The sequence below is a fragment of the Streptomyces sp. YIM S03343 genome (genome assembly GCF_054729195.1).
The window spans coordinates 2,520,134-2,577,804 of sequence record NZ_JBPUKX010000001.1 but is presented as its reverse complement, the minus strand read 5'-3'; the positions used below and the strand labels follow the sequence as shown (position 1 = coordinate 2,577,804).

General features: G+C 68.4%; 34 protein-coding genes, 1 tRNA gene, 3 rRNA genes and 3 pseudogenes (2 of these 41 running past the window's edge). 31 read left to right on the top strand and 10 right to left on the bottom strand.

Going from position 1 to position 57,671, the window contains the following annotated elements; genetic code table 11:
• Both ACSYGN_RS10900 and ACSYGN_RS10895 read left to right on the top strand, forming a co-directional pair.
• Positions 1-699, top strand: a pseudogene (locus ACSYGN_RS10900) (trypsin-like peptidase domain-containing protein); its annotated part reaches 992 nt to the left of the window's first position; the annotation flags it as partial.
• A gap of 193 nt (positions 700-892) precedes the next feature.
• A complete protein-coding gene (locus tag ACSYGN_RS10895) occupies positions 893-1,846 on the top strand; it encodes a bifunctional riboflavin kinase/FAD synthetase (protein WP_460394323.1) in 954 nt (317 codons plus the stop codon).
• A 118-nt stretch (positions 1,847-1,964) separates the two neighbouring features.
• Here the strand turns inward: ACSYGN_RS10895 and ACSYGN_RS10890 are convergent, their stop codons facing one another.
• From ACSYGN_RS10890 to eccE, 3 genes are all read right to left on the bottom strand, one after another.
• Positions 1,965-5,048 (bottom strand): SCO5717 family growth-regulating ATPase, encoded by a 3,084-nt coding sequence (locus ACSYGN_RS10890; RefSeq protein ID WP_460394321.1) that lies wholly within the window; start codon positions 5,046-5,048, stop codon positions 1,965-1,967.
• 365 nt (positions 5,049-5,413) lie between these two features.
• Positions 5,414-6,139, bottom strand: coding sequence for a hypothetical protein (locus tag ACSYGN_RS10885; RefSeq protein WP_460394319.1), 726 nt, complete (start codon positions 6,137-6,139; stop codon positions 5,414-5,416).
• Positions 6,136-7,473, bottom strand: coding sequence for a type VII secretion protein EccE (gene eccE / locus ACSYGN_RS10880; protein ID WP_460394317.1), 1,338 nt, complete (start codon positions 7,471-7,473; stop codon positions 6,136-6,138). Before eccE ends, ACSYGN_RS10885 begins: the two co-directional genes overlap by 4 nt.
• Before the next feature lie 198 nt (positions 7,474-7,671).
• On the opposite strand from eccE, the gene eccB reads away from it, so the two are divergent.
• Both eccB and mycP read left to right on the top strand, forming a co-directional pair.
• A complete protein-coding gene (gene eccB / locus ACSYGN_RS10875) occupies positions 7,672-9,207 on the top strand; it encodes a type VII secretion protein EccB (protein WP_460394315.1) in 1,536 nt (511 codons plus the stop codon).
• Positions 9,208-9,218: 11 nt separating this feature from the next.
• A complete protein-coding gene (gene mycP, locus ACSYGN_RS10870; protein WP_460394313.1) occupies positions 9,219-10,466 on the top strand; it encodes a type VII secretion-associated serine protease mycosin in 1,248 nt (415 codons plus the stop codon).
• 45 nt (positions 10,467-10,511) lie between these two features.
• On the opposite strand, the gene ACSYGN_RS10865 is transcribed toward mycP, so the two are convergent.
• The 3 genes and pseudogenes from ACSYGN_RS10865 to ACSYGN_RS10855 all read right to left on the bottom strand — a co-directional run bounded on the left by ACSYGN_RS10865 (position 10,512) and on the right by ACSYGN_RS10855 (position 13,519).
• Positions 10,512-11,051 carry a hypothetical protein gene (locus tag ACSYGN_RS10865; RefSeq protein WP_460394311.1) on the bottom strand — a complete coding sequence of 180 codons (540 nt, stop codon included), beginning with the start codon at positions 11,049-11,051 and terminating at the stop codon, positions 10,512-10,514.
• Between the two features lie 697 nt (positions 11,052-11,748).
• A pseudogene (locus ACSYGN_RS10860) lies at positions 11,749-12,943 on the bottom strand (hypothetical protein); the annotation flags it as partial.
• 60 nt (positions 12,944-13,003) lie between these two features.
• On the bottom strand, positions 13,004-13,519 hold the full coding sequence (locus tag ACSYGN_RS10855; protein WP_460394309.1) for a hypothetical protein: 516 nt from the start codon (positions 13,517-13,519) through the stop codon (positions 13,004-13,006).
• Positions 13,520-13,570: 51 nt separating this feature from the next.
• On the opposite strand from ACSYGN_RS10855, the gene ACSYGN_RS10850 reads away from it, so the two are divergent.
• The 9 genes from ACSYGN_RS10850 to ACSYGN_RS10810 all read left to right on the top strand — a co-directional run bounded on the left by ACSYGN_RS10850 (position 13,571) and on the right by ACSYGN_RS10810 (position 23,789).
• Entirely contained in the window at positions 13,571-13,771 is a 201-nt protein-coding gene (locus ACSYGN_RS10850) for a hypothetical protein (RefSeq protein ID WP_460394307.1), read from the top strand.
• Positions 13,772-14,003: 232 nt separating this feature from the next.
• Positions 14,004-14,450: a hypothetical protein gene (locus ACSYGN_RS10845; RefSeq protein WP_460394305.1), complete on the top strand. Its 447-nt coding sequence runs from the start codon at positions 14,004-14,006 to the stop codon at positions 14,448-14,450.
• On the top strand, positions 14,450-16,246 hold the full coding sequence (locus tag ACSYGN_RS10840) for a WXG100 family type VII secretion target (protein WP_460394303.1): 1,797 nt from the start codon (positions 14,450-14,452) through the stop codon (positions 16,244-16,246). Before ACSYGN_RS10845 ends, ACSYGN_RS10840 begins: the two co-directional genes overlap by 1 nt.
• Before the next feature lie 95 nt (positions 16,247-16,341).
• The gene (locus ACSYGN_RS10835; protein WP_460394301.1) at positions 16,342-17,547 is read left to right on the top strand and encodes a S8 family serine peptidase; all 1,206 of its coding nucleotides are present in this window, start codon (positions 16,342-16,344) and stop codon (positions 17,545-17,547) included.
• A 47-nt stretch (positions 17,548-17,594) separates the two neighbouring features.
• The gene (locus tag ACSYGN_RS10830) at positions 17,595-17,933 is read left to right on the top strand and encodes a WXG100 family type VII secretion target (RefSeq protein WP_460394299.1); all 339 of its coding nucleotides are present in this window, start codon (positions 17,595-17,597) and stop codon (positions 17,931-17,933) included.
• A gap of 60 nt (positions 17,934-17,993) precedes the next feature.
• The gene (locus tag ACSYGN_RS10825) at positions 17,994-18,296 is read left to right on the top strand and encodes a WXG100 family type VII secretion target (RefSeq protein ID WP_460394297.1); all 303 of its coding nucleotides are present in this window, start codon (positions 17,994-17,996) and stop codon (positions 18,294-18,296) included.
• Positions 18,297-18,417: 121 nt separating this feature from the next.
• The gene (locus tag ACSYGN_RS10820; protein ID WP_460394295.1) at positions 18,418-19,452 is read left to right on the top strand and encodes a protein kinase family protein; all 1,035 of its coding nucleotides are present in this window, start codon (positions 18,418-18,420) and stop codon (positions 19,450-19,452) included.
• Between the two features lie 10 nt (positions 19,453-19,462).
• Complete coding sequence (locus tag ACSYGN_RS10815) at positions 19,463-21,649, top strand: protein kinase domain-containing protein (RefSeq protein WP_460394293.1); 2,187 nt, start codon at positions 19,463-19,465, stop codon at positions 21,647-21,649.
• A 22-nt stretch (positions 21,650-21,671) separates the two neighbouring features.
• A complete protein-coding gene (locus tag ACSYGN_RS10810; RefSeq protein WP_460394291.1) occupies positions 21,672-23,789 on the top strand; it encodes a protein kinase domain-containing protein in 2,118 nt (705 codons plus the stop codon).
• A gap of 120 nt (positions 23,790-23,909) precedes the next feature.
• On the opposite strand, the gene eccCa is transcribed toward ACSYGN_RS10810, so the two are convergent.
• Complete coding sequence (eccCa, locus tag ACSYGN_RS10805; RefSeq protein WP_460394289.1) at positions 23,910-27,878, bottom strand: type VII secretion protein EccCa; 3,969 nt, start codon at positions 27,876-27,878, stop codon at positions 23,910-23,912.
• A 371-nt stretch (positions 27,879-28,249) separates the two neighbouring features.
• On the opposite strand from eccCa, the gene eccD reads away from it, so the two are divergent.
• On the top strand, positions 28,250-29,755 hold the full coding sequence (gene eccD, locus ACSYGN_RS10800) for a type VII secretion integral membrane protein EccD (protein ID WP_460394287.1): 1,506 nt from the start codon (positions 28,250-28,252) through the stop codon (positions 29,753-29,755).
• A 40-nt stretch (positions 29,756-29,795) separates the two neighbouring features.
• Positions 29,796-31,295, top strand: a complete 1,500-nt coding sequence (locus tag ACSYGN_RS10795) for an outer membrane protein assembly factor BamB family protein (protein ID WP_460394285.1) — start codon at positions 29,796-29,798, stop codon at positions 31,293-31,295.
• A 111-nt stretch (positions 31,296-31,406) separates the two neighbouring features.
• On the opposite strand, the gene ACSYGN_RS10790 is transcribed toward ACSYGN_RS10795, so the two are convergent.
• Positions 31,407-31,691, bottom strand: a complete 285-nt coding sequence (locus ACSYGN_RS10790; RefSeq protein ID WP_460403373.1) for a DUF397 domain-containing protein — start codon at positions 31,689-31,691, stop codon at positions 31,407-31,409.
• 162 nt (positions 31,692-31,853) lie between these two features.
• On the opposite strand from ACSYGN_RS10790, the pseudogene ACSYGN_RS10785 reads away from it, so the two are divergent.
• The 6 genes and pseudogenes from ACSYGN_RS10785 (at position 31,854) to ACSYGN_RS10760 (ending at position 38,759) form a co-directional block, all read left to right on the top strand.
• A pseudogene (locus ACSYGN_RS10785) lies at positions 31,854-32,839 on the top strand (IS5 family transposase).
• A gap of 238 nt (positions 32,840-33,077) precedes the next feature.
• Positions 33,078-33,365 (top strand): 30S ribosomal protein S15, encoded by a 288-nt coding sequence (rpsO, locus tag ACSYGN_RS10780; RefSeq protein WP_033529274.1) that lies wholly within the window; start codon positions 33,078-33,080, stop codon positions 33,363-33,365.
• Between the two features lie 463 nt (positions 33,366-33,828).
• Positions 33,829-36,066 (top strand): polyribonucleotide nucleotidyltransferase, encoded by a 2,238-nt coding sequence (locus tag ACSYGN_RS10775; protein ID WP_460394282.1) that lies wholly within the window; start codon positions 33,829-33,831, stop codon positions 36,064-36,066.
• A complete protein-coding gene (locus ACSYGN_RS10770; RefSeq protein ID WP_460394280.1) occupies positions 36,063-37,442 on the top strand; it encodes a M16 family metallopeptidase in 1,380 nt (459 codons plus the stop codon). The genes ACSYGN_RS10775 and ACSYGN_RS10770 overlap by 4 nt, the downstream gene beginning before the upstream one ends.
• A 98-nt stretch (positions 37,443-37,540) precedes the next feature.
• A complete protein-coding gene (dapB, locus tag ACSYGN_RS10765; RefSeq protein WP_460394278.1) occupies positions 37,541-38,293 on the top strand; it encodes a 4-hydroxy-tetrahydrodipicolinate reductase in 753 nt (250 codons plus the stop codon).
• Between the two features lie 13 nt (positions 38,294-38,306).
• Positions 38,307-38,759, top strand: a complete 453-nt coding sequence (locus tag ACSYGN_RS10760; protein ID WP_460394276.1) for a hypothetical protein — start codon at positions 38,307-38,309, stop codon at positions 38,757-38,759.
• A 125-nt stretch (positions 38,760-38,884) separates the two neighbouring features.
• Here ACSYGN_RS10760 and ACSYGN_RS10755 read toward each other — a convergent pair whose 3' ends face one another.
• A complete protein-coding gene (locus tag ACSYGN_RS10755; RefSeq protein WP_460394274.1) occupies positions 38,885-39,439 on the bottom strand; it encodes a hypothetical protein in 555 nt (184 codons plus the stop codon).
• Between the two features lie 117 nt (positions 39,440-39,556).
• Here ACSYGN_RS10755 and ACSYGN_RS10750 point away from each other — a divergent pair, with 117 nt between their 5' ends.
• From ACSYGN_RS10750 to ACSYGN_RS10710, 9 genes are all read left to right on the top strand, one after another.
• Positions 39,557-39,739 carry a hypothetical protein gene (locus ACSYGN_RS10750; protein WP_460394272.1) on the top strand — a complete coding sequence of 61 codons (183 nt, stop codon included), beginning with the start codon at positions 39,557-39,559 and terminating at the stop codon, positions 39,737-39,739.
• Between the two features lie 44 nt (positions 39,740-39,783).
• Positions 39,784-40,524 (top strand): FAD-dependent thymidylate synthase, encoded by a 741-nt coding sequence (gene thyX / locus ACSYGN_RS10745; RefSeq protein ID WP_460394270.1) that lies wholly within the window; start codon positions 39,784-39,786, stop codon positions 40,522-40,524.
• Between the two features lie 211 nt (positions 40,525-40,735).
• The gene (dapA, locus tag ACSYGN_RS10740; RefSeq protein WP_460394268.1) at positions 40,736-41,635 is read left to right on the top strand and encodes a 4-hydroxy-tetrahydrodipicolinate synthase; all 900 of its coding nucleotides are present in this window, start codon (positions 40,736-40,738) and stop codon (positions 41,633-41,635) included.
• 177 nt (positions 41,636-41,812) lie between these two features.
• Entirely contained in the window at positions 41,813-43,498 is a 1,686-nt protein-coding gene (locus ACSYGN_RS10735; protein WP_460394266.1) for a ribonuclease J, read from the top strand.
• Between the two features lie 498 nt (positions 43,499-43,996).
• A 16S ribosomal RNA gene (locus ACSYGN_RS10730) occupies positions 43,997-45,522 on the top strand.
• Positions 45,523-45,827: 305 nt separating this feature from the next.
• Positions 45,828-48,949: ribosomal RNA gene (locus tag ACSYGN_RS10725) — 23S ribosomal RNA — on the top strand.
• An 88-nt stretch (positions 48,950-49,037) separates the two neighbouring features.
• Positions 49,038-49,154: ribosomal RNA gene (gene rrf, locus ACSYGN_RS10720) — 5S ribosomal RNA — on the top strand.
• Together the 16S, 23S and 5S rRNA genes form the textbook arrangement of a ribosomal RNA operon.
• A gap of 114 nt (positions 49,155-49,268) precedes the next feature.
• Positions 49,269-49,931: a DegT/DnrJ/EryC1/StrS family aminotransferase gene (locus ACSYGN_RS10715; protein WP_460403371.1), complete on the top strand. Its 663-nt coding sequence runs from the start codon at positions 49,269-49,271 to the stop codon at positions 49,929-49,931.
• Between the two features lie 98 nt (positions 49,932-50,029).
• Positions 50,030-50,105 (top strand) — tRNA-Thr (locus tag ACSYGN_RS10710).
• 118 nt (positions 50,106-50,223) lie between these two features.
• Here the strand turns inward: ACSYGN_RS10710 and ACSYGN_RS10705 are convergent.
• Positions 50,224-52,980: a SpoIIE family protein phosphatase gene (locus ACSYGN_RS10705; RefSeq protein ID WP_460403369.1), complete on the bottom strand. Its 2,757-nt coding sequence runs from the start codon at positions 52,978-52,980 to the stop codon at positions 50,224-50,226.
• A 535-nt stretch (positions 52,981-53,515) separates the two neighbouring features.
• Between ACSYGN_RS10705 and ACSYGN_RS10700 the strand changes: the two genes are divergently transcribed.
• Positions 53,516-57,671 carry the 5' portion of a HAMP domain-containing protein gene (locus tag ACSYGN_RS10700; protein WP_460403367.1) on the top strand. It continues 1,181 nt past the right edge of the window, so the window shows 4,156 of its 5,337 coding nt (coding positions 1-4,156); the start codon lies at positions 53,516-53,518; its stop codon lies beyond the right edge, outside the window.

Here is a 57,671-nt window from a genome sequence, read left to right as displayed (position 1 = left end):
GGGCCGCTGCTCGCGCACGCGCTGGCAGAGGTGTCCGACGCGGTGCCGTATGCCGGGGTGCTGCGCGATCTCGCCGACCGGATTGCCGTCCTACGGCGTGAACGGCGGCCCGTGCCCGGGGAGTTCGGCCCGCCGTTCTGGACGGGGCTGCGGCTGCCGTACGGCGAGCGCGTCGAGCTGCTGGGCCGTCTGGTCGTATCCGACGAGGCGCCTGCTGCCGGCCCCCGGTATCTCCACGCGACCGCCCAACTCCTCGCCGCCGACCCCGTCGCCGTACAGCCGCACCTGGTGCGCTGGTTCGACGACGAGCGGCCGCTGCCCGCCCTGCCGCGCGCGACCGTGGCCGCCGCCGCGCAGGCCCTGCTGCACACCCATCGGCACCGGGCCCTGGACGACCTCGTCGAGACACTGGCCGAGAGCGCGCACCGGCCCCACGCGGCCGAACTGCTGGCCGCCCTGGCAGAGGAGGAGCCGTCCGCCGTCTGCCGGGCCGTCGACCGCTGGGCCCGCGGCAAGGACCCGGCACACCGGGCCGCCGCGGCGACATACGGACGGCTGGCCGCGCCGCACGTACGCACCGGCACCGACCGCGACCTGCTGCGCCACGCCGCCCTGGCCCTGCTCACTGACGCCACTGATCCGGCCGACCCTGCCGACCCGGCCGACCCCGCCCTGTACCGTGCCGCACTCGCCCTCCTCGACCAGCTGCGCACCGCTGCATGAACCTGCCCACCGGCCGGTGCACCAGCCCGCGCATCGGCCCGCCCGGCACGTGCTCCGGATCACAGCGACCATGCCGATGCGAGCACTGCCGACCCGGCATGGCACCCTTAGAGCTGCGTAACAGGCAACGTTTCGTGTGAGACGGACACGGGTTCGAGGAGCGGTCACAGTGCAACGCTGGCGTGGCTTGGAGGACATCCCCCAGGACTGGGGGCGCAGCGTCGTCACCATCGGCTCGTACGACGGAGTCCACCGTGGCCACCAGCTGATCATCAGCCACGCCGTGGACCGGGCCCGCGAGCTGGGCGTGCCCTCCGTCGTCGTCACCTTCGACCCGCACCCCAGCGAGGTCGTGCGCCCCGGCAGCCACCCGCCGCTGCTCGCCCCGCACCATCGCCGCGCGGAGCTGATGGCGGACCTCGGCGTGGACGCGTCGCTCGTCCTGCCGTTCACCACCGAGTTCTCGAAGCTCTCCCCGGGCGACTTCGTGGCCAAGGTGCTGGTCGACAAGCTGCACGCCAAGGCCGTCGTCGAAGGCCCGAACTTCCGCTTCGGCCACAAGGCCGCGGGGAATGTGGCGTTCCTGACCGAGCAGGGGCGGACCTACGACTTCGAGGTCGAGGTCGTGGACCTGTATCTGACCGGCGCGGCGGGCGGCGGCGAGCCGTTCTCCTCGACCCTCATCCGACGCCTGGTCGCCGAGGGCGATGTCGAGGGCGCCCGGGAGATCCTGGGCCGTCCGCACCGGGTGGAGGGCGTGGTCGTCCGCGGCGCCCAGCGCGGCCGTGAACTCGGCTTCCCGACGGCCAACGTCGAGACCCTCCCGCACACAGCGATCCCGGCGGACGGTGTGTATGCCGGATATCTGCAGGTGGACGGCGAGGCCATGCCGGCCGCGATCTCCGTCGGCACGAACCCGCAGTTCGACGGCACGGAGCGGACGGTGGAGGCATACGCCATCGACCGCGTCGGCCTGGAGCTCTACGGCCTGCATGTCGCCGTCGACTTCCTCGCGTTCGTGCGCGGACAGGCGAAGTTCGAGTCGCTGGAGGGGCTGCTGGAGCAGATGGGCCGCGATGTGAAGCGGTGCCGGGAGCTGGTGGCGGCGGAAGAGGAGCGGTAGTAGCCGACTCTGGATCGTCTCTGGACGGTGAGACTGTGCCGAAGGGCGGCCGGTGCGATGAGCACCGGCCGCCCTTCGGGTTGTGGTGGCTGGGGTCGGTTGTGGGTCCGGGATGGGGCTACGGCTGCTGCGGCGGCGCCTGCGGGGGCTGCTGCGGCGGGGTCGGCTGCGGAGGCTGAGGCTGCGGGGGCTGCTGCTGGGGCGGGTAGGGGTGGGCCTGTTGCGGCGGATACGGCTGCGTGCCCGGCTGAGCCTGGGGTTGGGCCTGGGGCTGGGGCTGGTACTGCTGGGGGTAGGGCGGCTGGCCCTGCTGCGGGAAGTACGGCTGTCCGGGAGCCTGCGGGGGGTACGGCTGTCCGGGCGGCCCCGGCTGCGGGGGAACGGGCTGGCCGGGAACGCCCTGGCCCGGCATCGGCTGGCCGGGGTACTGCTGGCCCGGGTACGGCTGGCCTGCGTAGGGCTGGCCCGGCATGGGCGGGGCGATCACCGGGGGCGGGTTGCCGTTGTTGGTCCACAGCCCCTGGGACTGCTGATGGCGTACGAAGTCCTCGGCGACCATCGCCGCGAGGGTGAAGTACGCCTCCCTCACCTTGGGCCGCATCATGTCGAGGTCGACCTCCGCACCGGTGGAGAGGTGCTCGTCGAAGGGCACGACCACCACCCCGCGGCACCGCGTCTCGAAGTGCGACACGATGTCCTCGACCTTGACCGTCTTGCCGGTCTCGCGCACCCCGGAGATGACGGTGAGGGACCGCGCGACCAGATCCTGGTACCCGTGGGCCGACAGCCAGTCGAGGGTCGTACTGGCGCTGCTCGCACCGTCCACAGAGGGCGTCGAGATGATGATCAGCTGGTCGGCGAGGTCGAGCACACCGCGCATGGCGCTGTAGAGCAGACCGGTGCCGGAGTCGGTGAGGATGATCGGGTACTGCCTGCCGAGCACATCGATCGCCCGCCGGTAGTCCTCGTCGTTGAACGTCGTGGACACGGCGGGGTCGACGTCGTTGGCGATGATCTCCAGACCGGACGACGCCTGCGAGGTGAACCGGCGGATGTCCATGTAGGAGTGCAGCCACGGAATTGCCTGCACCAGGTCACGGATGGTCGCACCGGTCTCACGACGGACGCGGCGCCCGAGCGTACCGGCGTCCGGGTTGGCGTCGATCGCGAGGATCTTGTCCTGGCGCTCGGTGGCGAGGGTCGAGCCCAGCGCGGTGGTCGTGGTCGTCTTGCCGACGCCGCCCTTGAGACTGATGACGGCGATGCGGTAGCAGGACAGCACCGGGGTGCGGATCAGCTCCAGCTTGCGCTGCCGCTCGGCCTCCTCCTTCTTCCCACCGAGCTTGAACCGGCCGCCCGCGGCCGCGGGACGCCCGCTCTTGGCCTTCTGCCTCCGGTTGTTGAGCAGCCGGTCCGAGGACAGCTCGACGGCGGCCGTGTAACCCAGCGGCGCGCCCCCGGGGCTGACGGGCTGTCGCGGATCGTGCCGGACGGGCTGCGGCCAGGCGGTACCGGTACGCGGGTCGACGGGAGGCGGCGGCGTGGCCGCCGAGTCGGCTTGCGGGTGCGGGGGTTGCGGCGGTTGGGGCTGCTGCGGAGGCTGGTGCGGGGGCTGTGCGGCCTGTGCGGGGTTCTGCGGGGCGGGTGCCTGGTCCGGGTTCTGGTCCTGGTCCGGTGCTACCGCTGGTTCCTGCGGCTGCGGTTGGGGCTGCTGCGGTGCCGGGGGAGCAGGGGCGGGTGCGGGGGCGGCGGTCTGCGGGGGGAAGCCGTAGCCCCCCTGGGCGTCGGGCATCGGCGGGGTGGGCGCGGGCGGCGGCGGGAAGCCGTATCCGCCCTGCTGGGGGAAGGCGTAGGCGCTGGGGGTGTGCGGAGGCTGCGGAGCCGGTGGCTGGGGCCCGGCCGGGCCAGGAACACCGGGGTGCGGGTAGGCGTAGCCGGACTGCTGCGGGGGCTGCGGGGCGGGCGGCTGGTTCCAGGCGGCGGGGGCGGGCTGCGGCGCCTGCGGCTGGAACGGGGGCTGCTGCTGGGGCTGCTGGGGCTGCTGGGGGAACGGCGGGAAGGGCGGCAGCTGCGTGTGTGCGGGCGGCTGCCCCTGCGCGGCGGCGGCCGGGTCGGCCTGCGGCGCCTGCGGCTGGGCGGGCCACTGCGCCGCCGGTGCGGGCGCGGCGGGCTGGTAGGAGGGCGGCAGCGGAGGCACACCGCTCTGCGGCGCGGGCGGCGGCGTCCAGGCGAGCGGGGCGTCCTGGGGGACGGGCGGCACGGCGGGCACGGGAGGTACGGGTGCGGGTGGCACGACGTCAGCGACGGCTACGGCGTCGCCCTCGGGCGCGGCCTGCGCGGGGGCGTCCTGGGCGGCTACGGCGTCACCGTCGTCGGTGCCCGAGGTGTCCTCGGCGTCCGAGGGGACGTCCGTGTCCGCGTTCGTGCTCTCACCGGACGGCACGTCGTCGTCGCCCGGCGCGTCCACTGCCGGGTCGGCCACCTCGTCCGCGTCACCGTCACCGGGCCCTCGGTCGGCGGCGTCTCCCGCCTCTGCCGCCGCCTCCTCGTCGTCACCCGGGGTCTCCGCGGCCGGAGCGGCAGCAGCAGCCTGATCACCGGCCTCGGCCGCCGCGCCCGCAACTGCCTCGGACGCACCGGACGCACCGGACTCGGACCCCGCAGGCTCCTCCGCCCCCACGGAATCCCCGCCCTCGGCTGCCGTACCCCCCTCGGACCCGGCCCCGGACCCGGCCCCGGACTCGGCAGCCTCCGCACGCTCCGCGATCTGCCGCTTAAGTGCGACTGACGAGATCCGCAGGGTCGCCCCGCTGACGAGGTCGCCCTCCCTCTCGTCCTCCTCGGCCGGAGGCACAGCCGGAGCCGCAGGAGCGACGGGAGGGGCCGGAGGGACCGGAGGTGCGGCAGGAGTCGGCTGCGCAGTCCAGGCGGGCGGCAGACTGGGCACCGGACCAGGAGACCCGACCGGCGGCGAGGGCGGCGGACCGGGTTGCGCCGAGCCGTCCCCGGACGCGGCCGAAGCCCCCGCCACGCCCGAAGCCCCCGAAGTACCCGACGCACCCGCAGCGTTCTGCGTGTACCAGGCCGGTGGCGCGTAGTCGATGGTGAACTCGCCCGTCACCTCGATGCCGGACTCCGCGTCGGGCTGGTCGTCGCCGGGCGTGGCCCAGCCCCCGCGGATCCCGTCCCGATCGCTGTTCACAGTTCCTCCTGGTGCGGTCGCGTACGGCCGCGGCATCCCGATACCGCGCCGGGGCGACCAGTTCTCGTCGTCCTGGGTCGTTCGAGGCCGTCCGTCCGACGGTTCCCCCGGAGCGCCGACGTCCGGTCCACGGGTTCTCGTGTGGCGCCCTCTCCCAGCCTAATCACCACAAGCCCCGCCGAGGCAGGTCCGTCCGCCCCTCCGCACCGGCCCAGCAGAACGCACGGGGCCCGGAGTTGACGCACTGTCCGGCCGCCCGGCAGCACCACCCGCCCGACGGAGCCGGACAAGGCAGGACAAGGGGCCCCAGCCCGGGCCCCGTAAACCACACACACCACGCCGAACAGCAGTCCGTGCCCGGACCGTCAGTCCATCCGGCGTGGCGTACCCAACAATCCGGTCTCGGCGTCGGTGGGCTGTGTCATCACATACTGCCGGTCGCGGTCCGCACACCACAGGGTGACGCCGTCGGGGAGCGCGGGCAGCGACTCCACCTCGGCCCGGGACAGCGCCATGGTGCGCCCCAACTCCGCAGCCTCGTCCGGCGAGACGCGCTGTATACCGGAGAGCCGGGCCTGGCGCAGCAGCCGGGGTGCGACCGGGCTCAGATACGGCAGCAGCGTCAGCACCGACTGCCAGGGCCCGGACACCACACGCCCGCGCGGCGGACGCATACCGCAGTCGCGCACCACCAGCACGGGACTGCCCGCCGAAGCGCCCTGCGGCGGAACCCGGCCCACCTCGTGCACGGCCAGGCCGTTCTGCCCGCCGCCCATCGCGTGCACCATCTGCATCCAGGCCTGCGGCCGCCCCGTCTCCACCGCCACCCGCGCCCCGGTCGCCGCAGCACGCAGCGCGAGGACCTGCGCGGTCCACAGACCCCCGATGAGGACGACGTCGTACGGCGTGGGCCGGTTGAGCCCCAGTACGGCGGGCTGTCCCTCGGTGTCCACCCCGGCCACGACCCCGTCGTCTCCGATGGGCAGCGCCAGCGTGTCCAGTTGTTCCGCGGGCAACGTATGACGCCCGTGGCGCGGACCGATGAGGCCGAAGCCGCCGCGCAGCCGCTCACGCGCCGTGGGGACGATCATCGGGCACCTCCCAGAGGCAGTGTGGCGAGCATGCCGGGCAACTGTTCACGGTCGAGTCGGTTGAGCCCGGCGCCCGCCTCACGGGCGGCGGCCTCCAACGCATGGCGTGCTGCGACCAGTTCGTCGTCGCCGCGCCCGGTCACCCGCAGGTGCCCGCACAGCGACAGCTCCTGCCGCTCGCCGCGCGCGATGGTGAGACTGAAGGTGGTAGCGAGTGCGGGCACAGCGGTGACGAGGGCGACCAACTGCGGCAGCGACGGCTCGTCACCACCGCCCAGTCGGGGCCAGCGGCGCACCCAGTAGGTGGTGTGCCTGCGGTTGTCGCAGCGCCAGTTGCGGCCCGACTCCTCCGTCCGCCGCTCCCGTGCCTCGGTCCGTCCGGCCTCCGCCGTCACCAGCGGGTTGGCGCACGCGGAGGTAGCCAGGGCAGCCACCAGCTCCTCCTCGTCGAGCACGGTCGCCCGGAACCCGGCGCCCGTCAGCCGGCTCGCAAGATGGTCAGCCGCACGCGCGACACACTTCTGCGCACCGGTCAGACCGCCGCCCCGCGCCGCTACGGCCTCGGGACACAGCTCCGGGTCCAGCTTCAGCGCGATCCAGGTGATGCGTACTGCCGGAGCGCCCGTCTGCTCCTGAAGCGGCGCGTAGTTGGAGACGGCCACCGACTGCTGGGGCAGATGCAGCGCGGGCGCGGGCTGGGTGTGCAGCACCATCTGCGCCGACTCCAGCCGGATCCCGTCCACTTCGAGCGCGTCCCGTACCAGGGCGAGCGGCAGCGGCTGACGGCTGCGCTCGGCCCGCAGCGCGGTTGCGTCGGCCTCCACCTGGAGCACCGTGGTGACGAACGTGCCGTCTCCGACGATGCCGACCGGACGCCGGTCCCGGGCGCCGTAGGAGCAGGTCCGCAGATTCGGCTCGCACTCCACGGCCGGGACGAGGCCGGGTTCCGTGCCCGGCGGTACCCGAGTAACGGCCGCCCGGCGCTGCCGCACCCGCAACGCCTGTGCGGTGGCCAGCCATTCGGGCAGTGAGCGGCCCCGCCGCCGTACGAAGGCAAGCAGTACCAGCACCGCGGCGACGACCGCGGCCGCCACCAGTGCGATCGGACCCACGACCCAGCCGACGAGCAGCACGGCCGCCGCCAGCTCCACCAGGACGATCCGTTGCAGACGGAACGAACCCGCTTGCCCCGGACGGGATTTCAGGCTGAGCGGGGCCGGCCGGGGCGCCGTACCGGCCGCACCGGGTGGCTGACCCGGTCCCGCCGGACGCGGGGCGGGGTCTCCTTGCGCCCCGGACCGGTCACGGGAGCGCAACCGTGCTCCGGAAACCATCACTCCATCCCCCCGATTTGCTCACAACTCGCTGGAACCAGGCCATTTCACAAGCCTCTTGAGGGCCCAGGTACCCTACCCGTTCCACAGGACGGCCCTCGTACCAGGCATAGTAGGGGCAGCGTCCGACAACAGAGGGCCGGAGAAAGCGACGTCCCCGGCGCCGTCCACGCGAAGTACGGGGAGAGACGGGCACAGATGGCATCACGGCGGGATCAGCTCAACGCCTACACCTTCGCGAAGCGCCGTATGCTCGCATCCTTCGTGCAGTCGGCACCGGACGCCTCGGACGAGAGCGCTCCCCGGCCGCTGCGCGCCGTACTGCCCGGCATGATCGTCGCCGTCGTGGTCATGGCCGTGTTCGGCGCGTGGGGCATGTTCAAACCCACGGCGCCGCAGGGCTGGGACGACCCCGGCAAGAAAGTGATCATCGCCAGCAAGTCCACCACCCGGTACGTCGTCCTCAAGACGGACAAGAAGATCCAGCTCCACCCCGTCCTCAACATGGCCTCTGCCAAACTCGTCCTCGACGACAGTCAAGGCGCCGTCGATGTCGTCACCGTCGACGAATCCATCCTCGACAACGGCAAGATCCCGCACGGCGTCACCATCGGCATCCCCTACGCCCCCGACCGGCTGCCCTCCGACAAGGAGGCCGGCGCGGACAAGCGCTGGGTGGTGTGTGAACGTCCGAGCGGCAGCGGCAGTTCCATCCAGAAAGCCGCATTCGTCCTCGCCGAGCGCGACATGAAGAAGACCGAGGGCACCCGCCAACCGCTGCACGGCGGCGAGCTTCTCTACGTCACCACCCCGGACGACACCCGTTACATCGTCGACTCCAAGGGCTCCGCGTACGAGGTCGACAAGAACGACGAACTGCTGCTGCGCACCCTCGTCGGCTCGGGCCGGGAACCTCAGCGGGTCTCCCAGGACTGGCTGGAGACCCTCCATCCGGGTGACCCCATCACCTTCCCGAAGGTCGACGGGCAGATCGGCTCCCCTGCCGGGGTCTCCGGCACCCTGACCGACGCCGCGAACAAGGTCGGTATGGTCCTGAGGGCGCCCAACGGCGCGCGCCAGCAGTACTACCTCGTCGAGGCGGGCAAGGTCGCACCCGTCTCCGACTTCACCGCCCAGCTGCTCCTCAACAGCAAGGACCTCGTCGGCCTCGGCCAGGCAAGCACGGCACTCGACGTCAGCGCGGGCGCCTTCGCTCCCAGCGCGACGGCGTTCGCATCGGACAAGAAGTGGCCGAGCCTGAAACCGGTGGCCGTGAACGAGGCCGGTATCGCGGACGGCAGCCGCAATACGGTCTGCAACATCCTGGAGGACGTGGACGGCGGCAGCGGAACCACCACCCTGAGCACCTGGGCGGGCACCGACTTCCCCGCCACCCTGGCCACCGGCTCCTCCAGCGCCTACGTCACCCCCGGCTCCGGCCAGCTCTACCGCCAGTTCAAGGGCACCGAGACCGACGCGGGCCCCGTCTTCCTGGTCACCGACACCGGCCTGCGCTACGCCCTCCAGTCCAACGACGACAGCGCCACCGACGACGCAGGCATCGGCACCACGGCCAAGGAGCGGGAACAGCTCCAGCAGGAGGCCAAACTCGCCCAGACCCGCCTCGGCTACGCCGGGGTGAAACCGGCCCCGATCCCGGCACCCTGGTCCAAGTTCCTCCCGACGGGCCCACGTCTGTCGACGGCGGCGGCCCGCCAGCCGCAGGGCTCGTGAGGGGCGCGACGATGCCGTACTCCCGTACCGCGATCCGCACCACGATGGCAGCGACGCTGCTGACGGCCTCCACGATCGCCCTCGCACCCTCCGCGGCGGCGGACTCGACGAGCGACGACACCTGCACGTTCTCGACGTCGAACCACAAGTACACGGGCACCCCTTGGGCCCTCCAGCGTGTGCTGCTGGACGAACTGTGGGACCAGTCGAAGGGCAAGGACGTGAAGGTGGCCGTGATCGACACGGGCGTCGACACCGTGAACCCGCAGCTCACCCAGGCGGTGGACGCGAAGCTGGGGGCCAACTTCCTGCCTGCCAAAAACAGCAAGGGCGAGAAGATCGATCGGGGCAGGTCCGACGGGACCACGGACACGGTGGGTCACGGCACACGCGTGGCGGGGATCATCGCCGCGCGCCCCATGAAGGGCACCGGTTTCGCGGGCCTGGCACCCGAGGCCACGATCATCCCGATCAAGCAGAACGACGCGGAGGGCGACGGCACCGCACTGAAGCTGGCCGAGGCCATCCGCTACGCCGTCCGGATGAAGGCCCAGGTCATCAACATCTCCCAGGACACCTCGAACGCTGTGGAACCGCCGGAGGACCTGCACAAGGCGGTCGACGAGGCATTGGCCCAGAAGATCGTCGTCGTGGCCTCTGCGGGGAACGGCGGCCTGGGCGGCAACGTCAAGCCGACCTACCCCGCGTCCTACGACGGTGTCCTGGCCGTGGCCGCCTCCGACCGCAACAACGAACGGGCGTCGTTCTCCCAGTCCGGTGACTTCGTCGGCGTGGCGGCTCCCGGCGTCGACATGATCTCAACCGTCCCCAAGGGCGGCCACTGCTCGGACAACGGCACCAGCTTCTCCGCACCCTACGTGGCCGGTGTGGCCGCGCTGATCAAGGCCAAGCACCCCGACTGGACGGCCCGCGAGGTCGTCGCCCAGATCGAGCAGACCGCGGAACGCTCGATCGCCGACCACGACCGCCTGGTCGGCTGGGGCGTGGTCGACCCGGTCCGCGCCCTGACGGAGGACGATCACGCGATCGAGACACCCAGCCCCCACGAGGGCCTGAGCAAGGCGGAGGCCCCCCAGGCCGCCGAACTCCACCTGGGCGAAACCCCCGAGGAACGCAACGCCCGCCTGGCCACCTACGTGGCCATCGGCGCGGCGGTCATGGTGGCCGCGCTCAGCGGGGGAGCAGTGGCGCTGCGGGACGCGCGGAGGCGGCGGCTGCGGTTCGAGGGCAAGGGATGACGAATCGGTCATCGCGTGCACACGCATCTCTCGGATCCGCGTGCCCTACGACTCCCGGCAAGCGTCCGTCTCGGCCACGGCGGCGGCGTACTGTTCGATGAACTTCCGCATGTCCGAAGCCTCGGAGGCGCGCGTGGTACGCGCGGTAACCCACACGGAGTGGTCCGCCGACGCGTGATCCGGGCACTCGACCAGGCCGACGGCTCCCGTCACGGAGTAGATGAAGCGACCGCCGTTCGCGCTCGCGTCGCCGGGGGCGACCCCGTAGGCGGACTCGGCCATGTCCCGTGCCGAGACCCTGGTGCCTCGCTGCTCCACGCTGCTCGAGAAGGCCATGTCGCCGTCGACCACGAGGCGGCAGCGCTCGACGCCGACGGCGGACGTCGGCTGGGCGCTGATCTTCTTGCCGGGCGGCAGCAGCGGCTCCAGCAGGGAGCTGGAGATCTTCGTACCGCACAGGTCCTTCGGTACGGCGTACTCGCGCGAGGACGACGATGAGGAGCAGGAAGTCAGCAAGCCGAGCAGAACGGCCGCTCCGAGAACGACAACGGCGTCGCCGCGTGTGCCGCGTGAGAATCCCTGCATTTCGCCTTCCAGTAACGTCGGTTGTGCCGTACGGGCCGTCATGGATCGGTCTGTGGACGTGGGATCAGTCGGGGATCTCCGTGTCCAGGTCCTTGGCCATGGCGTGAATGTCCGTGGTGGCGTCGTTGAAGCCGGTGGCCGTTCCTTCGCTCACCCAAGTGTCGATCTTGCTGTCGTAGCTGGCGCGGTGAGCCTTGGCGGCTTCATGGGCAGCCGTGTAGTTGATGTTGGTGGTGCTGTCCTTGATGGTCTCCCACCGGGTCGCGATGTCGTGACCGGCCTCCGAGCGGTACGCACCGGACTCGTCCTTGAAGAAACCTTCCAGTACGACCGAGGTGACCGTGCCCGCGGCACCGCCCACGCCGGCGCCGACCACGGGACTCGCGATGAAACTCGTGCCGATACCCACTCCCGTGCCGACGATTCCCGAGATCACGTTCTTCTTCTGACTGACCGCGTAGTCGAAGTCGCTGTCCTTCTCGGCGGCCGGACCGAGCACCGCCTCCTGCCGCCCCTGGGCCAGTAGTCCGCTGAATTCGCCTGACTTGCGTGACAGGCTCGTGATGGTCTCCTGAGCGTCGTGCGGATAGCGCTGGTCCGCGGGAAGATCCGGGTTCAGGTGATAGTCCATCAGGCTGGCCGTGTACGCCTTCTCGCCGACGCTCAGCGCGCTGTAACCCTCCGGGTTCTGGCCGGCGGTGACGAGAAATCGTGTGACGGCGTTGTGGTCGAGCTTGGCGTCCTCACCGGCGAGCGGATACAGCAGGTTCCATCCGGAGGTGCCGTCCTTGACTGTCGGCCCATCGGCCATGGCCCGGTGGATGTCGGGCAGATACTCGGAGCCGATCTGACCGATGCTGTCCGCCATGCAGTCATGGTCCTTGAGGCGGTTCGGGTCCTCGGAGACGGAGTTGACGAGCTCCCTCATCAGCCCGGCCTGCGCTGCCGTGTGAGCGGGCGTGTCCGCAGTGGGCAGCTCACCGGCCGCATGCCCGGTGGTGGCTGCTTCCAGGGCAAGGGCCAGGTTGTTGCGCCCGTCGACGCTTTCGCCGGAGCTGAAGTCGCTGTTGCTCTCATGGGGCCAGTGGCGGTCTTCGAACAGATACTTGAAGCGCCGTTCCCGCGTGAGCTGCGGTGTGACCGGGGGGTCGCTGATGTCGGCCCAGAACGACAGCGTCTCCTCAGGGCCGAGATCCGTTGCGAAGCGTTCGGAGAACAGCGGGTCGTCGTGGTACTTCTTCAGTCCTGCGTTGAGCCGGTCGAACTCCTCGACCGTCAGATCTTCCGGCTTCTTCTTCGCCAGCCGGGCCAGCTCGTCGGCCTCCTTGACAGCGTCTGCCGCGGCGTCGCGGTCCTTGTAGCTGACATCGGAGAAGCCCAGAGCGCTCTGGTCGGCGATCGCCATGAGGACCGTCTTGGCCGAGCTGTCGCTCTCGGTCGCCTTGCTGAGGATCCCCTTGATCTCGTTGCGGGCGTCGTCGACGTCCGTCTGACTGATGGCGCTCTGGCTGCCGCTCGGGTCGGAGGACCAGTCGGGGCGGGTGTTGCCCGTGACCGTGAAGGAACCGGAACCGGTGTCCACAACGGTGAGATGCTTCTCGTTGGCGCGGTCGACTGCTTCCTTGAGCTGCTGAGTCCCGCGTGTCACTCAGGATGTTGTGGATCGACTTGGCCTGCGCCTGGGCGTCGGTGAACTCGCTGGCCATCCTGCCAATGAACTCCTTGGACACCTGTGCGTTCACACCGGCCCAGTTGGCCGCGTTGGCGGCCTAGTGCAGATCGTCCTCGGCGTCCCTCTTCAAGTCCTCAAGGTGTTTCACGAGCGTCGACCAGTCGGTGACGGCGTCGTCGAGCAGACTGAAGTTGGCGTGGAGCAGAGAGTTGAGATTCATCGGTCATCGTCCCAGGAGGTGGCAAGTAGCGAGTTTCGGGGGCCGTTTCACGTGTGCCTCTTAATCCTTCTTCTTGTCGCCCTTGTTCTCGTAGACGGGGTTCTTTTCGCCGGGGGCTCCGACCCGTTCGTCGAAACCCGCGTCGAGCGCGTCGATGCTGCTCATCTGGCGCTGGATGAAGGCTTCATCGTTGGCGTGCAGGGCCTTGGTCACCTGCATGTGGTTCGAGATCTGCGCGCACGCGTCCATCAGCGACTTGAGCTGCTCCTCCCACCGGTTCGACACATGCTGGAGCCCAGCCCCGAGGGAGAAGCCCCGCTTCGACAGGTCGCCGGCCGCGGCGTCGCTGGTGGGAACGGCGACACGGGCCTTGTCCCACAACTGGTCGTACAGGTGATGGGCCGCCGTACCGATCTTGACGAGATCCGCGTGACCGACCTTGAGGTCACCTGTCTTGCTCGGCACGACGTACGGTCCGTAGGTCCCGCCGCCGTCGTCGACATGGTTCAACTGCATCTGTGTGGACTGCCGCTCGGCTGCCCGTGCCTTCAGCTGTTCCCACTCGTCCCATGCCATGAGCGAACCCCGTCCCCGTCAGGTAAAGGGCGAGTCAGGTCCGTTGTGTGCATGTTGAGCCGTCCCGGCTGTCAGCCCGTGCCTCAGCCCGGCTGTCCGAGCAAGCCGATGCTCGCGGCCCCCGCAGTCGTGCCCAAGGACGGCGGCTCCCCCTCCGTCGTCGACTGGGGCGAAGTGATCAAGGCCGTCGGCGAGTCCGGGCGGCCGATGGGCCTGGTGCGCGGCGTCTTGATAATTCATGAAAGCACATGAGTACCCGTACTCAGGTCTGCCGACTCCTGCACCCGTAGCCTTGCATTGCGGCAGTGACGGTGCTTGAGGCACAACGTTGTGCGGATGTAGTGCAGTTGGCCGGGCTGTGGCACAGCTGTTGCGTAAGGCGGTTGGGGCTGTCGGAGGAAGTGACTACAGTGATCTCGTTGCGCAAATGAACGCTTGAGGTGTGAGGCTCAGAGCGAGCGACACGAACGGGGAGGGGAGCATCGTGCTTCCTGCGGACATGGTGACGGGCCTGAAGGCCAACGCGGAGACGCTGCTGTCGTTCAAGCAGCGCATCGACAAGTTGCTGGAGGACTTCGAGGGGTCGCCCGGGAGCCCCTCCGAGGTGGCCGCGCTTCGCATCCCCAGGGCATCACTCAGCGGGCACGGCATCGATTTTCACGAGGCTGACGACCTGTTCGATCAGTGTGAGTGGGTGCACAGCGAGCTCACACGACTCTCCAAGCTGCTTGGGATGCAACTCGAGGGCATCGGGATCGCCACGCAGGGCGCGGCGCACAAGTTCACCAACCTCGACGAGGATCAGCGGCGTCGTTTCCATGAGATCCAGATGGAGGTCGGCCGCCAGTACAAGGAAGCCCAGCGGAAGAAGTCCGGTGAAGCCCGGCGGGAGCAGAGCAACACGAGCGGTACTGAGAAGGGGTACAACTAGTGAGCGGGGGCGACAAGAAGCCGAGGCTGACCGACCAGCAGCAGGTCGACCTCCAAGTCGGAGTCATCAACGCGACCAGCACTGTGTCGGAGTTGGCTGGCGGCTTGTTCGGTCACGCCGGTACGCCCGTCTTCGGCACGACGGACTTCGAGAACCACCGACTGAACACCATGATCGATGTGGTTCACAGCTCGAACCCCGCTGATCTGGAACATGCCAGTGAAGCCTTGGGGAAGGCGAGCAAGGCGATCAGCGATGCAGCCACGGCCCTACAGCGGCACCTCAAGTACGCGGGCGAGGACTGGAAGGGCCAAGCCGGCACGGCTTTCCAGGAGTGGGGTGACAACCTCGTCACGCACACTCAAGGATTGGCCGAGTTCGCCGACAAGGCCAAGGTGCAGATCGCGGCTGCCGCCACGGGGCTCGCATCCGTCCGTAGCTCCATGCCGCGCATGGACACCCGCCCCCTCGCCGACCAGAAGAAGCCGACGGAACTCCCGCAAGCCAAGCAGGTCGAGGGCAACAGGGCGTACGACGAGGCCGTCCGGGTTGAGCATGATCGGCAAGAGGCGATCAATCAGATGAATCGCCTGGCGTCGTTCTACTCGGTTTCCAGGGGAGAACTGTCGAAGCTTCAGCCGCCGGCGTTCAAGTCGATGCCGCAAGCGGGGGTGCCAGGCCCCGGTTACAGCCTGACCCCCAGCGAAGCCAGTACAGGCACCCCCGGTGTGACCTCACGTCCCAGCCATCGAGCAGTCACGAGTGACACCAAGCACGTCGACGTGTCCCACGGAGATCCCGCGAGCACTCTTCCCTCCTCTGGACCTCCGCCTGCGGACACGCATGCCGCGCCGCACGACCCGACTCTCCCCACGGTCGGTACGGAGATCAACAGCGTCGACACGCTTCCACCGCACGCTGCGCAACCGCTGCCTGCGGCTCCTGCTTCCACCCCGACGGGGCCCAAGGGACCCTCCGCAGGGACGCTCCCTCCCATGGAGACCGGCACGTTACCTCCTTCCTTTGGTCGGCTGGTCGGGCGTTCCGTCGGACTCGGCGGAGCAACAGGCGGCAAGGGCCCTGTCTCGGCTCAGGGACGCTCCATCACCCCGGAGGAAGGCGCCACTGCTGGAGGCCGGGGAACACGGGGGCCCATGGGACCGTTGGGCCGTGCTTCGGCGGTCGGCCAGGAGGGTGTCCGTGGGCCCGCCTCGGCGACAGGCAGGTCGCCCGTCGGACGAGGCGTCACCGGCGGTATGCCCAAGACGGCGGGCACTGGTCCACGTACCGCTATGCCGATCGGGCGTGAGGGCGGCGTGTCCGGTCGGCCGACGGCGCGGACCGGCCCTGGTCCCACGGGCGCTGCTCGCACGGGTGGCGTGGTCGGCGGCAAACCCGCCCCTGAGGTCGGCCAGAGCGCCACCGGTGCAAGGGTTCCGCGGGGTACCGTCATCGGTGGCGAGGGCTCACCCAGCACTCGTCCGGTGGGTGAAAGGCCAGGCCAGCGTGGGGTCATCGGCCAGAAGACCCCGGCTCTGGGCGCAAGGCAGGGGCAGCCTCCGCGCCGCGCCTTGAGCAACACGGAGGGCGTGGTCGGCGCACCCACGGCTCGGGCCGACGCGAGGGGTGACGAAGCCGCGTCCGCAAGGTCGGGGCTGACACGAGGCTCTGTGGGGCGCCGTGGCCCTGATGGTGCCGCTGACCGGGAGGCGCGACGCCAACAGCACTCTGCCAAGGACAAGAAGCGCTCGCGTGATGACGCGCGGCGCGGTGATGCGCCGTCGGCGACCGACTGACCGAGACGAGCGAGGACGACACAAGCATGAAGTCAGGGACTGGCGTACGCCGCCCCATGCCAGCCATGCTGGTGGCGAGGCGTCCCCGGAGACGTGTGACCATCCTGGGTGGGGTGCTCGGTGCCTTGGCCATGACGTTCGCGGGGCTGGGCCCTGCCGCCGTTGCCGACGAAACCCAGTCGAGACAGTGGTACTTGGATGCGATGAAAGCTCAGGACCTGTGGAATGTCAGTACAGGCAAGGGCATAACGGTCGCAGTAATCGACACGGGAGTGAACGCGGACACCGATTCGCTGAAGGGCCAGGTAATACTCCCAGGCGTTGACGTCACGGGGAAGGCGGGCGGCGCTACCGAGGACTCCGATGGCCACGGCACCTCCATGGCCGAACTGATCGCGGGGACCGGTAAGTCCGGCGGTATCAAGGGGATTGCTCCCGCAACCAAGATTCTCCCAATTCGCACCCCCTATGGCAAGGAGGTGCTGACAAAGGGAAATCTTCTGGCCAAGGCCATTCACGCTGCCGCCGACTCCAATGCGGCGATTATCAATATTTCCGCCGGAACAGATGTCAACGTCAATGGGGGAATTGAAGCCGTACAATATGCCCGAAGCAAGGGCAAGTTGATTATCGCCAGCGTGGGTAACGGCGCCCAAGACGTGAACGACATCGACTATCCGGCCCAGTACCCGGGCGTGGTCGGAATCGCGGCGACTGACGAGAACGGCAACGTGGCCAAGTTTTCGGAGCACGGCGACTACGTGGACCTGGCCTCACCCGGCGTTGATGTGCCGGTGTGGTGCGACAGCACTTTCACGTCGTACTGCGACAAGGCCGCGGGTACCAGCCAAGCCGCCGCCATCGCCTCCGGTTCCGCCGCCCTCATCTGGGCCGCCCACCCCGACTGGACCGCCAACCAGGTCCTTCGTGTGATGATCGACACCGCAGGTCGGGACTGGCCGAAGAACGCCCCGAGCGTCTACCTCGGGTACGGCACGATCCGCCCCGCGCAGGTGCTCCTCAAGGGCAAGGGTGACCCGGGACCCGCTGACATCGATCCCATCAGTAACAGGAAGACGCCGACCGTCTCCCCTGACGCGGACTCCGGTGCCTCGCCCTCCGCTTCCGCAGCAGAGTCGTCACAAGCCTCGAAAACCACTTCAAGCGGTAAGACTTCAGCGGCAGGATCAGCTTCCGACTCCGGTGACACCACGCTGTGGGTGGGTCTCGGAGCCGCCGCCGGAATTGTGGCTGTCGGCGGGGCAGGTTTCGCTGTGCTGCGCTCACGCCGCAGTGCTTGAGCGGCTTTTCGTACACCCACTCCGTTCCCAAATGAAAGGCATGGAAAATGGCAGGACGTCAGAAGGTAAGCGACAAGGACATCGTCGCCCTTGAGAAGGAACTCCTCGACAGGTTCGAGGGAATCAGGGGCCAGCTCAAGCGCCTCCAGGCCACGATCGACGGCCTCGAAGGCAACTGGAAGGGCATCGGAGCCGGCGCGTTCAACGCCAAGCAGACCGAGATCAACGAGCGCATGGTCAAGATCGGCAACATCCTGGCCAAGTTCATCGAGGCGATGACCGAGACCCGGAAGATCAAGGACGGCACCGAGGACGAGGTGCGTGCCCAGGTCCAGAGCATCGACGTGGACCTCGGCGGATCGCACTCGGCGCTCTCCAGCTACTGATCCAGCTGCTCATCGGCAGCGACCCGGACTCATCGACACCTCACGGACAACGGAGCGAACATGGGCGTCAACAACAGCGGTGAGCTGGAAGTCTCGTACGGCAGCCTCGACGAGACGGCCACCCGTCTGGCCAACGAGGCAAGCCAGCTCGAGGCCAGCCTTGAGGCCATCAAGCAGAAGGTCAACAGCGTCTCCGGCATGTGGGAGGGCGAGGCCCACAGTGCCTACACCCAGCAGCAGGCTCTCTGGGACCGCGAGGCCAGGGGCATCCACGAGGCCCTGGTCGCCATCGGCCGCGTCGTCCACCAGGCCGGCGGCGACTACCTGGGCGGCGACAAGAAGGCCGCCAGCTACTACATGTAGTGCCGATCGGCAAAGAGCCGTGGGGGTGGGCACGCACGGGAGGTGCCCACCCCGCGGCATGCCCGTGGCCCTGACCTCCGTCGAGCCACCGGTCATTGCGACGGGAAGAAACAGGACGGGAATGTTGCACGCACATGCCACAGGCGCTGGAGCCGATGGAGGGCGGGGAGGATCGCGCAGAGCCGCAAACTCAAGGCGAATCGGCCCGTACACGCTGATCACAGCACTCGACGATGCCCGCAGCCGGATCCCGGTGCCGGAGCGGCGCTACATCGCGCGCAGCACGGACGGCGAGCATACTGTCCTGCTCGGCATCGCGCTTTCGGGCGCCGACCCCCAGCGCTTCATTGCCGAGGCAGAAGCCTCGCGCTACCTCCTGGGCCCGTTCGTGTCGCCCGTCGCGGCCTTCGCTGCGCCTGGGGAGCCCGCCGCCTGGCACGCCCGTCCCTATCTGCCCGTCCTGCCGCTCCCGACGTCGCTTGCTGTACACGGCGGTCCGCTTCCCGAGCGGACCGTACGCGCTCTCGGCGTCGCCCTGGCCGAATCCCTGGCGATCCTGCATGGCCAGGGACTGGCGTATGGGGGTGTGTCACCGGCGGCCGTCCTGCTCGCTGCGGATGGGCCACGTCTCACCTGCTTCGGAGCAGTGCGAGCTGCCGCCCCGGACGGCACTCCCCGTTCGGGTCTGCCGGGACTCGAGTCGGGCAGCCTTCCGCCGGAGCAGGCGTCCGGTGGGCACCCGCGTCCACTCGGTGATATCTACGCACTCGGCGCGACGCTCGCATATGCCGCGACCGGGTACACGACTCCGGAACGGGACGAGCTTCCGCCGGCACTCCGTACCGTCATCCGCCGGTGTCTGTCACGAGGGCCCGAGGAACGCCCTCAATTGGGTGAATTGATCGAAGAGTTGACGGGTTCGTCCCCGAGTTCCCCGCACCGATCGGCCAACCACCGGGACGAACGCGCCTGCATCGACAGCGGGATCGCGGGCCGTTCTGCCGCCCTGCTCGGCCCCGGCTGGCTGCCCGGCCGTGTGATTGCCGCTCTCGCTCATCAGTCGGCGGCTGTTCTGACGGTCGACCTCGCCGTCGGGCCCGCTGCCGCAGTCCGCTCGCATCTGCACCCGGTGTCCACCACCCATCACCAGAGCTGACGACGACCCCATGCCCTCCCCCCTCACTCACGACGATCCCCAAGCGTTCGGACCGTTCCGACCGATCGCTCGCCTCGGCAGCGGCGGCATGGGCACGGTCTACCTGGCCCGCTCCGTCGGAGGCCGGACCGTCGCACTCAAGACGATGCACGCCGGCATCGCCTCGGACCCCACCTCCCGTGCTCGCTTCCAACTGGAGGCCGATGCGGCCCGGGTCGTCGGCGATCGGTACGGCGCCGGCGTCGTGGACGCGGATGTACGTGCCCAGATCCCCTGGCTCGCCACCGAGTATGTGCTGGGACCGCCCCTCGACAATGCCGTCGAGCTCTGCGGCCCGCTTTCGGAAGCATCCGTACGCGCACTCGGCGCGGCGCTCTGCGGGGCCCTCGACCAACTGCACCGCTCCGACGTGGTCCATCGCGACCTCAAGCCGTCGAACGTCCTGGTCACCGCGTACGGCCCGAAGGTCATCGACTTCGGCATCGCCCGCGCGATCGGCGACGACCGCCTCACCAGCACCGGCTCCGCTGTCGGCACACCGGCGTTCATGTCACCGGAGCAGGCGAGCGGCCAGGAACACACCTCGGCCGGAGACGTGTTCGCGCTCGCCGGTGTGCTCGTCTTCGCGGCCACCGGGCATGGCCCGTTCGGCCAGGGACAGGCTGCGGACCTGCTCTACCGGGTCCGGTACGCCGACCCGGACCTGGGCGACGTACCAGCGGCCCTGGTCCCGGTCCTGGCACAGTGCCTGGACAAGAATCCCTTCCGGCGGCTGACGACGGCGCACCTGGCAGCTCAACTCCACGACGGCACAGGCGAGTTCGCCGATCACCTACCGGACGCCCTGCTCGCGGACATCGCGCGGCGAGCGACCGAGGTCTGGCATATCGCTCCGGAGCGGCTGCCCGCCCCGCCCCAGCAGGCGGACACGCCTACGGCCTCTCCCGCCAAGCTCTCCCGTCGCCGACTGCTGCTGGCAGGGGGCGGTGCCGCGCTCGTGACCGCTGCCGCCGGGGCGGCAGCGTGGGCCTGGAACGAGCGGGGCGGGTCGGAGGGGCAGACGCAGCCCGCCCCCGGGCCGAGCAACAGCCAACTGCCGAGGAAGAAGCTGGACTCGACATGGCAGATCCAGGTCGGGAATCCCCCGATGGAGCTCATCAAGGCGACGCCGCTTGTCGTCGACGATCTCGTCACGGTGATGGCGGACTCTGGTCTCGCAGGCGTCGAGGCGAAGACCGGCCACGTCAGGTGGACTTCCGACCAGGTGCTGCTGAGCTGGCACGTCACGACGGATGGTCAGCGTCTCGTCAGACTGGTGCAGCCGGACGGCGCTGAGGGTCCGCTGCTCCTTACGTCCGTCGACCTTGTCACGGGCAAGGCGAGCGAACCCTTCGCACACTTCACGGACTTCAACGGGGCCATCTATGAGAACCATCTCGTGTGCACCGCGGAAGACGTCGTCTATCTGGTAGCTGGAGAGGGGGACGCTTCCGACGACGGCTTCCTCGCCTCCCAGTCCTGGTCCCTCTGCGCCGTCGACATCAGGAAGGGACGGAGGCTCTGGACCACGCCACTGCCCGCACGACGTTCGGGGACCGCTCGGTTGCATCTCCTCACAGCCCGGATCGTCGACAACCGACTGGTGGCCCTTCAAGAGGCGAACGACGGCTCGGTTCATGTCGTCGTACGCGACACCCGCACGGGCTCCGTCCGCTGGCAAAGGGCGCTCGACGGGGTCAGTCCGGAGCGCATGCGTCGGCCCCTGGCCACGGACGAGCAGCACCTCTACCTCGGCGCCGGCCGATTGCAGGCACTGAGGCTCAGCGACGGCGCACTCGCATGGGACTCCGAGTCGAAACGGCCTGGCCGTACTTACGGCCTCCCGAACGTCAAGGACAGCACCGTGTATGTGGTCGAAAAGGGCCTCGGCCTTGTCACGTTCGATGCGCAGACCGGACAGCCGAAGTGGCAGGAGAAGGGCGGGCAGGGCGCGAAGGCGGACCTGACCGCCGCACCCGTGATCGGTACCGACTACGCCTACAGCAAGCGTTCTTCGGAACTCTGGGAGATCGATCTCTCCTCCCGCATGCCCAGCCGCTCCTACAAGACCACTGGAGACCGTTTCATCGCGCATGAGAAGGCCAAGACGACCATCACGCTGGGCGGCAAGTTCCTCGCGGCCTTCCCGCTGCGATGACGACAGAGAAAGCGATCAGCGTATGAAACCCCTGGGCACCGGCGACCCGGTCCGCCTCGGCCCGTACCGCCTGCTCGGTGTGCTGGGCGAAGGCGGCATGGGCAAGGTGTACGTCGGCCAGGACAACACCGGGAGCGCCGCCGCGGTGAAGGTCCTCCGCCCGGAACTCGCCCACGACTCGGGTCTCGCACAGCGCTTCGTCCGCGAGGCGCTCGCCGCGCAGGCGGTGTGCAGCCCCGGCGTGGCGGCCGTGCTCGGCGCGCAGACCGAGGGCGGGCGCCCGTGGATCGCCACCGAGTTCCTGGCAGGGCCGACGCTGGACCAGATCGTCGACACGCACGGCCCGTTCGACGAGGTGAGGGTGAACGCCCTGGCATCGTCGATCGCGCGCACCCTGCGGGACATCCACGCCGCGGGCTTCGTCCACCGCGACCTCAAGCCGCCGAACATCGTGCTCACTGCCGGCGGCCCCCGGGTCATCGACTTCGGCATCGCACGCCCGGAACACGGACTGACGCTCACCACGACCGGCCAGATCCCGGTGACCCCGGGGTACGGAGCCCCCGAGCAGGTGCTCGGACGGCGCGTCACTCCCGCCGCCGACGTGTTCTCCCTGGGTGCCGTACTCGTCTACGCCGCCACCGGGCACCGCGCGTTCGAGGGCGCTCACGTGGCGGCCGTACAGTACGAGGTCGTCCACGGAGAGCCGCGCTGGGACGGCCTGTCGCCCGCGCAGCACGCGCTCATCGCCCCGTGCCTGGCCAAGGAGGTGGCAGCGCGGCCGACGCCTGAGCAGATCGCCGGGGCGTTCACGGTGCCCGGGAAAAGTGGTGATGTGTGGCGGCGCGGGCCTGTGGGCGATGAGATCAGGGAGCGGGAGCGACACATACGGCTTCTCACCGCGCCCCTGCCGACGACGAGCACACACACCACGCTCAGCAGGCGGCGCTTGCTTGCCGGAGTCGCGGGCGGCGGCACGCTGCTTGCCGCGGGTGGCGGTACGGCAGGCTGGTGGCTGCTGCACGGAACGGCGGCAGAACGCAGGAAAAAGGACCTGTTCACGCTCCCGGTCGCCGTGCAGACTCCCACGGCGCGCCTGCTCTCCGCCGACGACGGCGACTACCTTGTCGGCGAGGCACCGAAAGCCCTGTGGGGGCCGTACGACGTGGTGGCGGACGACTCTCCGTCCCCCGTGCCGCTCCGGGACGTCGTCATCGTGGGTTCGTCGGACGGTGGCATTGCGGCGTTCAATGTCGTTGACGGAAAGCGGCGTTGGGCGGCACCGGACGTGCTGTCGGGGACCCGATACCTCTCGCTCTCCGATCGTCTGGTCGTGGCCGTCGAGTCCGACGGCAAGCTGCGCACCTTCGTCCCGTCCACCGGCGAGCCGAAATGGACAGCGAATGCCGACGCGGCGGATCTGCTGGCCGCGGACGCTGAAGCGGTCTTCGTCGTGACGAAGGACCACCGGCTGCGCAGTGTGGGACGCTCCGACGCCAGGATTCGCTGGACCGCACAGATGCCCGCGAACTTCCGCACGACCCTCTACGCGCGGGGAGCCGTCGACCAGGGGGTGCTTGTGGTCACGACGACCACCGGTCACGCCCTCGCCGTGCGGACGAAGGACGGTCGTCAGGTGTGGTCATTGCGTGACATGGCGAATGAGAGACAGCTTGTCGCGGAGGCTCGGGACGGTGTCGTCTACCTCAATGGGAAGACGCTCACAGCACGCACTATCTCGGACGGCAGACAATTGTGGTCGGCCAAGGCCAAGGACATGTACAAGAAGCCAGCCGAATGGGGTCGCCCGACGCTCACCGCAGACTCGGTTTATGCGTCCGCCGGAGGCAGCGCTCAGCGCGTCGAACTCGTCGGCGGCACGGTGACATGGAAGTCATGGTCGCTGGCCGACGACGAAGCCCCCGTCCTCGTCCAGGGCAGCGGTGCCTGGATGTTCGAGGACGGGCCCGGCAGGGTCAGCACCGACGACATCAACAGCGGTGATGAGATCTGGTCCTTCCATACGTACGACACCAAAGTCTTCGGCAATTCCGGCGACCAGGGCTACGGAATCGCGGCCGACGGCAACCGGGTCTTCATCAGGAACGGCGCCTCCCTGTACGCTTTTCCGGTCTTCTGAACCGCGACGTTTGCGGATCCCTCTCCACACTGGATACCACTCGGAAAACGGCCGATCCGGCGGCCGACACCCGGCCGCCCGGATCGCGAGCACATGGCAGACATTCCGTATTGATCGGCGTCAGTACTCCACATCCACCAACCCCGTCTGCACCAGCGGCCGCCCCCGCTTCCGTGAAACGAACACGCCCCGCCCGGTCGGCATCGGCCGGGGCCGGACCCCGCCCAGGATGTCGCCCTCGTTCGGGTCGCCGGCCAGGACCAGGCCCTGGGCGCCGAGCTCCTTCATGCGCTGAAGGAACGGCTCGTACGAGGCCCGGCTGGCCCCCGCCGAGGAGCGGGCGATGATGAAGCGGACGCCGACGTCGCGGGCGAACGGGAGGAGCTCGGTCAGGTCGCTGAGGGGGTTGCCGCTGGATGTGGAGACGAGGTCGTAGTCGTCGATGACGACGAACACCTGCGGCCCACGCCACCAGCTCCGCTCCCGCAGCTGCTGCGCGGTGACGTCGGCCGTCGGGGTGCGGCGCTGCATCAGGTCGGCCAGGGCGTTCATGTGATGGTCCATCTGGTTGGACATCGGGATGTACTCGGCCAGATGCGAGGCCGGGGTGATGTCCAGCAGCGACCGGCGGTTGTCGACCACGAAGAACTTCACCTCGTCGCCCCCGTACCGCAGGGCGAGCTGCTTGATCAGCAGGCGCAGCAGATTGGACTTGCCGGACTCGCTCTCGCCGAAGATCAGGAAGAACGGGTCCTGCTCGAAGTCCACGAAGACCGGTTCCAGGTTGTCCTCGTCGAGCGCGAAGGCCACGCCCCGCTGCGGCTCGCGGTCGCCGGACGGCAGTTCCAGCGCCTCCAGCTGGCGCGGCAGCAGCCGTACCTCCGGGGCGCCCGGGGCCTGCCAGTGGCGGCCGACCTCGGTGGCCAGGGCCGCGGTGGCGTCGGCGAGGTCCGTGTCGGAGGTCAGGCCGTCGATACGCGGCACCGCGGCCATGAAGTGCAGCTTCTGCGGTGACAGACCACGGCCCGGCACCCCCGTCGGGACGTTCACCGCGACCTTCCGGTCGATCTCGGAGTCCATCGTGTCGCCGAGCCGCAGCTCCAGGCGGTTCATCAGATGGTCCTTGAGATTCGCGCGGACCTCCATGGAGCGCGACGCCGTGATGATCACATGGATGCCGTAACCGAGGCCCCGCGCGGCCATGTCGAGGACCGCGGCCTCCAAGCCCTCGTAGTCCGTCCGGAAGTTGCCCCAGCCGTCGATGACCAGGAACACATCGCCCCACGGCTGGTCGGCGACGGAGATGTCGCCGCGCGCCCGCCGGGCCCGGTAGTCCGCGATCGACGCGATGCCCGCCGAGCGGAAGTACTCCTCGCGGCGCGTCATCACGCCGTACACCTCGGCGACCGTACGCCGTACCCGCTCCGGGTCGAGACGGGAGGCCACGCCGCCGACGTGCGGCAGCCCGGCCACGGCCGCCATGCCGCCACCGCCGAAGTCGAGGCCGTAGAACTGCACCTCGTGCGGGGTGTGGGTCAGGGCGAAGGCGCAGATCAGCGTGCGCAGCAGCGTCGACTTGCCGGACTGCGGGCCGCCGATGATCTGCATATGGCCCGCCGCGCCCGAGAAGTCGGCCCACAGGGGGTCACGGCGCTGCTCGTACGGCTTGTCCACCAGGCCGAGCGGGACGACCAGCCGTCCCGCGCCTTCGTAGCCGGGCTGGGTGAGTCCGCGGCCCTGGACGGCGGTGAGGCCGTGCAGCAGCCCGTCCAGCGACGGCGGGCTGTCCAGGGGCGGCAGCCACACCTGGTGCGCGGCTGGCCCCTGCGCCTCCAGTCTGCGCACGATCACGTCGAGGACCGTGTCGGCGAGCGCGTCGTCGACCTCGTCCGTGCCGGAGTCCGTGCGCTGCGGCGGTACGGCCGCGTAGCTCACCGGCACCTCGGCCGCCGTGAACAGCACCGGCCGCCGGTCCACCGGCAGCGGCCCGCCCGGCAGCGCAGCGTGGGACGTGCCGGTCCGGTAGACACCGGACACATACGCCGCTTTGAAGCGCACCATCTCGTCCGTGCCGAACTTCAGGAACCCGGAACCCGGCACGTTCGGCAGCTCATAGGCGTCCGGGACGCCCAGCGCGGCACGCGACTCGGCGGCGGAGAAGGTACGCAGACCGATCCGGTACGACAGATACGTCTCCAGACCGCGCAGCCGCCCCTCCTCCAGCCGCTGCGACGCCAGCAGCAGATGCACGCCCAGTGAACGGCCGATACGGCCGATCTGCACGAACATCTCGATGAAATCCGGCTTGGCGGTGAGCAGTTCGCTGAATTCGTCGATCACCAGGACCAGCGAGGGGACCGGCTGGAGCGGGGCGCCCGCCGCGCGTGCCTTCTCGTAGTCGTGGATGTTCGCGTAGTTGCCGGCGTCGCGCAGCATCTCCTGACGGCGGTTCAGCTCGCCGCGGATCGAGTCGCCCATGCGGTCGACGAGCGTCAGATCGTCGGCCAGGTTGGTGATCACGGCCGCGACATGCGGCATCTGTGCCATGCCCGCGAAGGTGGCGCCGCCCTTGAAGTCCGCGAGGACGAAGTTCAGCGTTTCGGATGAATGCGTGACCGCGAGACCGAGCACCAGCGTGCGCAGCAGCTCCGACTTGCCGGAACCGGTCGCGCCCACGCACAGCCCGTGCGGGCCCATGCCCTCCTGCGCGGCCTCCTTGAGGTCCAGCATCACCGGCCGGCCGTCCTCACCGAGACCGATCGGTACCCTCAGACGCTCGGCCAGCGCACGCTGCCGCCAGGTCCGCTTGGTGTCCACGGCCGCGGCGTCGCCGAGCCCCAGCAGATCCGTGAATTCCAGGTTCGCCAGCAGCGGTTGGTCGTCGTCCCCGCCCGACGCCACGCGCAGCGGCGCCAGCTGCCGGGCGAGCGCCTCGGCAGACTCGTACGACAGTCCGTCCGGCGTGCCCTCGTAGACCATGCCCTGCCCCGACTCCAGACGCAGGGCGCCGGGCTGTACCACGATGGAGAGGTCGTCCCAGGCGCCCGTGAGCTCACCCGGCACCACCTCGACCACCGTGACGCCCTGGAGGCCCTCCGGCGCGGCGAGCACCGAGCCGGGCAGCAGGGACAGGTCGTCCAGGACGACCACGATGTGCGGTTCGTCGGGCAGCGGCGCCGCGCCCGGGTGGAAACGCGGGCGGCCGGCCAACCGTGACGTCAGCAGGTCCTCCAGCTCCCGCGGATCGGCGCCGATCAGACGGCGGGTGCCCGCGCCGTCCACCGCCCCGGACGCCTGGACGTGCGGCAGCCACTTCGCCCACTCCCAGTGGGGCAGCGCCTCTCGCCCCGCGGCGACGGCGATCACCAGGTCCTCCGGGGAGTGCAGCGAGGCGAGTGAGCCGACCACCGCCCGGGCCGTGGAGCGGACCAGCGCGGGGTCACCGCTGACGGTCACGTGGTAGAAGGCACGCAGCGAGACCGCCATCGGCAGGTGCTCCAGCGTGCCGTGGGCGGCCAGGAACCGCTGCATCGCGCCCGCGGTCAGCGGCTCCAGCTGCTCCACCGGCCCCGTCTCGGGGGCGACGAGCGGAGTGGCCAGTGTCTGCGGGCCCAGGCCGATGCGCACATGGGCGAAGTCCTCGTCCCCCGGCCGCCGTTCCCACACCCGGCTGCCCTCGGCGACCAGCGCCCACAGTTGTTCCGGGGAGGGATGCAGGTAGTACTGGGCGTCGCGCTGCGCCGTAGCCGTCTTCACGGCTGCCTTGCGCGTCTGTGAGAGATAACTCAGATAGTCGCGGCGCATGTCCGCGAGCTGTCCCTGGGAGCCGCGCCGGAAGCGGACGATCATCGCGATCGACATGGCCACCGTCGACGCGATCATCACAAAACCCATGATCTTCATGAACGGCTGTCCGTTCGTGAAGAAGAAGACGACCGAGCCGCCCATGCCGAGTGTCGGCAGCAGCTGCATCAGCACGCTCTCCTGATGCCCGCGCGGCAGTTCGGGCGGAGGCTGGAGAACGACCTCCGCCGTGGGTACCTCGTTGGGCAGCACCCGCGCAGGACGTTTGACGACAATCTGGCTCACTGCTCACCATTCCCTTGCCCGGCCCAGGGCATTCCGCCCGCCGCCCCTGTCCGGCGGGCACAGGCCGCCGCGTGATCCTACTGATTTCACAGCACACCGGTGGGCGGTAAGGTGCCGGATGTTCGCGTGAGCACATGTGAACTCGGCTGGAAAACCACGCATTCCGTGTGATGTGGCATGTGATGTGTCGTCATCCACGGGCGTGGAGAACGGTCGTTGAGAGGTCCCGCTCGGCCCGACGGCGCGGCGCGCGGAGAAACCCGTACAGGACCTTCACCGCACAGATGCGGACGCGGCACATACAGACGTTGCACACCAGACGCAGCACACACAGATGCACCACCACCACTGAGGGGGATCAGAAGGTGAGCATGACGGCCACCGCCAGCGGCGGGTCCGGCACGGGCGCTCCAGCCGCCACCGCGGCCGGGACCGGAGTCGGTTTCTGCCGCGTCACCATCGTCGCGCCCGACAGCCGTGTCGACGTCGCGCTGCCCGACGACGTACCGGTCGCCGACCTCTACCCGGAGATCCTGCGGCTCTCCCGGCAGAGCCCCACCGAGGGCGCCCCGGTCGGCTACCACCTCGTCCGGACCGACGGCACCGTCCTCGAAAGCGCCCGCTCCTTCGCAGCCCAGCGCATCCTCGACGGCGAACTGCTCACCCTGCGCCCCTTCGCCGAGTCACTGCCGCCCGCCGTCTTCGACGACGTCGCCGAAGCCGTCGCGGCGGCCGTGACCAAGCAACGCACCCTGTGGCGCGGTGACCTGACCCGTGCCGCCGGACTCGTCGGCGGCGGCGTCCTGCCGGCCCTGCTCGCGTTCGTGGCCTGGACGGCCGACCCGCGCCACGACATGAACGGCCTGGCCGGCATCCTCGCTGCGGTCGCGGGCACCGTCCTGGTCGTACTGGCCGCGATCCGCGCACGTGTCTACGACGACCGCGGCTCGGCCGTCGCCCTGGGCCTCGGCGCCCTGCCGAACATCGGCGTCGCGGGCAGCGGACTGCTTCCGCTCACCGACGGCCAGGGCATCGGCAGGCTCCAGTTCCTGCTGGCGTGCGCGGCCGTCCTGGTCGCCGCGCTGATCCTCGCCCTGTGCTCGCCGCACGGCGACGGCCCGTTCGTGGCCATGGCGTTCGCTTCCGCCGTCGCCCTGGTCGCCGTCTTCCTCGCGACCCTTCTCGACTGGGCACCCCGCGAGACAGCCGCCCTGTGCGCCCCCATCGCCGTGGGCGCGCTGGCCTTCCTGCCCGGCATGTCCATGCGCTTCGCCCGGCTGCCCATCGGCTTCGACGCCCCGAACACCGCACCCCGCTCCGCCTACGGCACCGACACCGCCCACCACGAACCGGTGGACGCCGAACGCATCGAGGCCCAGGCCCGCCGCGGTCACGAACTCCTCGTCGGCCTCGTCGGAGGCTGCGCGCTGCTCGCCGTGGGCGCCTCGGTGGTGCTCGGCTTCTCCGACGATCTCTGGGCACAACTGCTCGCCCTCGCCACCGGTGTGGCCCTGCTGATGCGGGCCCATCTGTTCCGCTACACCGCCCAGGTCGCCCCGGTCCTGGCTGCCGGCCTCGCCTCCCTGGTGCTGCTGGGCCTGGGCCTTGCTCTCAATCCGCCCGCGAACCTCATGCGGGACGCGCTGGCGGGGGACCGCACCGACCTGGACATCCGCACCATCTGGCTGATCGCGGTCATCGCCGCCGCCGCGGCCCTGGTCACCGCTCTCGGCCTGATCCTGCCGCGCGGCGGGCTCACCCCGTTCTGGGGCCGCTTCCTGGAGATCGCCGAGGGCTTCGTCCTGCTCACCCTCATCCCGCTCACGCTGGCGGTCTTCGACGTGTATGCCACGGCGCGCGCGATGACCAGCAAATGACCCGGCCGGGACATATCTCCCGCCGGAAAGGCATTCCGACATGACTTTCGGCCCACCGCCGTCCGTCTACACCCAGTCCGCCCTGGCGGCGGACCACGCCCGCAGACGCCGCAGAGGCGCACTGCTCGGCGTGCTCGCTCTCCTCCTTGCCGCCGCGCTGGGCACCGGGGTCTGGCTCCTGGTGCCCGCGGGTGACGGCCGGACGGCGGCCGGTGGCGGTACGGCCGGCGCGCAGGCCCCCGACGAGATCAGGGAAACGGTCGAGAAGGTCCCCGCCTCGGCCGAGGGCCGACTCGTGATCGAGCACAGCGAGAAGGATCTCGCCGAGGCCGACGAGGACCACCCTGTCTACGCGCCCGGCACCTGGGCGACCGACCGGATCTTCGCCAAGGGCGTCGCCAACAGGATCGTGGGCCTGCGCATCAACCCGCCCTACGACGAGACCGCCTGGACCCTCAAGCTCGGTGGACACATCTGCGCCACCAGCGAGCACGTCACCGCCGACGGCCGCACCGCCGTGGTCATTCAGCCCCCGAAACCCAAGGGCTCGGCGACCGACGGCGTCTGCGACCAACTGGTCCTCGTCGACCTCGACACGGGCCGGAAGGTGTGGCAGAGGAAGATGCCCGCGGCCGACTTCGCCTACGTCACCCACACCAACCTCACCCTGACCGAGGGAGTGGTCGCCGTCGCCTGGGGCCACGGATCTGTGGCCTACGACATGCGCAGCGGCAAGCGGCTGTGGAACACCGGCGAGGCCGGATGCGTGGACACCGGATTCGGCGGCGGGCGCGCGCTGCTCGCGCTGGTCCGGTGCGGGCAGGGCCCGGACGCCACGTACAAGGTGCAGAAACTCACCCCCCGCACCGGACGACCGCAGTGGACCTACAAGGTCGCCGCCGGAGTCCAGGACGTCTACCTGCCCTCCTCGGACCCGCCGGTCCTGGCCGTGGCGGCGGGTGACAGTCAGGTGACCGACCTGATCACGCTCGACGGGGAGGGCAGACACCTGGCCACGGTCTCCATGCAGCACGGGCGCTATGCCCCGCGGTGCGGGGACCGGCTCTACGGAGAGCCCTACTTCGGCTTGATCGAGGCGTGCGACGGGCTGGTAGTGGGGCGGAATCAGCTCTACCTCACCGCCAAGGACCAGGTCGGCGAAGGACCGGAGAACTGGATCGTGGCCTTCGACCTGCGGACGGGCAAGGCGCAGGGAAAGTTCGACGGCCGTAGCGGGCAAACGGTGCTGCCGCTGAGGATGAGCGGAGACGACCTCCTGATCTACCGCCGCAGCCCTGACACCTACGGACCGGCGGCCGTAGTGCTCTGGAATCCGCATACGGACCGGGAGACCCCGTTCCTTCTCTTCATGCTGCCGGACGACGAGGAGGGCGGGCTCAGCGATCCGGAACAGTCGGAGATCCTCGTGGAGCACGGCAGGGTCTTCTTCGCGAAGCGGGAGCTGGTCCGCGACGACAAGCACCCGACGGTCCCGGTACTCGAAGCCGTCGGCATCGGCAGCGCGGGACTGAAGCACTGACGGGCACGGGACCGGAGCACCGACGGCCACGGGGGACCTCGTGTCTGCCGTCCTCCGTAACGAAGGGGGCGGCGCCCGCAGGCGCCGCCCCCTTCTCCGTCCGGACCCGGATCATTCCGCGGCGGCGTCCGCCTCCGTGTCCAGGTCGAACTCCCCGTCCCGCGCCCCCAGCACGAACGCGCGCCACTCCGCCTCGGTGTAGCGCAGCACGGTGTCCGGGTCGAGGGACGAGCGCATCGCCACCGCTCCCTCGGGCAGATAGGCGATCTCGACCCGCTCCTCGTGCTGCTCGGTGCCCGGCGCGCTGTGCCACTCGACCCCCGAGATGTCGAGGCCGTACAGCTCGTCCCGCTCCCGCTCCTTGCGGGCCTTGATCTCCTCCGCCGTCTCCGCCATCCGCAGCGACCCCTTCCAGACGTGGTCCGCGCGCGTCTCCAGCGACGCGCGCCCGGACGTACGATCAGTCCGACGACTCACCCTAGGTCCTGTCTGGAGTCCGGATCACGAGTTCGGTAGATCGCCTGCGTCATGGGGTCCCTCCTTGATAGGCCATCGGCCATGGCGCGAGGCGATCTCACCGACGAGCAGTGGGCCCTGATCGAGCCCCACCTTCCGATCGCCGCAGTCGGGCCCATCCCCGACCTGCGGAAACACTTCAACGCGGTGATGTGGCGGTTCCGCACGGGCAGTCCCTGGCGCGACCTGCCCAGCGAGTTCGGGCCCTGGCAGAGCGCGTACGACCGCTTCCGGATCTGGGCGACGCAGGGCGTCTTCCAGCACCTGATGGAGGCGGTGATCGCCGAGGCCGCTGACCGGGGTCAGGCGGACCTGGGCCTGGTCAGCGTGGACTCGGCGACAGCACGGGCGCACCACCACGCCGCCGGGATGGCACTGGAACCCGAGCAGTTGGCGGCCCTGGAAGCGGCCGCCGAGTCCGAAAAGGGGGCGCCGTGGAGGGACAACAGCCGCAGGACGGACAGTGCGAGGACGACGCGGGCGCTGAGCGGCGACGGGCCCGCCGACGGCACCGGGCCCGTCTGAAGGCCGCACAACTGGGGCGTTCCCGGGGAGGGCTGACCAGCAAGATTCACCTGGCGGCCGACCGGCGCTGCCGTCCGCTGGCGTTTGTGCTCACCCCCGGACAGGCCGGCGACAGCCCGCAGTTCGTCCCGGTCCTGGAGCGGGTGAAGGTGCGCGGGCCGGTCGGGCGTCCCCGGACCCGACCGGACGCAGTGGCCGCGGACAAGGCTTACTCCAGCCGCCGTAACCGCCGCTACCTGCGGCGTCGTGGAATCCGGGCGGTGATCCCGGAGAAGGTGGACCAGGCCGCCAACCGGAAGAAGCGCGGTTCGAAGGGCGGTCGCCCGGTCAGCCACGACGCGGCCTTGTACACCGAGCGCAACACCGTGGAGCGGTGCATCAACCGGCTGCGGAACTGGCGAGGCATCGCGTTCCGCTTCGACAAGACCCCGGAGAGCTACGAGGCCGGACTGCATCTGTGCGGTGCGATGCTCTGGCTCCGCAGCATCGCACCGCAGTCGTGATCCGAACTCCAGACAGGACCTAGTGGCCGGGCCTGCGGCCGTCCGGGTGGTCCTCGGACCCCGGTCGGACCGCCTGCAACCTCCTGGTACCCTGAGTGACGGCCGTTCGTGTACGCGTCTTCGGACCCTTCCGGAGACCCCGCGCGGCGGATCCCCGCCTTCCGAGTCATGGAAGCTCCCCCGAGACACAGACCGGGGGCGCTCGGTGGGCATTCACAGACCAAAACGAGGAGTACGCGTGTCGCTCGACGCCGCTACGAAGAAGCAGATCATTTCCGAGTTCGGTACCAAGGAAGGTGACACCGGCTCCCCCGAGGTGCAGGTCGCGATGCTGTCGCGTCGGATCTCCGACCTGACGGAGCACCTCAAGACCCACAAGCACGACCACCACTCCCGCCGGGGTCTGCTGATCCTGGTCGGCCAGCGCCGCCGCCTGCTGCAGTACCTGGCGAAGAAGGACATCCAGCGCTTCCGTACGCTGGTCGACCGTCTCGGCATCCGCCGCGGTGCGGCGGGCGCCAAGTAGTACGCCGTGCAGGGAGCGGTTCCCGGACGATCCGGGGCCGCTCCCTTTGCCGTACACGGCCAGCTCGCACGTATGTGCGGAAACGTGCGGAGTGTCACTCACGCTTTGTAGTGTGGTAGCAGCCCGCACCGACGCGGCATGACCGGCAGTACGACCGACAGCACGACCGAACGCAGTCCGTACGGCGTTGCAGAGCACGGCACAGAGCAAGACTCAACTCAGAGCAAGACTCGACGCACGACTCAGCACGGCGTACGGCCCAGAACACCACGCACGACACACAACGAGGAGAAAGGCGCACCTCGCCGCCGCCGGTCCTCGGTAGTGGCCCCCGGGGGGAAGCGAGCCCCGGGTGCTTCGATCGAAGACCGGCCCGCACCTGAAGGAGCGCCTCTCCGCGACCGTCCCCCTGCCACACGGGCAGCTCAGGGACGAAAGACGACAAGTAACGGAGAAAACGCTAGTGGAGAACGAGACCCACTACGCCGAGGCCGTCATCGACAACGGTTCCTTCGGCACCCGCACCATCCGCTTCGAGACGGGCCGCCTGGCCAAGCAGGCCGCCGGCTCCGCGGTCGCGTACCTGGACGACGACACCATGGTGCTGTCGGCCACCACCGCCTCCAAGAACCCCAAGGACCAGCTCGACTTCTTCCCCCTCACGGTGGACGTCGAGGAGCGGATGTACGCCGCCGGCAAGATCCCCGGCAGCTTCTTCCGCCGTGAGGGCCGTCCCTCCGAGGACGCCATCCTCACCTGCCGACTGATCGACCGCCCGCTGCGCCCGTCCTTCCGCAAGGGCCTGCGCAACGAGATCCAGGTCGTCTGCACGATCATGGCGCTCAACCCCGACCACCTCTACGACGTCGTCGCGATCAACGCCGCGTCCGCGTCCACGCAGCTGGCCGGCCTGCCCTTCTCCGGCCCGATCGGCGGCGTGCGCGTCGCGCTGATCAACGGCCAGTGGGTCGCCTTCCCGACGCACACCGAGCTCGAGGACGCCGTCTTCGACATGGTCGTCGCGGGCCGCGTCCTGGAGGACGGCGACGTCGCGATCATGATGGTCGAGGCCGAGGCCACCGACAAGACCATCCAGCTGGTCAAGGGCGGCACCGAGGCGCCCACCGAGGAGGTCGTCGCCGCCGGTCTGGAGGCCGCGAAGCCCTTCATCAAGGTGCTGTGCAAGGCCCAGGCCGACCTCGCCGCCAAGGCCGCCAAGCCGACCGGCGAGTTCCCGATCTTCCTGGACTACCAGGACGACGTCCTGGAGGCCCTGACCGGCGCCGTCCGCCCCGAGCTGGCCACCGCGCTGACCATCGCGGGCAAGCAGGAGCGCGAGGCCGAACTGGACCGCGTCAAGGCGCTCGCCGCCGAGAAGCTCCTGCCGGAGTTCGAGGGCCGCGAGAAGGAGATCTCCGCCGCCTACCGCTCCCTGACCAAGGCCCTGGTCCGCGAGCGTGTCATCAAGGAGAAGAAGCGCATCGACGGCCGCGGTGTCACCGACATCCGCACCCTGGCCGCCGAGGTCGAGGCCATCCCGCGGGTGCACGGCTCGGCGCTGTTCGAGCGCGGTGAGACCCAGATCCTGGGCGTCACCACCCTCAACATGCTCCGTATGGAGCAGCAGTTGGACACCCTCTCCCCGGTGACCCGCAAGCGCTACATGCACAACTACAACTTCCCGCCGTACTCCACCGGCGAGACCGGCCGCGTCGGCTCCCCCAAGCGCCGCGAGATCGGCCACGGGGCCCTGGCCGAGCGGGCGCTCGTCCCGGTGCTGCCCACCCGCGAGGAGTTCCCCTACGCGATCCGCCAGGTGTCCGAGGCACTCGGCTCCAACGGCTCGACGTCCATGGGCTCCGTCTGCGCCTCCACCATGTCGCTGCTGAACGCCGGTGTGCCGCTGAAGGCCCCGGTCGCCGGTATCGCCATGGGCCTGATCTCCCAGGAGATCGACGGCGAGACGCACTACGTCACCCTCACCGACATCCTCGGCGCGGAGGACGCGTTCGGCGACATGGACTTCAAGGTCGCCGGCACCAAGGAGTTCGTGACCGCCCTCCAGCTCGACACCAAGCTGGACGGCATCCCCGCCTCCGTCCTGGCCGCCGCCCTCAAGCAGGCCCGTGACGCCCGCCTCCACATCCTCGACGTGATGATGGAAGCGATCGACACGCCGGACGAGATGTCCCCCAACGCGCCGCGGATCATCACCGTGAAGATCCCGGTCGACAAGATCGGCGAGGTCATCGGCCCCAAGGGCAAGATGATCAACCAGATCCAGGAGGACACGGGCGCCGAGATCACCATCGAGGACGACGGCACGATCTACATCGGTGCCGCCGACGGCCCGGCCGCCGAGGCCGCCCGCGCCACGATCAACGGCATCGCCAACCCGACGATGCCCGAGGTCGGCGAGCGCTACCTCGGTACGGTCGTGAAGACGACCACCTTCGGCGCCTTCGTCTCGCTGCTGCCCGGCAAGGACGGTCTGCTGCACATCTCGCAGATCCGCAAGCTCGCCGGCGGCAAGCGCGTGGAGAACGTCGAGGACGTCCTCGGTGTGGGCCAGAAGGTCCAGGTCGAGATCGCCGAGATCGACTCCCGCGGCAAGCTCTCCCTGGTCCCCGTGATCGAGGGCGAGGACTCCGGCGACGAGAAGAAGGACGCCGCCGACGGCGGCGCCGCGGACGACAAGTGACGTCGAACGACTCCACGGTGACGGCCCGAACCTCCTCGGAGGCGCGGGCCGTCGCCCGTACCCAGACTTTGATCAAGGGCAGCAACGGCATCGGCACCGTCCGCAAGACCACTCTTCCGGGTGGTCTGCGCGTCGTCACCGAGACCCTGCCCTCTGTGCGCTCGGCCACCTTCGGCATCTGGGCGCACGTCGGCTCCCGCGACGAGACCCCGGCGCTGGGCGGCGCCACGCACTACCTGGAGCATCTGCTCTTCAAAGGCACGGCACGCCGCAGCGCGCTCGACATCTCCGCCGCGATCGACGCGGTCGGCGGCGAGATGAACGCGTTCACGGCGAAGGAGTACACGTGCTACTACGCGCGCGTGCTCGACACCGACCTGCCGCTCGCGATCGACGTCGTCTGCGACATGCTGACGGGCTCCCTGATCCTCCAGGAGGACGTCGACGTCGAGCGCGGCGCCATCCTCGAAGAGATCGCCATGACCGAGGACGACCCGGGCGACTGTGTGCACGACCTGTTCGCGCGCACCATGTTCGGCGACAACCCGCTCGGCCGCCCCGTCCTCGGCACGGTCGACACGGTCAACGCCCTCACCGCGGACCGTATCCGCCGCTTCTACAAGAAGCACTACGACCCCACCCACCTGGTCGTCGCGGCCGCGGGCAACGTCGATCACAACAAGGTCGTACGACAGGTCCGCGCCGCCTTCGAGAAGGCCGGCGCCCTCGGCGCCGTGGAAGGCGTCCCCATCGCCCCGCGCGACGGACGCCGCACCCTGCGCACCGCGGGCCGTGTCGAACTGCTCGGACGCAAGACCGAGCAGGCGCACGTCGTCCTCGGCATGCCCGGCATCGCCCGCACCGACGACCGCCGCTGGGCCCTCGGTGTCCTCAACACCGCCCTGGGCGGCGGCATGTCCTCCCGCCTTTTCCAGGAGGTCCGGGAGAAGCGCGGACTGGCGTACAGCGTCTACTCGTACACCTCCGGGTTCGCGGACTGCGGCCTGTTCGGCGTGTACGCGGGCTGCCGTCCGAGCCAGGTGCACGACGTGCTGAAGATCTGCCGCGACGAACTCGACCAGGTCGCCGAGAACGGTCTGTCCGACGAGGAGATCGGCCGTGCCATCGGCCAGCTCCGCGGCTCCACCGTCCTGGGCCTTGAGGACACCGGGGCGCTGATGAACCGCATCGGCAAGAGCGAACTGTGCTGGGGCGACCAGATGTCGGTCGACGACATGCTGACCCGGATAGCGGCGGTGACCCCGGACGAGGTCCGCTCGGTCGCCCGCGACATCCTGGGGCGGCGCCCGTCGCTGTCCGTCATCGGCCCGCTCAAGGACAAGCAGGCCGCGCGTCTGCACGACGCCGTCGCCTGACCCGGTCCGTCCCGCTCGCCACGGACAGACCCGTACGGCTGTACACCCGTACAGCCGTACACCCGTACCACCGTCCTCGGTTGAAGGAAGCAGGAGACATGAGCAAGCTGCGCGTGGCGGTCCTCGGCGCCAAGGGCCGTATCGGCTCGGAGGCCGCCCGGGCCGTCGAGGCCGCCGACGACCTGGAACTGGTCGCCGCCCTCGACCGCGACGACCCGCTGGACCGGCTCACGGAGAGCGGCGCCCAGGTCGCCGTCGAACTCACCACGCCCGCCTCGGTCATGGACAACCTCGACCACTGTGTGCGCCACGGCATCCACGCGGTCGTCGGCACCACCGGCTGGAACGACGAGCGCCTTGCCCGGCTGAGGGGCTGGCTGGCCGAGTCCCCGGAGACCGGCGTCCTCGTGGCACCCAACTTCTCCATCGGCGCCGTCCTCACCATGAAGTTTGCGCAGATCGCCGCGCCGTACTTCGAGTCCGTCGAGGTCGTCGAACTCCACCACCCCAACAAGGTGGACGCCCCCTCCGGCACCGCCACCCGCACCGCCCAGCTCATCGCCGAGGCCCGCGCCAAGGCCGGCTCCGCCCCCGCCCCCGACGCCACGGTCACCGCCCTGGAGGGCGCCCGCGGCGCCGATGTCGACGGCGTCCCGGTCCACGCGGTCCGGCTGCGCGGTCTGCTGGCCCACCAGGAGGTGCTGCTGGGCACCGAGGGCGAGACCCTGACCATCCGCCATGACTCCCTGCACCACAGCAGCTTCATGCCGGGCATCCTGCTCGGTGTACGCAGTGTGGTGAACGCCCCGGGCCTGACCTACGGCCTGGAGCACTTCATGGACCTGGGCTGAGACCGGCCCCGGAATGCGCGCGAAGATCTCCTACGCCGTCACGGCCGCCGTCCTGGTCTTCTACTTCGTCCTGGTCGGCAGCCGCGGCGTGATGCTCATCCAGGCGGGCACGCTGCTCACCGTCACCTTCGGCGTGGCGGTGCTGATCCTGCCGGTGATCGGTGTCTGGTTCCTGTGGCAGAACACCCGGTTCGTCCGCAGGGCCAACGCCCTCGCCGCCGAACTCGACGCCGAGGGCGGCCTGCCCGTCGACGAGCTGACGCGCACCCCCAGCGGCCGTATCGACCGTGACTCGGCCGACGAGGTCTTCGCCCTGCGCAAGGCCGAGACGGAGGCTGCGCCCGACGACTGGCGTTCTTGGTTCCGCCTGGCCGTCGCCTACCACGACGCCCGCGACACACCCCGCGCCCGCAAGGCGATGCAGCGGGCCATAGCCTTGCACGACGGCGGTCCGGTCGGCGTCTGAGCGCCGTCCGGCGCACCCGGGTCCCGTGCGGCGCGCCGGGCCTCGTGCGCCGTCCGGCGCACCAGGCCCCGACCGGTGATGCGGATGCCCCCGGAGGGCACGCGCGCCTGTCCCGCTCAGCGGGCTCAGCGCGTCCGATGCTCGGCGGCCCACGCCTCGACGGTGTCGGCCGCCCGGTCGAACGCCTCCGGGCGCCCCAGGAAGTCCGCGTTGTGCGTGGTCAGCAGCGCCGGGGTGTCCTGCGGCGACCGGTCCCGCCGTACGACGGTCAGCGCCTGCCCCTGGACCGTCCGCGGCAGCCCCAGCCAGCGCACCGGCTGCTGCACCGTACGCACCGTGACGACCCGCCCCCACGGCACGCTGCGCGTGACCAGGAACGCCACATGCCGCACCCCGCGCGCGCTCACCCACACCCCCATGCGCAGCAGCCGCAGCGCACCGGCGATGACCACGAGCCCCAGGCCGAGCATGACCCCGGCCTCGGAGACCCTCCCGGTGAGGGCGATGACGACGGCGGCGAACAGCAGGTACGAGGCGATCAGCAGCAACAGCGCCGCCGCCGCGACCCGCCAGGGGCCGGGCCGGTAGGGGCGCCGCCAGTGGTCGGAGTCGTCGTACGGCAGCGCGATGTCGTCGGCCGCCTCGAATGTGCGATCGGCCGTCAGGAATTGCAGGGGCACGACGGATCCTCACTCCATCCATGCGTGGGCTGTGCCCGGTGAGGCTATCCGCCGTCGTTCCCGCTCACCACCTTCGGGGGGCCAAGGGGGGTGCGTGCTGCGGCATTCGTGCCATTGATGCAGTTCGCGACGCTGGAGAAGGCCCGGATTTCGGTGCGGCCCCAGTGGTCCGCCGCGGTCGTCGCCCCCCAGCCGCCGAGAGCCGCCGAGAGCCGCCGGGAGCCGCCGGGAGCCGTCGAGAGCCCGCCCGGGAGCCGCCGGGAGCCGCTGAGCGCCACCCCGGCGGACACCGCGCCGTAGAGTGGGCGCCGCACGACAGCAGCGATGGAAGGACCCCCCGAGCCGTGACCGACACCCCCGCCGACGACCCGAAGCCCAGCTTCCGCAGCGAAGTCACCGTCGAGCTGGTCAAGCACACGGCGTCCGACGCCGACGTGCTGTTCGCCGCCCGCGTCTCGACGGTCGGCGAGCAGTCCCTGGACGAACTGGGCAAGGACCCGGAGCGATCCAAGGGCCTCATCAACTACCTGATGCGGGACCGGCACGGCAGCCCCTTCGAGCACAACTCCATGACCTTCTTCATCAGCGCCCCGATCTTTGTGTTCCGCGAGTTCATGCGGCACCGGGTGGGCTGGTCGTACAACGAGGAGTCCGGCCGCTACCGCGAGCTCCAGCCGGTGTTCTACATCCCCGGCGAGTCCCGCAAGCTCGTCCAGGAGGGCCGCCCCGGCAAGTACCGGTTCGTGGAGGGCACCCAGGGTCAGCAGGAGCTGGTCGGCCGGGTGATGGAGGACTCCTACCGGCACTCGTACGAGGCGTACCAGGAGATGCTCGCCGCCGGTGTCGCCCGCGAGGTCGCCCGCGCCACCCTCCCGGTCGGCCTGTTCTCCTCGATGTACGCCACCTGCAACGCCCGCTCGCTGATGCATTTCCTGGGCCTGCGCACCCAGCACGAGCTGGCCAAGGTGCCGTCGTTCCCGCAGCGGGAGATCGCGATGGTCGGCGAGAAGATGGAGGAGGAGTGGGCGAGGCTCATGCCGCTCACCCATGCGGCCTTCAACACCAACGGCCGTGTCGCGCCGTAGCGGACATTCGTTTCCCGGCCGGGCACAGATGTACGGTTCAGCCTCGCGAGGTGTCCGTATTGCGGCTTTTGTAGAAGTTCATCTAGCCTGATCAAACGGACCCGGCACTGCCTGAACCCCCGAGCAGGCAGTGCCGGGCTCCGCATTTGTCAGCACTTGTCGCCCGCCCCTAGGGCAGACCTCCCGGTGAGCAGCGAGTAGCGTGTTCCCCATGGCTCCGACCTCGACTCCGCAGACCCCCTTCGGGCGGGTCCTCACCGCCATGGTCACGCCCTTCACGGCGGACGGCGCACTCGACCTCGACGGCGCGCAGCGGCTCGCCACCCACCTGGTGGACGCAGGCAACGACGGCCTGATCATCAACGGCACCACCGGCGAGTCGCCCACCACCAGCGACGCGGAGAAATCGAACCTCGTACGAGCCGTACTCGAGGCGGTCGGCGACCGCGCCCATATCGTCGCCGGCGTCGGAACCAACGACACCCACCACAGCATCGAACTCGCCCGCGCAGCCGAACGCACCGGCGCGCACGGCCTGCTGGTGGTCACCCCGTACTACAACAAGCCCCCGCAGGAGGGCCTGTACCGCCACTTCACGGCCGTCGCCGACGCCACCGGCCTCCCGGTGATGCTCTACGACATCCCCGGCCGCAGCGGCGTCCCGATCAACACGGACACCCTCGTCCGCCTCGGAGAGCACCCGCGTATCGTCGCCAACAAGGACGCCAAGGGCGACCTCGGCCGCGCCAGCTGGGCCATCACCCGCTCCGGCCTCGCCTGGTACTCCGGCGACGACATGCTGAACCTGCCGCTGCTGTCCGTCGGCGCGGTCGGCTTCGTCTCCGTCGTCGGCCATGTGGTCACCCCTGAGCTGCGTGCCCTGGTCGAAGCGTTCACCTCGGGCGACGTCCAGAAGGCCACCGAGATCCACCAGAAGCTGCTGCCGGTCTACACCGGCATGTTCCGCACCCAGGGCGTCATGACCACCAAGGCCGCGCTCACCCTTCTGGGCCTGCCCGGCGGGCCGCTGCGCGGGCCCATGGTCGAGTGCACTCCGGAAGAGATCGAGCAGCTCAAGATCGATCTTGCCGCGGGCGGGGTACAGCTCTAGCACCAGACTTCACAACTGAATGACACAACTGAATGACACACACAACTGAATGAAACAACCGGATGCGCGGGCCACCGGTGCCTGCGCTGCTTCACCCACAACGACAACTGCTTCTGCACGAACGTCATGCACGCCACGTGCCCACCGGTACGTGGCGTGCATGGTGAGGAGAGTCTTTTGAGTCATCCGCATCCTGAACTAGGCGCGCCCGCGCCGCTCCCCGAAGGCGGTCTGCGCGTCACCCCGCTCGGTGGCCTCGGCGAGATCGGCCGGAACATGACCGTCTTCGAGTACGGCGGCCGCCTTCTGATCGTCGACTGCGGCGTTCTCTTCCCCGAGGAGGAACAGCCCGGCATCGACCTGATCCTGCCGGACTTCTCGTCCGTCCGGGACCGCCTCGACGACATCGAGGGCATCGTCCTCACCCATGGGCACGAGGACCACATCGGCGGCGTCCCCTTCCTCCTCCGCGAGAAGCCGGACATCCCGCTGATCGGCTCCAAGCTGACCCTCGCCCTCATCGAGGCCAAGCTCCAGGAGCACCGGATCCGCCCGTACACCCTTGAGGTGGCCGAGGGGAACCGGGAACGCATCGGCCCCTTCGACTGCGAGTTCGTCGCCGTCAACCACTCCATCCCGGACGCCCTCGCGGTCGCCATCCGCACCCCGGCCGGGATGGTCGTGCACACCGGCGACTTCAAGATGGACCAGCTGCCGCTGGACAACCGGCTCACGGATCTGCACGCGTTCGCCCGCCTCAGCGAGGAAGGCATCGACCTCCTCCTCGCCGACTCCACGAACGCCGAGGTGCCCGGTTTCACCCCGCACGAGCGCGACATCTCCAGCGTTCTGCACCAGGTCTTCGCGAGTGCCAGCCGGCGGATCATCGTGGCGAGTTTTGCCAGCCACGTCCACCGCATCCAGCAGATTCTGGACGCGGCGGACGAGTACGGCCGCCGGGTCGCCTTCGTCGGCCGCTCGATGGTCCGCAACATGGGCATCGCTCGCGACCTCGGCTATCTGAAGGTCCCCCCGGGCCTGGTGGTCGACGTCAAGACGCTCGACGATCTCCCGGACCGCGAGGTCGTCCTGGTCTGTACGGGCTCCCAGGGCGAGCCGATGGCCGCCCTGTCGCGCATGGCCAACCGGGACCACCAGATCCGCATCGTCGATGGCGACACGGTGATCCTCGCCTCGTCCTTGATCCCCGGCAACGAGAACGCCGTCTACCGCGTGATCAACGGCCTGACCCGCTGGGGCGCCAACGTCGTCCACAAGGGCAACGCCAAGGTCCATGTCTCCGGACACGCGTCAGCCGGCGAACTGCTGTACTTCTACAACATCTGCCGTCCCAAGAATCTGATGCCGGTCCACGGCGAATGGCGCCATCTGCGTGCCAACGCGGAACTGGGCGCGCTGACGGGTGTTCCGCACGACAGCATCGTCATCGCGGAGGACGGCGTCGTCGTCGACCTGGTGGACGGCCGGGCGAAGATCGCCGGCAAGGTCCAGGCGGGGTACGTCTACGTCGACGGCCTCTCGGTCGGCGATGTGGGAGAGCCGGCGCTCAAGGACCGCAAGATCCTGGGTGACGAGGGCATCATCTCGGTCTTCGTCGTCGTCGACTCGTCGACCGGCAAGATCACCGGCGGCCCCCATATCCAGGCCCGCGGCTCCGGCATCGAGGACTCCGCCTTCGCGGAGGTCGCTCCGAAGATCGCGGAGGTGCTGGAGCGTTCGGCCCAGGACGGCGTCGTGGAGCCGCACCAGCTTCAGCAGCTCGTGCGCCGCACCCTCGGCAAGTGGGTCTCCGACACCTATCGGCGCAGGCCGATGATCCTCCCGGTCGTGGTGGAGGTCTGACGGTCGTACGACGTCCTGTACGGCCCGTCGACCACGGGAACCGGAGCGGGGAACCCCGATTTGCGTCGGGGCACCCCGCTCCAGTACGTTTACGACTCCTCCTGACGGGGAATCCCGGTAGCTTCGTGCTCGCCGGAGCCGTTCCCGGAGGGGTGGAAATCCCGACTCAGAATCTCTGATAAAGTCGGGTCTGCCGGAAAGGAAATCGCTCGCAAGAGCGAGAACCTGGAAAGCACCGAGGAAATCGGATCGGAAAAAGATCTGATAGAGTCGGAAACACCGAAGGGAAGCCCGGAGGAAAGCCCGAGAGGGTGAGTACGAAGGAAGCGTCCGTTCCTTGAGAACTCAACAGCGTGCCAAAAGTCAACGCCAGATATGTTGATACCCCGTCTCCGGCCGGATCTCCGGTCGGGACGTGGTTCCTTTGAAGAAAAATACAGCGAGGACGCTGTGTACGAGGGGACTATTCCTCCTCTCGTACCGCTCCCGTGAAAAGCATTCACGGAGAGTTTGATCCTGGCTCAGGACGAACGCTGGCGGCGTGCTTAACACATGCAAGTCGAACGATGAACCACTTCGGTGGGGATTAGTGGCGAACGGGTGAGTAACACGTGGGCAATCTGCCCTGCACTCTGGGACAAGCCCTGGAAACGGGGTCTAATACCGGATACGACCTGCCGAGGCATCTCGGCGGGTGGAAAGCTCCGGCGGTGCAGGATGAGCCCGCGGCCTATCAGCTTGTTGGTGAGGTAGTGGCTCACCAAGGCGACGACGGGTAGCCGGCCTGAGAGGGCGACCGGCCACACTGGGACTGAGACACGGCCCAGACTCCTACGGGAGGCAGCAGTGGGGAATATTGCACAATGGGCGAAAGCCTGATGCAGCGACGCCGCGTGAGGGATGACGGCCTTCGGGTTGTAAACCTCTTTCAGCAGGGAAGAAGCGAAAGTGACGGTACCTGCAGAAGAAGCGCCGGCTAACTACGTGCCAGCAGCCGCGGTAATACGTAGGGCGCAAGCGTTGTCCGGAATTATTGGGCGTAAAGAGCTCGTAGGCGGCTTGTCGCGTCGGTTGTGAAAGCCCGGGGCTCAACCCCGGGTCTGCAGTCGATACGGGCAGGCTAGAGTGTGGTAGGGGAGATCGGAATTCCTGGTGTAGCGGTGAAATGCGCAGATATCAGGAGGAACACCGGTGGCGAAGGCGGATCTCTGGGCCATTACTGACGCTGAGGAGCGAAAGCGTGGGGAGCGAACAGGATTAGATACCCTGGTAGTCCACGCCGTAAACGGTGGGAACTAGGTGTTGGCGACATTCCACGTCGTCGGTGCCGCAGCTAACGCATTAAGTTCCCCGCCTGGGGAGTACGGCCGCAAGGCTAAAACTCAAAGGAATTGACGGGGGCCCGCACAAGCAGCGGAGCATGTGGCTTAATTCGACGCAACGCGAAGAACCTTACCAAGGCTTGACATACGCCGGAAAACCCTGGAGACAGGGTCCCCCTTGTGGTCGGTGTACAGGTGGTGCATGGCTGTCGTCAGCTCGTGTCGTGAGATGTTGGGTTAAGTCCCGCAACGAGCGCAACCCTTGTTCTGTGTTGCCAGCATGCCCTTCGGGGTGATGGGGACTCACAGGAGACTGCCGGGGTCAACTCGGAGGAAGGTGGGGACGACGTCAAGTCATCATGCCCCTTATGTCTTGGGCTGCACACGTGCTACAATGGCAGGTACAATGAGCTGCGATGCCGTGAGGCTGAGCGAATCTCAAAAAGCCTGTCTCAGTTCGGATTGGGGTCTGCAACTCGACCCCATGAAGTCGGAGTTGCTAGTAATCGCAGATCAGCATTGCTGCGGTGAATACGTTCCCGGGCCTTGTACACACCGCCCGTCACGTCACGAAAGTCGGTAACACCCGAAGCCGGTGGCCCAACCCCTTGTGGGAGGGAGCTGTCGAAGGTGGGACTGGCGATTGGGACGAAGTCGTAACAAGGTAGCCGTACCGGAAGGTGCGGCTGGATCACCTCCTTTCTAAGGAGCACCTGGCCCTTTCGGGGGTCCAGACGCCAGAACATCAGCGAATGTCTGATGCTGGTCGCTCATGGGTGGAACGTTGACTACTCGGCACACCTGGACCTCAGTGTCTTCCCAGTACTGCTTCGGCGTGGAACGGAACGACGAGAGGGCGGGGGTGTCGGGCACGCTGTTGGGTGTCTGAGGGTGCGAGCGCTGCTCGCCCTTCGGCATGCCGGTCCCGGTGAACTCGCGCGTGTTGGTGCGGGGTGGTGGGTGGCTGGTCGTTGTTTGAGAACTGCACAGTGGACGCGAGCATCTGTGGCCAAGTTTTTAAGGGCGCACGGTGGATGCCTTGGCACCAGGAACCGATGAAGGACGTGGGAGGCCACGATAGTCCCCGGGGAGTCGTCAACCAGGCTTTGATCCGGGGGTTTCCGAATGGGGAAACCCGGCAGTCGTCATGGGCTGTCACCCGCTGCTGAACACATAGGCAGTGTGGAGGGAACGAGGGGAAGTGAAACATCTCAGTACCCTCAGGAAGAGAAAACAACCGTGATTCCGGGAGTAGTGGCGAGCGAAACCGGATGAGGCCAAACCGTATGCGTGTGAGACCCGGCAGGGGTTGCGCATGCGGGGTTGTGGGATCTCTCTTCTGCTGTCTGCCGGCAGCAGGACGAGTCAGAAACCGTTGATGTAGGCGAAGGACATGCGAAAGGTCCGGCGTAGAGGGTAAGACCCCCGTAGCTGAAACGTCAGCGGCTCGTTTGAGAGACACCCAAGTAGCACGGGGCCCGAGAAATCCCGTGTGAATCTGGCGGGACCACCCGCTAAGCCTAAATATTCCCTGGTGACCGATAGCGGATAGTACCGTGAGGGAATGGTGAAAAGTACCCCGGGAGGGGAGTGAAATAGTACCTGAAACCGTGTGCCTACAAGCCGTGGGAGCGTCGGGACAAGGCTTGCCTTGTCCTCGTGACTGCGTGCCTTTTGAAGAATGAGCCTGCGAGTTTGCGGTGTGTTGCGAGGTTAACCCGGGTGGGGTAGCCGTAGCGAAAGCGAGTCCGAAGAGGGCGTTCAGTAGCATGCTCAAGACCCGAAGCGGAGTGATCTAGCCATGGGCAGGTTGAAGCGGAGGTAAGACTTCGTGGAGGACCGAACCCACCAGGGTTGAAAACCTGGGGGATGACCTGTGGTTAGGGGTGAAAGGCCAATCAAACTCCGTGATAGCTGGTTCTCCCCGAAATGCATTTAGGTGCAGCGTCGTGTGTTTCTTGCCGGAGGTAGAGCACTGGATAGGCGATGGGCCCTACCGGGTTACTGACCTTAGCCAAACTCCGAATGCCGGTAAGTGAGAGCACGGCAGTGAGACTGTGGGGGATAAGCTCCATGGTCGAGAGGGAAACAGCCCAGAGCATCGACTAAGGCCCCTAAGCGTACGCTAAGTGGGAAAGGATGTGGAGTCGCAGAGACAACCAGGAGGTTGGCTTAGAAGCAGCCACCCTTGAAAGAGTGCGTAATAGCTCACTGGTCTAGTGATTCCGCGCCGACAATGTAGCGGGGCTCAAGCGTACCGCCGAAGTCGTGTCATTGCAGTACATACTCCCAACGGAGACTGTGATGGGTAGGGGAGCGTCGTCTGCCGGGTGAAGCAGCCGCGGAAGCGAGTTGTGGACGGTTGACGAGTGAGAATGCAGGCATGAGTAGCGATTCACACGTGAGAAACGTGTGCGCCGATTGACCAAGGGTTCCTGGGTCAAGCTGATCTGCCCAGGGTAAGTCGGGACCTAAGGCGAGGCCGACAGGCGTAGTCGATGGATAACCGGTTGATATTCCGGTACCCGCTGTGACGCGAAAAGCATCGAATCCGGTGATGCTAAGCCCGTGAAGCCGTTCCCTTTCGGTTTACCGTTGGGGAAAGTGGTGGAGCCGGTGATCCGAGCTGGTAGTAGGTGAGCGATGGGGTGACGCAGGAAGGTAGTCCATCCCGGGCGGTGGTTGTCCCGGGGTAAGGGTGTAGGACGAGTGGTAGGTAAATCCGCCGCTCATGTGTCTGAGACCTGATGCCGAGCCGATTGTGGTGAAGTGGATGATCCTATGCTGTCGAGAAAAGCCTCTAGCGAGTTTCATGGCGGCCCGTACCCTAAACCGACTCAGGTGGTCTGGTAGAGAATACCGAGGCGTTCGGGTGAACTATGGTTAAGGAACTCGGCAAAATGCCCCCGTAACTTCGGGAGAAGGGGGGCCACGCCTGGTGAGGGGATTTTCTCCCTGAGCTGGGGGTGGCCGCAGAGACCAGCGAGAAGCGACTGTTTACTAAAAACACAGGTCCGTGCGAAGCCGTAAGGCGATGTATACGGACTGACGCCTGCCCGGTGCTGGAACGTTAAGGGGACCGGTTAGCTCCATTTCGGTGGGGCGAAGCTGAGAACTTAAGCGCCAGTAAACGGCGGTGGTAACTATAACCATCCTAAGGTAGCGAAATTCCTTGTCGGGTAAGTTCCGACCTGCACGAATGGCGTAACGACTTCTCGACTGTCTCAACCATAGGCCCGGTGAAATTGCACTACGAGTAAAGATGCTCGTTTCGCGCAGCAGGACGGAAAGACCCCGGGACCTTTACTACAGTTTGATATTGGTGTTCGGTTCGGCTTGTGTAGGATAGCTGGGAGACTGTGAAACTGCCACGCCAGTGGTGGTGGAGTCGTCGTTGAAATACCAGTCTGGTCGTGCTGGATGTCTAACCTGGGTCCGTGATCCGGATCAGGGACAGTGTCTGATGGGTAGTTTAACTGGGGCGGTTGCCTCCTAAAGAGTAACGGAGGCGCCCAAAGGTTCCCTCAGCCTGGTTGGCAATCAGGTGTTGAGTGTAAGTGCACAAGGGAGCTTGACTGTGAGACCGACGGGTCGAGCAGGGACGAAAGTCGGGACTAGTGATCCGGCGGTGGCTTGTGGAAGCGCCGTCGCTCAACGGATAAAAGGTACCCCGGGGATAACAGGCTGATCTTCCCCAAGAGTCCATATCGACGGGATGGTTTGGCACCTCGATGTCGGCTCGTCGCATCCTGGGGCTGGAGTCGGTCCCAAGGGTTGGGCTGTTCGCCCATTAAAGCGGTACGCGAGCTGGGTTTAGAACGTCGTGAGACAGTTCGGTCCCTATCCGCTGCGCGCGCAGGAGTCTTGAGAAGGGCTGTCCCTAGTACGAGAGGACCGGGACGGACGAACCTCTGGTGTGCCAGTTGTTCTGCCAAGGGCATGGCTGGTTGGCTACGTTCGGGAGGGATAACCGCTGAAAGCATCTAAGCGGGAAGCCTGCTTCGAGATGAGGACTCCCACCCACTTGATGGGGTAAGGCTCCCAGTAGACGACTGGGTTGATAGGCCGGATCTGGAAGCCAGGTAACTGGTGGAGGTGACCGGTACTAATAGGCCGAGGGCTTGTCCTCAGTTGCTCGCGTCCACTGTGTTGGTTCTGAAACCACGAACAGCCCCACGTGCTTTATTGCGTGGTGCGGCTGGACAGTTTCATAGTGTTTCGGTGGTCATAGCGTGAGGGAAACGCCCGGTTACATTCCGAACCCGGAAGCTAAGCCTCACAGCGCCGATGGTACTGCAGGGGGGACCCTGTGGGAGAGTAGGACACCGCCGAACTAAATGTAAAAGGGTTGGTCCCGGAACTTCGGTTCTGGGACCAACCCTTTTTTGTTTGCCGTTACTTGAAGTTCACGTTCCGAGCCCAGCATCCACACCATGGGTACTGCTGCAATGCTCAGGGCCGCCGGCGTGGGTGTCGGTGACGAGGTCGTCGTACCGGCCTTCGGGAACGTTGAAGTTGCCGAAGCGGTGACCCTGGCGGGTGGGCTTCCGGTGTTCGCCGACATAGATCCGGTGACCTTCTGTCTCGCCCCGGACGCGGTCGAGACGGCCGTGACTCCGCGGACCGCGGCGATAGTCGTCGTGCACCGCTTCGGCCGGCAGGCCGACATGGTGCGGCTGCTCGCCCTGGGGCGGCGGTTGGAACTGCTGGTGCTTCAGCAGGGGGAGTCCGAGGCGCCGTACGACGAGATCGCGCAGCGGCGGGAACGGGCCGCGTACCTCGACGCGAAGCTCCGGGGTGTCAGGACGCCCGACGGCGGTGACGGGCACACCTATCAGCAGTACGTGGTCCGGGTGCCGGGCAACGGCCGACCGGACCGTGACGCGTTCGCACGGGCCCTACGGGCCAGGGGAGTCGAGTGCGGCGTGCCGGTGAAGACGCCCGTGCACCGCCTGCCCGAGTTCCGGCGCTGTGTGTCGCTGCCGGAGACCGAGCGTGCCGCCGACGAGACGCTCGGGCTTCCGGTGGACGCCACGCTGACCAAACGTGACATGCAGCGGATCGTTGCGGCCTGCAACGCACTCGGCGGACTGCTCCAGCCCGCCTACTGAAGGCCACGATCCCGCTTCCGAACGAATTTTGGAGCACGGGTCGGCTCAGGGTATGATTTCTTGCGTCGCCGCGGGGGGAAACCCCAATCCGGTGACCGGCCCCTATAGCTCAGTCGGTAGAGCGTCTCCATGGTAAGGAGAAGGTCAACGGTTCGATTCCGTTTGGGGGCTCCAGCAGAGCAGTAAAAAAGGCCCAGCCAATCCGGCTGGGCCTTTTCTGTTCCCTCCTCCGGCCGTTTCCCTTCCTCGGCCGTTTCCCTTCCTCCGGTCGTTTTCCCGTTCCCGGCCTTCTTCAGTTCTGCTGAATTCCCGGTACCCGCATCGCGAGGATCGCCATGTCGTCGGACGGGGCGTCCGTCGCGAAGCGTTCCACGGCGCGCATGATGCGGGCGGCGACCGCGCCCGCCGTCAGGCCCGTGCAGGTGGAGAGGACGTCGGCGAGGCCGTCGTCGCCGAGCATCCGGGTGCCCTCACGGCGTTCCGTGACACCGTCGGTCACGCACAGCAGGACGTCACCGGGATCCAGCGTGACCGTCTGCTCGTAGAGCTCCAGGTCGTCGATGACGCCGAGGAGCGGCTGTGGTTCGGCGGCGGCCTCCACCGTGCCGTTCTGGCGCAGCCGGAGGGGGAGCGGATGACCGGCGCAGACCACCTTGAGCTCCGCGCTGCCGTCGGCCTGGGGGCGCATCTCGCCGTACAGGAGCGTCAGGAAGCGGCTGCGGTCGCCCTCGTCCAGGATCGCGGAGTTGAGGCGCTGAAGGACCGCCGGACCGCTGAGGCCCTCCCGGGCGAGCAGGCGCAGGGCGTGCCGGGCGAGGCCGGTGACGGCGGCGGCGTTGGGACCGGTGCCGCAGACGTCGCCGATGGCGAAGCCGTAGACGCCGTCACCGATCGGGAAGAGGTCGTAGAAGTCGCCGCCGACCTCGTTGCCCTCGCCGGCCGCGCGGTAGATGACCTCGACCTCGACGCCGCCGATGGTGGGGAGGTCGGGCGGCAGGAGGCTGCGCTGGAGGGCTTGGCTGATGGCTGTGCGCTCGGAGTAGAGGCGGGCGTTGTCGAGGGCGAGGGCGGCGCGGCGGCTCAAGTCCTCGGCCAGCTCGAGGATTTCCTGGCGGAAGTGTTCGTCGGTGGGCTTGCCGAGCGTCAGCATGCCGATGACGCGGTTGCGGGCGACCAGCGGGAGCACCACCGTCTCGCCGCCGACGGCGGCCGCCACGGCCAGTGCGGGGCCCATGCCGGAGGCGAACTGGTGTGTGGTGCCGCCGGTGAGGCCCAGGCTGCGCATGGAACTGCGCAGGGCCGTCTGGTGGGCGATCTCGCCGGGGACGGGCCAGACGCGGGCGCCGGGGGTCGGTACCGGGTCGGGCGGGGCGACCTTCGACAGCAGGGACTTGATGCCGTCGATGAGGTCCTCGTCCTCGTGGAGGACGTACGAGAGATACGGGTCCGACGCCTGGTCGGCGATCGTGTAGACCGCGCACCAGGTGGCGAGCGTCGGGACGGTCATCTGGGCCATCAGGGCGAGGGTCTGGTCGCGGTCCAGGGTGCCGGCGAGCAGGTCGGACGCCTCGACGAGGAAGCTCAGCGAACCTCGCCGCAGCCGCTCCAGCTCGCCGAGGCGGGAGGATTCGACGGCCAGGGCGATGCGGTCGGCGGCGAACTGGAGGCGCAGGGCCTCCTCGTTGGTGTATCTGCCCGCGGACTCGGCCGCGACGCCCAGCGATCCGGTGAGGCGCCCCTCGACCTTCAGGGGGACCGTGACGACCGAGCGCATGCCGGTGCCGGCCAGCAGGGGTACGGCGCCGGGGACGGCCGTGAGGTCGTCGTGGACGGCGGGCATCCTGGCGGAGCCGTAGCGGCCGGGGCCCGCCTCGACGGGTACGCGCGCGAAGCGCTGCCGGGCGGAGGGCAGCCCGGTGGAGGCGCGCACCTCCAGCTCGGTCTCGTCGTCGGTGGCCAGGAGCAGGAACGCGGAGTCGCCGTCGAGCATGTCGCGGGCGCGTTCCACGGTGCGCTGGAGGAGGCCGTCGAGGTCGTCCGGGGCGGGCGAGCCGATGAACACCTCGAAGGGGTCCATGTTCTGGCCGTCGGGGACCGGGGCGGTGTCGGAAGCCGGGATCCGTGTGGGGGTCTGGAGCACGGCGCGTTCGTGGTCGCGCACCAGGAGGCAGACCGTCGAGGGTTCACCGCCGGTGTCGCGCACGCGGAGGTGAGAGGCGTACACCGGGTTGACGCGGCCGTCGGCGGCCCGGATGCCGTAACTGCCCTCCCAGCGGGACAGTTGGAGGGCCTCCGCGATGCCGGTGCCGGTGCCGGGGGTGTGCGGCCAGGCGGCGAGATCGGTGAGGGGTCTTCCGATGACCTGTTCGGCCGGGTGGCCGAAAAGCTCCTCGGCGTCCTCGTTCCACGCGGTGATGGCGCCCTTGCGGTCGATCTGGACGACCGCGACGCGGACTCTGCCGTCGGCGAGCGGGAGGAGGTCGGCCGGGAGGGAGGGGCCCGCCGTGCGGGTGCCCACGGGGCGTTCGGGCAGGTCGAGTTGGAACCACACATTCTTGTGCGTGGGCGCGTACTCGACGCCCCAGCGGCCGGCCAGGGCCGCGCAGAGCTGGAGTCCGCGGCCGCCCTCGCGGTCGGGGCTGCCCATGGTCACCGGGGAGCCCTGGAGGGGGACTTCGCGTTCGGGGTAGCGGTCGGCGACCTCGATGCGCACGCCGTCCTGGGTGCGCAGGCACAGCACGTCCGCCGAGGTGCCCGCGTGGACCACGGCGTTGGTCACCAGTTCGCTGGTGAGGACCACGGCGTCGTCGATGACATCGGCGAATCCCCAGCCCTGGAGCGTGTCCCTGACGAAGGACCGGGCGGTCGCGACCGATCGCCCGACGGGCTCGAAACTGGCGGCCGCGCGCGCGGTGATCACAGAACTCCTCGACCGGTCGTCGGCATGCAGTGGCCCACGTCCGGCCTGCTCGCGCCGCTGATGCGGCATCCGCGTGCCCGTCGGCCGTGGCTCCGGGGGCTGTCCCCCCGGGATCACTCCGGTGGTCATGGTCTGCGGCCGCCCCTCCGTGCCCGCTCGTTCTCGTGCCACCGCCCAGACCGGACGGACCGTGCGGCTGGACAGCCGCATGCAAGGTTACTTACCTTCGCCGTTCGTGCGGATGCCGGTCGCCGGTGTTTCCGCCCTGTGGGTGTGCGGACGATGTGCGAAGCTGCCGAACTGTTATGGCCTGGTTCGGCCGGGGTGAAACACTGGGCAAGCTTGTTGTGAAGGTCCGGGCAGACTGGGTGTCTCCTGTCGACGGCGGGCAGCAGCACCCGGAGTGGCCCGATTCCATCGGGCGGACACGCACAGCGGCATCTGGTACGCCGGGCGCGAACACCCGGGCACAGCGGTAATGGTCGACCCCTGCGGGAGGGACACAGTGGAGTCTGGCGCAGCGACGGAGTCGGGCGCGGCGACGCGGGGCCCGAAGGCCCACGCGAAGGGCGGGCAGACACCGGGCAACCAGCGCAGGACGCGAGGCGGGACGACCCTGGTCGACACGGCCGCGCTCAGCCGCCTCCTCGTGGCTCTCGTGGCGATGCGGGACGGCAACTTCCGGCGGCGGCTCACGGTGTCCGGCGACGGCGTGATGTCGGAGATCGCGGCGGTCTTCAACGAGGTGGCCGACCGCAATCTGCATCTGACCGGTGAACTGTCGCGGGTGCGCCGCATGGTGGGCCGTGAGGGCAAGCTGACGGAGCGGCTGGAGACGGCCGCGTGCGAGGGCTCCTGGCTCGCCGCCATCGACGCATCCAACGCGCTGGTGGACGACCTCGTACGGCCGGTCTCCGAGGTGGGCCGGGTGCTGTCCGCGGTCGCGGAGGGCGATCTGTCGCCGCGTATGGAGCTGCGCTCGCAGGCGCCGGACGGGACAGGGCATCCGCTGCGCGGGGAGTTCCTGAAGGTCGGCCGGACCGTCAACAATCTCGTCGACCAGCTGTCGACGTTCACCGACGAGGTCACGCGGGTGGCCAGCGAGGTGGGCACCGAGGGCAAACTGGGCGGCCAGGCGCGGGTGCGGGGGATGTCCGGGTCGTGGAAGGACCTCACGGACTCGGTCAACACCATGGCGTACCGGCTGACGGCGCAGGTGCGTGACATCGCGCTGGTGACGACGGCGGTCGCCAAGGGCGATCTGTCGCGCAAGGTCACCGTCGACGTGGCCGGCGAGATGCTGGAGCTGAAGGTCACCGTCAACACGATGGTGGACCAGCTGTCGTCGTTCTCGTCCGAGGTCACGCGCGTCGCGCGCGAGGTGGGCACCGAGGGCATCCTGGGCGGCCAGGCACAGGTGGCCGGGGTGGACGGGGTGTGGAAGGAACTCACCGACTCCGTCAACATCATGGCGGGCAATCTCACCGCCCAGGTGCGAGGGATCTCACAGGTGACGACGGCCGTGGCCAACGGCGATCTGTCGCAGAAGGTGACGGTTCCGGCGCGGGGCGAGGTCGCGCAGCTGGCCGAGACCGTCAACCAGATGACCGAGACACTGCGGATCTTCGCGGACGAGGTCACGCGCGTGGCGCGCGAGATCGGTGACGACGGCGAACTGGGCGGGCAGGCGCTCGTTCCCGGCGCTGCGGGCACCTGGAAGGGGCTGACGGACTCCGTCAACACGGTGTTCCGCAACCTCACCACTCAGGTGCGTGACATCGCCGCCGTGACGACGGCCGTGGCGAACGGTGATCTGTCGCGCAAGGTCACGGTCGATGTGGCCGGCGAGATGCTGGAGCTGAAGAACACCGTCAACGGCATGGTGGACCAGCTGTCCGCCTTCGGCGCCGAGGTCACCCGGGTGGCGCGGGAGATCGGCGACGAGGGCGAGCTGGGCGGCCAGGCGCAGGTGCCGGGGGCCGCGGGGGCGTGGAAGGACCTGACGGACTCCGTCAACACGGCGTTCAGGAATCTCACCGGACAGGTGAGGAACATCGCCCAGGTGACGACGGCGGTGGCCAACGGCGATCTGTCGCAGAAGGTCACCGTGGACGTGTCCGGCGAGATGCTCCAGCTGAAGAACACCGTGAACACGATGGTGGACCAGCTGTCGTCGTTCGCCGACCAGGTGGTGCGGATCGGCCGTGAGGTGGGCACGGAGGGCCGGCTGGGCGGCCAGGCGCGCGTGGACGGCGTCTCGGGCACCTGGAAGGAGCTGACCGACTCGGTCAACTCCATCACGGGCAATCTGACGGCCCAGGTGCGGCAGATCGCCCAGGTGACGACGGCGGTGGCGCGGGGTGATCTGTCGCAGAAGATCACGGTCGACGCGCGCGGCGAGATCCTGGAGCTCAAGAACACCATCAACACGATGGTCGACCAGCTCTCCGCCTTCGCCGACCAGGTGACCCTGGTCGCGCGGGCGGTGGGCACGGAGGGCCGGCTGGGCGGCCAGGCGCAGGTGCCCGGTGTGGCGGGCGTGTGGCGTGATCTCACGGACTCGGTGAACGGCATGGCCGGGAACCTGACCGCCCAGGTGCGCAACATCGCGCAGGTCGCCACGGCGGTGGCGCGGGGTGATCTGTCGCAGAAGATCACCGTGGACGCGCGCGGCGAGATCCTGGAGCTCAAGAACACCCTGAACACGATGGTCGACCAGCTGTCGTCGTTCGCGGAGCAGGTGACCCGGGTGGCCCGTGAGGTGGGCACCGAGGGCCAGCTGGGCGGTCAGGCCGAGGTGCAGGGCGTGTCCGGCACCTGGAAGGACCTCACCCAGTCCGTCAACTTCATGGCGAACAACCTGACCATCCAGGTCCGCAACATCGCCGAGGTCACCACCGCGGTCGCCATGGGCGACCTGTCGAAGAAGATCACTGTCGACGCCAAGGGCGAGATCCTGGAGCTCGTCACGACCGTCAACACGATGGTCGACCAGCTGTCCAGCTTCGCCGAGCAGGTCACGCGCGTCGCGCGCGAGGTGGGCACCGAGGGCATGCTGGGCGGTCAGGCGCATGTGCCGGGTGTCACGGGCATCTGGAAGGACCTCAGCGACAATGTGAACCTGATGGCCAAGAACCTGACCACCCAGGTGCGCAACATCTCCCAGGTGTCGGCGGCGGTCGCCAGCGGTGACCTGACCCGTCAGGTCACCATCGAGGCGCGCGGCGAGGTCGCCCAGCTCGCCGACACGATCAACACGATGGTCAAGACGCTGAGCTCGTTCGCCGAGCAGGTCACCAAGGTGGCCCGCGAGGTGGGCACGGACGGCATCCTGGGCGGCCAGGCGCATGTGCCGGGCGTGGCGGGCACCTGGAAGGACCTCACGGAGTCCGTGAACCAGATGGCGTCCAATCTGACCGGCCAGGTGCGCAACATCGCCATGGTCACCACGGCCATCGCCAAGGGCGACCTGACCAAGAAGATCGACATCGACGCCCGCGGTGAGATCCTGGAGCTCAAGACGACGATCAACACCATGGTCGGCCAGCTGTCCGGCTTCGCCGAGGAGGTCACCCGTGTCGCGCGCGAGGTGGGCACCGAGGGCCAGCTGGGCGGCCAGGCACGCGTGCGTGACGTCGACGGCACCTGGCGCGATCTGACCGAGTCCGTAAACGAGATGGCCGGGAACCTCACCCGGCAGGTGCGCGCCATCGCGCGCGTGGCGACCGCGGTGACCCGCGGCGACCTGAACCTGAAGATCGACGTGGACGCTGCCGGCGAGATCCAGGAGCTCCAGGACTACATCAACAAGATGATCGCCAACCTGCGCGACACCACGATCGCCAACAAGGAGCAGGACTGGCTCAAGGGCAACCTGGCGCGCATCTCCGCACTGATGCAGGGACGCCGCGACCTGGCGGACGTCGCCTCGCTGATCATGAGCGAGCTGACCCCGGTGGTCTCCGCGCAGCACGGCGCGTTCTTCCTGTCGATGCCGCTGGTCGACGGCAAGGACGCGCGCGTGGCGGGCGAGGACGCGTACGAGCTGCGGATGCTCGGCTCGTACGGGTACTCGATGGGCTCCATGCCGACGTCGTTCCGTCCCGGTGAGGCGCTCATCGGGACCGCCGCCAAGGAGCGGCGCACGATCCTCGTGGAGAACGCGCCCAGCGGCTATCTGAAGATCTCCTCGGGGCTCGGCGAGGCGCCGCCCGCCCAGGTGATCGTCCTTCCGGTGCTCTTCGAGAGCAAGGTGCTCGGCGTCATCGAACTGGCGTCGTTCACCCCGTTCACACAGATCCAGAAGGACTTCCTCAACCAGATCGCCGAGATGATCGCGACCAGCGTCAACACCATCTCCGTCAACACCAAGACCGAGGTGCTGCTGAAGCAGTCGCAGGAGCTGACCGAGCAACTGAGGCTGCGGTCGGAGGAGTTGGAGCAGCGGCAGAAGGCCCTCCAGGCGTCCAACGCCGAACTGGAGGAGAAGGCCGAGCTGCTGGCCAGGCAGAACCGCGACATCGAGGTGAAGAACACCGAGATCGAGGAGGCCCGCCAGGTCCTGGAGGAGCGCGCCGAGCAGCTCGCCGTGTCGATGCGCTACAAGAGCGAGTTCCTCGCCAACATGTCGCACGAGCTGCGCACCCCGCTCAACTCGCTGCTGATCCTGGCCAAGCTGCTCGCCGACAACGCCGAGGGCAACCTCTCCCCGAAACAGGTCGAGTTCTCCGAAACCATCCACGGCGCGGGCAGCGACCTGCTCCAGCTGATCAACGACATCCTCGACCTGTCGAAGGTCGAGGCGGGCAAGATGGACGTCT

Bases quoted from the DNA above. Each gene is read 5' to 3' on its own strand.
- ACSYGN_RS10855 (WP_460394309.1), bottom strand. From the start codon at position 13,519: ATGGCATGGGACGAGTGGGAACAGCTGAAGGCACGGGCAGCCGAGCGG.
- ACSYGN_RS10705 (WP_460403369.1), bottom strand. From the start codon at position 52,980: ATGACCACCGGAGTGATCCCGGGGGGACAGCCCCCGGAGCCACGGCCG.
- ACSYGN_RS10885 (WP_460394319.1), bottom strand. From the start codon at position 6,139: ATGATCGTCCCCACGGCGCGTGAGCGGCTGCGCGGCGGCTTCGGCCTC.
- ACSYGN_RS10820 (WP_460394295.1), top strand. From the start codon at position 18,418: ATGTTGCACGCACATGCCACAGGCGCTGGAGCCGATGGAGGGCGGGGA.
- eccD (WP_460394287.1), top strand. From the start codon at position 28,250: ATGACGGCCACCGCCAGCGGCGGGTCCGGCACGGGCGCTCCAGCCGCC.
- ACSYGN_RS10790 (WP_460403373.1), bottom strand. From the start codon at position 31,691: ATGGCGGAGACGGCGGAGGAGATCAAGGCCCGCAAGGAGCGGGAGCGG.
- ACSYGN_RS10850 (WP_460394307.1), top strand. From the start codon at position 13,571: ATGTTGAGCCGTCCCGGCTGTCAGCCCGTGCCTCAGCCCGGCTGTCCG.
- ACSYGN_RS10865 (WP_460394311.1), bottom strand. From the start codon at position 11,051: ATGCAGGGATTCTCACGCGGCACACGCGGCGACGCCGTTGTCGTTCTC.
- ACSYGN_RS10825 (WP_460394297.1), top strand. From the start codon at position 17,994: ATGGGCGTCAACAACAGCGGTGAGCTGGAAGTCTCGTACGGCAGCCTC.
- ACSYGN_RS10750 (WP_460394272.1), top strand. From the start codon at position 39,557: ATGCAGTTCGCGACGCTGGAGAAGGCCCGGATTTCGGTGCGGCCCCAG.
- eccB (WP_460394315.1), top strand. From the start codon at position 7,672: ATGGCATCACGGCGGGATCAGCTCAACGCCTACACCTTCGCGAAGCGC.
- dapA (WP_460394268.1), top strand. From the start codon at position 40,736: ATGGCTCCGACCTCGACTCCGCAGACCCCCTTCGGGCGGGTCCTCACC.
- eccE (WP_460394317.1), bottom strand. From the start codon at position 7,473: ATGGTTTCCGGAGCACGGTTGCGCTCCCGTGACCGGTCCGGGGCGCAA.
- ACSYGN_RS10830 (WP_460394299.1), top strand. From the start codon at position 17,595: ATGGCAGGACGTCAGAAGGTAAGCGACAAGGACATCGTCGCCCTTGAG.
- ACSYGN_RS10795 (WP_460394285.1), top strand. From the start codon at position 29,796: ATGACTTTCGGCCCACCGCCGTCCGTCTACACCCAGTCCGCCCTGGCG.
- ACSYGN_RS10760 (WP_460394276.1), top strand. From the start codon at position 38,307: ATGCGCGCGAAGATCTCCTACGCCGTCACGGCCGCCGTCCTGGTCTTC.
- dapB (WP_460394278.1), top strand. From the start codon at position 37,541: ATGAGCAAGCTGCGCGTGGCGGTCCTCGGCGCCAAGGGCCGTATCGGC.
- ACSYGN_RS10815 (WP_460394293.1), top strand. From the start codon at position 19,463: ATGCCCTCCCCCCTCACTCACGACGATCCCCAAGCGTTCGGACCGTTC.
- ACSYGN_RS10715 (WP_460403371.1), top strand. From the start codon at position 49,269: ATGCTCAGGGCCGCCGGCGTGGGTGTCGGTGACGAGGTCGTCGTACCG.
- mycP (WP_460394313.1), top strand. From the start codon at position 9,219: ATGCCGTACTCCCGTACCGCGATCCGCACCACGATGGCAGCGACGCTG.
- ACSYGN_RS10810 (WP_460394291.1), top strand. From the start codon at position 21,672: ATGAAACCCCTGGGCACCGGCGACCCGGTCCGCCTCGGCCCGTACCGC.